Origin of the sequence: Kitasatospora sp. NPDC058243, assembly GCF_042882025.1 — a bacterium.
Classification (GTDB): Bacteria; Actinomycetota; Actinomycetes; order Streptomycetales; family Streptomycetaceae; genus Kitasatospora.
Genome location: NZ_JBHVWW010000005.1, coordinates 65733 through 121687 on the forward strand (window position 1 = coordinate 65733; position 55955 = coordinate 121687).

The window sequence follows — 55955 nt, forward strand, 5'->3', positions numbered from 1 at the left end:
GTCAGCGGCGCCCCGGCCGGCGTCACCGCCACCGTCACCCCCGGCAGCGTCACCGCCGGCACCGGCGCCACCCTCAACATCGCCACCACCTCGGCGGTGGCGCCCGGGAGTTACCAGCTGACGGTCACCGGCAGCGCGGCCTCCGGCAGTCACACCGGCGTCTTCACCCTGAACGTCACGGGCACCCAGCCCGGCAACGACTTCTCGGTCGCGGTGAACCCGAACTCCGGTACCGTGGCCGCCGGTTCGTCCACGTCCGCGGCCATCGCCACGGCGGTGACGGCGGGCTCGGCGCAGAACCTCAACCTGTCGGTCAGCGGCGCCCCGGCCGGCGTCACCGCCACCGTCACCCCCGGCAGCGTCACCGCCGGCACCGGCGCCACCCTCAACATCGCCACCACCTCGGCCGCCACGGCGGGCAGCTACCCGCTCACCGTGACCGCCACCGGGCCGTCCGGCACCCACACCGCCACGTACGCACTGACCGTCACCGGGACGACCCCGCCGCCCACCGGCCTGGTCAACGGCGGCCTGGAGACCGGCAGCCTCGCCCCGTGGACCTGCCAGAGCGGCGGCGCCGTGGTCTCCACCCCGGTCCACTCCGGGTCCTACGCGCTCCAGGCGGCGGCGACCGCCGGCCAGACCGGCGAGTGCTCGCAGACCGTCACGCTGAAGGCCAACACCAGCTACACGCTGAGTGGTTGGGTGCAGGGCAACTACGCGTACCTCGGCGTCAGCGGTGACGCCACCGCCAGCTCCTGGACCAACGCCTCCGGCTGGACCAAGCTGACCGTCCCCTTCACCACCGGCGCCTCCGGCACCGTCACCGTGTACCTGCACGGCTGGTACGGCCAGGGCAACGTCTTCGGCGACGACTTCTCGATCGCCTGAGCTGCGCTTGACGGCTGATGGCTGACGGCTGACGGTCAACAGGAAACGGATAACAGATAACAGCTGACAGATTTCATTATCTGTCAGCTGTTATCTGTTTGTTGTTCGCTGTTCGCTGTTCGCTGTTCGCTGTTCGCTGTTCGCTGTTCGCTGTTCGCTGTTCGTCGCCGGCTGGCGGCCGTCCGCCGTCAGCTCCCCGCCACCACCTCGGCCTCCGCCGCCTTCGTCCGCCCGGGCCGGCACAGCGTCACGTACGCCGCCATCGCCAGCACTCCGCTCGCCAGGACGACCACCGCCAGCAGCACCGCCGACGGCCGGCCGCCGAGACTGCTCAGCGGCGCGACCACCGCCCCGCACAGGAAGTTGCCCGTGCCGAGCAGCGCCGACGCCGTCCCGGCCGCCCGCGGCTCGACCAGGCTGAGCGCCTGCGCGGCCGTGTTCGGCAGGACCACACCCATGCTGCCCATCATCACGAACAACGGCGGGCAGAACCCGACCAGCCCGAAGTCCCAGACCGCCGTCAGCAACACCAGCGCCACCCCGGCGACCACCGCCGTCGCCAGCCCGGCCAGCATCAGCCCCCGCGGAGCGAAGCGGCGCGCCAGTACCCGTCCGTTCAACTGCGTCATGACGACGATGGCCAGCGAGTTCGCCCCGAAGAGCAGGCTGTAGGTCTGCGGCGAGACCTGGTACACGTGCTGAAGCACCGTGGACGACCCGCTGATGTAGCCGAACAGCGCGCCGAAGGCGAAGGCGCTGGTCAGTGCCAGCCCGAGGAACGGCAGGTTGCGCAGCAACCGCCCCATCGTGCGCAGCGCCGCGCCCACCCCGCCGGTGCCCCGGGCCTGCGTCGGCAGCGTCTCGCGCAGCGCCCCGAAGGCGGCCAGGGTCAGGAGCAGCCCGAGCGCGGTCAGCGCGCCGAAGGTGCCGCGCCACGAGGTGAACCGCATCAGTTGCGCGCCGACGATCGGGGCGAGGATCGGCGCCAGCCCGGATATCAGCGCGATGGAGGCCAGGAACCGCAGCATCGCGACGCCCTGGAAGCGGTCCCGGGCGACGGCCCGGCCGATGACCAGCCCGGCGGATCCGGCCGCGCCCTGGATGAAGCGGGCGATGATCAGCACCGTCAGGCTCGGCGCGATCACGCACACCACGCTGGCCAGGGTGTAGAGGACGAGCCCCGCGAGCAGCGGCGGGCGGCGGCCGTAGCGGTCGCTGAGCGGTCCGAAGAGCAACTGCCCGGCCGCGACCCCGAACATGGAGAAGGTGAGGGTGAGCTGGACGGCGGCCGGTTCGGCGACCAGGTCGTCGGCGATCTCGGGCAGCCCTGGCAGGTAGAGGTCGGTGGTGAGCGGGCCGAGCGCCACGAGGCCGCCCAGGACGGCGATGGTGGCCCGGCCGGGGCGGGACTGGCCGGTGGTGGGGGCGGCGGAGGGAGCGGTCGACGTGTCGCCGGCAGGGCCGACGGTCGGGCCGGGCATGGGGCTCCTCACGGAACGGGGGACGGGACGGGGGCGGGACGGGTTTGTCCACGCCCCGTCCTATCGCAGCCCAGGCCGTTTCCGACAGCGGGGGTCCTCCCTCTGGTCCACCGTCGGCCACCCCGGCGGCACTCGCGCACGACGACGGCCCGCCCGCACCTGTCGGTGCCCGGCGGGCCGATCGGAGCCTGGCGGCGTACTCGGAGCCTCACGGCGTGCGCGGTGCACGACACCCGGCTCGGTGCACGGCACCCGGCTCAGTACACGGCACTCGGCTCAGTGCTTGGTGGGCCGCTCCGAGCGCAGGGCCGCCTGCACCGCCGCGCCGTCCTGCCACGCGTAGAGCTGGTTGCCGGTGAGCGTCACGTTGTAGTGCCCGCAGGTGCCACTGGCCTTGGCCGCGACGCCCTCGGGGAACCAGCCGGCCTTGAGCGACAGCGGCACCGAGTGCGCGGACTTGCCGGGCAGGCCGGTGCTGCAGCCGACGGGCAGCCGTCCTTCCGGAAGGGTGGCGCGCAGCAGGCGGTCGTCGCCGGTGGTGGACATCAGGTACTTCACCGAGGAGGCGTTGTCGGGCAGCCAGGTCGGCATCGAACGGCGCTCGGCCTTGGCCTGGCTGCCGGTGTCGTAGGTGGCCTGCTCCTGGTGGCGTCCGTCGTACCAATCGGACACCCTCGGGCCGATTGCCACGGCGGCCACGGCGACGGCCATGCCGGTGCCCGCGACTCCCAGTGCGACCTTGCTCACGATGCCCTTCATGCCCGCCTGTCCTCTCCGTCTCCGGTTCCGGTCCGGTCGGCGAGGTCTGCCGTCCGGGTGTATCCATCGTGGCCCGTGCCGCGCCTCCGGAGCGTCACCACGAGGTCGCGATCTTGTCTCCATCCCACGGGGTACCGTCTCCACCTTCAGAGGTATGTCCAGCGACCCGGTCTCGGGGTTACACGGTGGGGCGCCCAGGCTGGCACACCGTCTTCAAGTGCCGCCCGGGCCTCGATCGAGCGTCACTCAGGCCGGTCTCCGGCGCAGCCCGGCCTGCTGCACCCGGATGCATCAGCGCGCCCCTGAGGCGTCGTCGGGCCCGGTGCCGGCAACGGTGCCGGCCGCTGGTCGGATCACTGGTCGGAACGCTGGTCGGAGCACTGGTCGGAGCACCGGCCGGACCGCCGATCAGAGCACCGGTCAGATCGGTACCGACACCGCCTCCGGCACCGGCCGGGCGACCGGGAAGGGCCGGCCGTCGAGGGTCCAGTGCGGGTCGATGGGGCGCAGCAGCGAGGCGTACACCTGGGCGGCGACGTCCGGGTGGCGGATCTCCCCGGTGGGCGGGCCGGCCGGGATGCCGTGCCCGGCGCAGGCGACCCAGGCCGTGCGCTCCTCGACGGTGCGGCCGCCGTGGCCGCCGGCGTCGACGTGGCCGTGGTCGGTGACGACGATGACGGTCCACTGCTCGTCGGCGTGGTCGGCACGGCCGCGGACGGCGTCGAGCAGTCGGCCGAGGCGTTCGTCGGCGGTGCGCATGGCCGCCCGGTACTCGTCGCCGCAGCCGAGGAAGTGGGCGGTCTCGTCGACGGCGCCGAGGTAGACGAAGGAGGCTTCCGGGTCGGCGGTGCCCAGGACGTGGACGGCCTCGCGGGTGACCTCCTCGTCGACGGCCTCCCAGGCTTCGGGGGTGTCCTCGGCCGGGGCGATGTACGAGAGCCGGCCGGGGGCGCGGAACAGCGGGCCGCCGGACTCGTTGATCATCAGCGGGTCCCAGCCGGCCGCGACGAAGGTGCGGCGGCGGTCGCCGCGGGCGAGCCGGGTGGCGAAGTCGGGGAACACGTCGAGCCGGTTGCCGCCGAGGTGGTTGCCCCAGACACCGTGCTTGGCGGGCTCGACGCCGGTGACGATGGTGGCCCAGCACGGCCCGGACATGGTGGGCGTGGTGTCCGCGACGGTCACCGGCACCAGGAACCCGGCCTCGGCGAGTTCCTGGAGGCGCGGCATCGGCACGTGCTCCAGGTAGTCGTGGCGGACGCCGTCGATCCCGACGACGAGCACCCGGGGGCGGGGCCACTGGGCAGCGGACATGGCGGGGTTCCTTTCGGTCGTACACATCCGGCCGCGCCCGCCGAGGGCGCCGCCGACCGCGCCATGCTCCACCTCCCGCCGTACCGCCCGGCGTCCACCCGCCGAACGCGGGGTGTCCGCCGGGTGTCAGGCGGCCGTACGGACGAATCGGCGGTCGGCCTGGGCGAGTTGGGAGACCGGTCCGGCGGCGCGCAGCACGACGTCCAGGACGCGGTCCGGGTCGGCTGCGTAGCAGTGCGCGAACCACGGCAGGTTCGCCTCGACGACGGCCCAGTGCTCGGCCGGGTCGTACGGGTCCGCGATCGGGCCGACGTCCAGGGCGACGGCGCTGGGCAGGGTGTCGCCGACTGCCGCGAGCAGGCGCCGGGCGAAGGCGCCGGCCTCGGCGGTCAGCGGTGCCGGGTCGAGCCGGCCGAAGCGGGCGTAGCGGCTGCCGGTGAGCACCTCGCCGTCGCGGACGAACAGCCGGTACTCGGCGGCGAAGGTCACCGGCTCGCTGACCAGGACGGGCGTGTCGGGGCCGATCCGGTCGCCGGTGCGCGGCAGGCGGGTGCCGTCCGGGTAGACCGCGGGCGGGAGCGACTTGTCGGCGGGTGGCTTGACGAATGCCGGGCGGCGCAGCGTCCACGCCTCGGCGAGGGTGGTGAGCTCGATCCGGCGCCGGGTGAACTCCTCGGGCAGGCGGGTGAGCCAGTCGTCGTCGGGTTCGAGCAGGGCGAGGCCGAGCGGTCCGGCGATCCGGGCCGCGGAGAGCGGGCCGCCGTACCAGTGGACGGGCCGCCCCGCGAGGCGCTCGACCGTGGCCGGGCCGTCCAGGACGGCGGTGTCGAGGCCGCGCCGGGCGGCGGCCTGGGTGAGCAGCGCGGTGGTGCTGGTCCGCTGGGCGGAGCTGAGCAGCACGTGGTCCGTGCGCACCTCGCGCGCCGTCACTGCCGGGTGGGGCACGGTTGCGGGCGCCCCACCCGGGCCTTCCTCACCCGGGCGCGCACCAACCGGGCCCGGCGCGGCGGGGCGGACCTCACCCGGGCCCGGCGCGGCGGCGCGCCTCACGGCGGGGCCCGGCGCGGCGGGGCGCGTCACGGCTGGGGACGGAACTCGTGGACGACCTCGATGCGGCCGACGATGTTCCGGTTGAGCTCCGGCAACTCCTCAGCCGGGATCCAGAGTTCGAGGATCGTACGGCCGCCCGCCTGCCGCACCGGATAGCGGGCGAGGAAGGCGGTGTCGACCTCGAAGCGGGTGACGTAGCCGACGCCGGAGGCGGGGACGTTCCAGTCGCGGGCGATGCGGATCGCGTAGTCCTCGTTGAGGACGGGGTAGAAGATCGGCTGCTCGGGCAGCCGGGGCGGCCAGGCGCGCCGGCCGGACGCCTCGACCAGGGCCAGCTCCTCGGGGCCGGTGGGGCGCCAGAGGGTGGTGGTCGGGGCGGTGCCGGGCGTGGTGGGCTTGCTGTTCACGGTGGGCACGGTAGCCGGGCCGCGACGGTCCCGGCCACCGGAATTCCCGAGGTGGACGGCCCGTCAGTGGTAGGCGGACTCGCCCGTGATGGCCTCGCCCAGGATCAGGGTGTGGATCTCGCTGGTGCCCTCGTAGGTGAGCACCGCCTCCAGGTTGTTGGCGTGCCGCAGCACCGGGTACTCGGTGGTGATGCCGTTGGCCCCGAGGACGGTCCGGGCGCTGCGGGCGATCTCCAGCGCCGTGCGGACGTTGTTGAGCTTGCCGAAGCTGATGTGCGGCGGGCGGGCCGCGCCCTCCTCCTTGAGCCGGCCGATCCGCAGGGCGACCAGGTAGGCCTTCTCCACCTCCAGCATCATCTCGACGAGCTTGTGCTGGGTGAGCTGGAATCCGGCGATCGGGCGGTCGAACTGGATCCGGCTCTTCGCGTAGTCGAGGGCGGCGGTGTAGCAGTCGCGGGCGGCGCCGACGGTGCCCCAGAGGATGCCGTAGCGGGCCTCGTTGAGGGAGGAGAGCGGTCCGCGCAGGCCGGTGACGCCCGGCAGGACGGCGTCGGCGGGCAGCACCACCTCGTCGAAGGCGAGTTCGCTCGTGACGGAGGCGCGCAGGGAGAGCTTGCCGTGCACGTCGGTGGCGGTCAGGCCGCGCGCTCCGCGCTCGACCAGGAAGCCGCGCACGCCCTCCTCGGTCTGCGCCCAGACGACGGCGACGTCGGCGATGCTGCCGTTGGTGATCCACATCTTGCTGCCGGAGAGCACCCAGTCGCCGCCCTTGCGCACCGCGCGGGTCCGCATGTTCGCCGGGTCGGAGCCGAAGTCCGGCTCGGTGAGGGCGAAGCAGCCGATCAGCTCACCCGCGGCCATGCCGGGCAGCCAGCGCCGCTTCTGCTCCTCGGAACCGAAGGCGTGGATCGAACGCATCGCGAGCGAGCCCTGCACCGAGACGAAGCTGCGCAGCCCGGAGTCGGCCGCCTCCAGCTCCATGCAGGCGACCCCGTACGCCACCGCGCCGGCGCCCGCGCAGCCGTAGCCGTCGAGGTGCATGCCGAGCACGCCGAGGGCGCCGAGTTCGGGGGCGAGCTCGCGGGCCGGGAAGACGCCGCGCTCGAACCAGTCGCCGATGTGCGGGCGGATCCGCTCCTCGGTGAACCTCCGGACGGTGTCGCGGATCAGCCGCTCCTCGTCGGAGAGCAGGTCGCCGACGGCGAGCAGGTCGGACGGGTCGATCCGGGTCGGCTTCGTCATCGAAGCTCCTTGTAGTGTCGGCGGGATATCGACGGGATCCCGGTCTCGGCGCAGTACCGGCGAGTATGGCGCAACCACCCGGGCGGCGGGCGGGCGCGAGCGAGTGAGGAAGACGACATGGCGGGCGAGGCGTACGCGGTCGGTCAGGTGACGGCGGAGGAGCTGGACGGCGCGGCGGAGGAACTGGCCGGGCTGCTGGTGGACACCGTCCACGGTGGCGGGTCGCTCGGCTTCCTCGCGCCGCTGGGGCGGGCCGAGGCCGTCGCGTGGTGGCGGGCGCTCGCCCCGGAGGTCGCGGCGGAGCGGCTGCTGCTGTGGACGGTCCGGGCGCAGGCCGACGGGCGGCTCGCCGGGACGATCCAGCTGCGCCCGGCGGCGCCCGCGAACGGGCGGCACCGGGGTGAGGTCGCCAAGCTGATGGTGCATCCGGCGGACCGGGGGCAGCGGCTGGCCGGGCGACTGCTGGCGGTGCTGGAGGAGCGGGCGGCCGAGCTGGGGCTGCGGCTGCTGGTGCTGGACACCGAAACGGGCAGCCCGGCCGAACGGCTGTACGAGGCGGCCGGGTGGACCCGGGTCGGTTCGGTGCCGGACTACGCGACCGACCCCTCGGGGGTCGCGCACCCGACGACGATCTTCTTCAAGGCGCTGGGCGGCTGACGGGCGCGCCGCTCACCCCACCCCGCTCACCCCACCCCGCACAGCCGCAGCAGCGCCGTCGTCGCCGCGCCCGCGACCACCACCGCCGGAAACGGCGCCCGCCGCAGCGCGAGCACACCGGCGACCAGGACGCCGGCCGGACGGGCCCAACCGGCGAAGCCCTGGCCCTGGGTGAGGGCGCCGGTGGCGACCAGGGCGACCAGCAGGACGGCCGCGGCGACGGCGAGCAGGTGCCGCACACGCTCCGAGAGGGCGAGCCGGTGGCCGAGGAGCGGCCCGGCGAGGCGGAAGGCGTACGTCCCGACGGCCAGCAGCAGCACGGCGTACAACGGCATCATCGGGCTTCCTCCCGCTCGATCACCGGGACGCCCGGTTCCTCGACCGACGCCCCATTCCGCGACGCCTGCGGCTCCCGCAACTGCAGCGAGTTCTGCGGCTCCCGCACCTCACGCCCCTCCCGCACCTCGCGACCCTCGCGACCGTCACGCCCCTCGCGCGTTCCGGGCCGCCCGGCGAACAACAGCCCGACGAGGGCGAGCAGGACGGGCAGCCCCGCCGGGACGAACGGCGTGGCCGCGACCGCCACGACGGCGCCGGCCACGGCGGCGGTACGGACCCGGCGGTCCGCGAGCGAGGGCAGCACGAGCGCGAGCAGCACGGCGGGGAAGGCCGCGTCGAGGCCCAGCGCGTCCGTGTCCCCGATCAGCCCTCCGGCCAGGGCTCCGAGCACCACCGAGACGTTCCACACCACGAACAGCGCCAGCCCGCAGAGCCAGAACGCGGCCCGTCGCCGCCGCCCGTCGTCCTGCCGCAGGACGAACGCGGCGGTCTCGTCGGTGATCAGCTGCGCGCCGAACAGCCGCCGCCACCACGGGCCGTCGAGCACGTCGGCCACGGCGAAGCCGAAGGGCAGCAGCCGGGCGTTGAGCACCAGTCCGGTGGCGACGGCGGCGAGCGCACCGCCACCGGACAGCACCACACCGACCGCCGCGAACTGGGAGCCGCCCGCGAAGACCAGGACGGAGAGCGCGACCGGCACCCACAGGGGCAGGCCGCCGGAGGCGCTGATCGCGCCGAAGGAGGCGCCGACGAGTGCGTCGGCGAGGCAGACGAGAGCGATGTCCCGAAGGGTGGCATGCTCCAGTGTTCGGAGTAGCGAACGCATGTCCACCAGCGTGAACCCATCGCCCGCCGTTCGTCAAGGCGAACGATTGGACCGACAGGGCGAACGACGGGCAGGTGCGGACAGCCGCCCTCACGAGTGGCAGCATGAACGGCACCAGCCGCACGGGGGCCGGAGAAGGAACCAGGAGAGAGCGTGAGTGGCAAGCATGAGTGACCGGACCACCCCGAGCGCGGGTTCCGGCGCGGATCTGATCGGCCTGATCTCCGTCTCCATCCGGCGCGAGCGCGAACGCGGCGGGCTGTCGATGGCGGAGCTGGCCCGGCGCGCGGGCATCGCCAAGTCGACGCTCTCCCAGCTGGAGTCGGGCGCGGGCAACCCGAGCGTGGAGACGCTCTGGGCCCTCGCCGTCGCGCTGAACGTGCCGTTCAGCCGCCTGGTCGACCCTCCGCGCCCGGCGGTCAAGGTGATCCGGGCCGGCGAGGGCCCGGTGACCCACTCCGAGCGCGCCGACTACGCGGCGACCGTGCTGTCCTCCTGCCCGCCGAACGCCCGGCGCGACATCTACCGGATCGAGGCGCAGCCGGGCGAGACCCGGGCCTCCGACCCGCACATGCCCGGCACCGTCGAGCACGTGCTGGTCGGCTCGGGCCGGGCGCTGGCCGGGCCGACGGAGGCCCCGGTCGAGCTGGGCCCGGGCGACTACGTGAGCTACCCGGGCGATGCCCCGCACGTCTTCCGCGCCCTGGCGCCGGACACCCTCGCGGTGATCGTCATGGAGCACATCTGACGATCCGTCAGATGTGCTCCACTACTTCAACAGCCCGTCCAGGAAGGGGTTTCCGAACACCCGGTGCGGGTCGTGCCGGTCCAGGACGGCGACCGCCTCGTCCCAGCCCGGCCCGCCACCATCACGCAGGCTCGCGGGGATGACCCGACCGAGCAGGTCCGGGTCGGACCAGGCCGCGTCGGCGGTGTACGCCCAGCCCTTGGACCACTCGACCCGCAAGCCCGCCCGGGTGCCGTCGAAGGTGCGCAGCAGCCACTGCTCCAGGTCGCGGGCGAAGCGTTCCAGCCCCGGGGTGCCGGGGAAGGCCAGGACGTCGAGCCAGATCGCGGTGTCCCACTCCGGGCGGTCCGCCCGAGGGCGCAGCGCGGACAGCAGCGGCGGCCGCGCGCCGGGGACGCCGGAGGAGGTCGGGTCGTCCACGCCGGTGACCCGGATCTCCACCGCGCCGTTCACCGGGAACTCCCCCCGGGCCTGGTAGTCGGCCAGCAACTTCCGGTAGTAGGCGGCGAATTCGCTGACCACCCACTGGAGGTCGGCACGCTTGGCGAGGACCGCGTAACCATTGGCGGTGACCCGCAGGGTGGTGGGCCGGACGTACTGCAGCAGGCTGCGCGACGGGCCCCAGAGGTCGGAGCGCAGGCCACCGGCGAGCAGGTGGGTGATCAGGTCGCCGCTGAGCAGGTCGCGCAGCAGTCCGCCGGAGAGGAGGACGTCCGTGAGGTCGCCGGTGAGCGCCACCTTGGCGATCAGGTACTGGAGTTGGCCGAACAGCGGGGCCGATCCCCAGGCGCCGGCGAGGATCTGGCCGGCGAGCCGGGCGACCGGTTCCGGAATGCTGTCCGAGAAGGGGTAGTTGTAGGGCTGGTCGACGGGCAGGGAGCCCAGCGGCTTGGCCGGGGCGACGCTCCAGGTCTTCAGCCAGGGGTACTCGGTGTAGGCGAACCAGATCGTCTCGACCCGGCCGTCGCGCTCGACGAAGTCGGCGAGGGTGCGCGGGCCGCCACCGCCGAGCAGGCCACCCAGGATCCCACCGCCGCCTCCGGTACCGGGGCGGGCGAACAGTTCACTGGCCGGGATGTCGAGACGGCTGACGCAGCGCAGCGGCCGGTCCGCGCCGGCCCGCAGCACGACCTCGGTGAGGAAGGCGCGGCCCAGGTGCACCAGGAAGGCGGCGCTGTCGGCCTCCGCGCGCTCGAAGGTGCGCAGCGTGTAGCGGCCGGTGGCCGGGTCGAGGACGACGGCGGTGAGCCGGACGACCTGGTTGCTGACCGAGCCGTAGCCGTGCCCCTCCGGCCGGAGTTCGTGGGCGGCGGGTACGGCGGTGCCGTGGCCGCCGATGGCGAGCACCCCGCCGACGGTGAGTTCGCCGGGTGCCGGGCACGCGGTCAGGCCGAGGCCCCGGCCGGCCAGGTGGGCGAGCAGGTCCTCCATGGTGGCGCCGGTCTGGACCCGGACGGTGGTCGGCGAGTCGGCGGTCATCGCGGTGAGGTGGCGGCTGGTGTCCACGAGCAGGACGCGGGCGCTGTCCGGGGTCCCGTTGGCGACGGTGAGCGGCGCCCAGGTGTGCCGGTAGCCGGTGGCGCGCAGGCGCCAGCCGTTGGCGTGCGCCCAGTCGGCGAGCGCCGGCACCTCCTCGGGCGTGCGGGGCGCGCAGGTCCACAGCTGGTCGGTGCGGATCTCGCCGGACCAGTTCTGGAAGACCCGCTGGTACAACTCGGTGCCGGCGGGCAGGCCGGGCGGCACCGGGGTGGCCGCCTCGGCGCTGTCCGGGCCGATGGTGCCGCGCAGCAGCCAGGCCGCGCCGCCCAGGGCGGCCGAGGCGCCGAGCATCTGCCGCCTGGTGAGGCCGCCGCCCCTGGCGTTTCCACGGCCCTTCTCGCGCCCGTTCCCCGCGTCCGCGTCCGGGGCCGTCCTCGACTCCGTCCCCGGGTCCGTCCCCCCGCGGTCTTCCGTGCCCCCGGTCATGCCCCGCCCTGTCGTCGTCATGAGTCCGCCCCCACTAGCCGGTCACCCGCGCCGAGCGACGGTGATGCCGCGCAGCGATGATGCCGAGCAGCAGCAGTGATGCCGAGCAGCGGCGATCCGGGTGGGGCCGGTGTGAATCCGGCCTGGGCAGGAGCGTACGAAGTGGCGTACGGCAGTTTGAAGCACTCCACGCAGCTATTCATCCATTCGGGTGATCATGTTCCGGGCCGCGGCCGCTCCGGGCGTAGCGCGGAGCGGTGCGTGCGTCCGCCCCGGGCGGCTCCGTCCCGGCTGCCACGCGAAACCCTTGTCCACCGCCCGGACCTGCGCATACGTTGATCTTTTCCACCTCGTGCCCGGAGACACCGCCATGCCCGCACCCCTGATCGCCGCCACCACCGCCACCGCCGCCCCCACTGCCACCGTCACCGTGGCCGTCGCCCAGCCCGCCTGCGCCGACGCCGGCCGCCCGGACACCGTGGCCGTGAACGTCGAACGGCACGCGCAGGCCGTACGGGAGGCCGCCGCGCGCCTGGTGGTGTTCCCCGAGCTGTCCCTGACCGGTTACGACCTGGCCGCACCCGCGCTCGGCCCGGCCGATCCGCGCCTCGCCCCGCTGGTCGCCGCCTGCGCCGCGACCGGCACGACCGCCCTGGTCGGCGCGCCGGTCACCGAGCCCGACGGGGGCGAGTCCATCGCCACCCTGGCCGTCACCGGCGAAGGCGCCGTCGTCGTGTGTCGGAAGACGCGGCTGCACGGCGCCGAGCACGACCGGTTCACCCCCGGCCACGGGCCCGCCGTCCTGGAACTGGACGGCCTGCGGTTCGGCCTCGCGATCTGCGCCGACGCCGCCGATCCCGCGCACGCCGAGGAGACCGCCGCGCTCGGCATCGACGCCTACGTCGCCTCCACCCTGTACGGCGCGGGGCCCGCACAGGCCGCCCGCCGGGACGGGCACCTCCGCGACCGCGCCGCCACCCACGGGGTGTGGGCCGTGCTGGCCACTTCCGCCGGGGCGAGCGGCGAGCAGCCGCAGACCTCGGGCGGCTCCGGCTTCTGGGCGCCGGGCGGCGCCCTGGTCGCCCAGGCCGGCACCGCGCCGGGCGAACTGGTCCGCGCCGAGCTGCCCCGGCGGTAACGACCGGACGCGGCCGAGCTGTCCCGGCGGTAACGACCGGACGCGACGGTAACGACCGGATGCGGCCGGGCGGACCCGGCGGTAACGACGGGCGCGGCCCGGCCGTAACCGTGGATGCGGCCGGGCCGGAACGGCGAGCGTGGCCGGGCTGCAACACCGGATGCGGCCGGGCGGAAATACCCGGGGCCCGCGCGCGGCTGTGGTGATCGGAGACCGCTCGGGGCCGGACCACCGGCCCGTTCAGGAGGTGCAGCGCGTGATGGGTGACGAGCAGGAGAACCAGCGGGAGTACCGCGTCGAGCACGACTCGATGGGCGAGGTCCGGGTGCCGGCCGCCGCGAAGTGGCAGGCGCAGACGCAGCGGGCGGTGGAGAACTTCCCGGTGTCCGGACAGCGGCTGGAGCGCGCGCACATCGCCGCGCTGGCCGGGATCAAGGCCGCCGCGGCCCGGGTGAACGCCCGTCTCGGCGTCCTGGACGAGGACACGGCGGCGGCGATCGCGGCGGCGGCCGAGGAGGTCGCCGAAGGGCGGTGGGACGACGAGTTCCCGGTGGACGTGTTCCAGACCGGTTCGGGCACCTCGTCCAACATGAACGCCAACGAGGTGATCGCCACCCTGGCCGCCGAGCGGCTGGGCCGCCCGGTCCACCCGAACGACCACGTGAATGCCAGCCAGTCGTCCAACGACGTCTTCCCGTCCTCGATCCACATCGCCGCCACCGCCGCCGTCACGCACGACCTGATCCCGGCGCTGGAGCACCTGGCGGAGGCGCTGGAACGCAAGGCCGCCGAGTTCGCGCAGGTGGTCAAGTCGGGCCGGACGCACCTGATGGACGCCACGCCGGTCACCCTCGGCCAGGAGTTCGGCGGCTACGCCGCTCAGGTGCGGCACGGGCGGGAGCGGCTGCTGGCGACGCTCCCCCGGGTCGCCGAACTGCCCCTCGGCGGCACGGCGGTGGGCACCGGGATCAACACCCCGCCGGGCTTCCCGGCGGCGGTGATCGAGGAGGTCGCCCGCACCACCGGCCTGCCGCTGACCGAGGCCCGGGACCACTTCGAGGCGCAGGGCGCCCGCGACGCCCTGGTCGAGCTGAGCGGGCAACTGCGCACGGTGGCCGTCGGCTTCACGAAGATCGCGAACGACCTGCGGTGGATGGGCTCGGGCCCGCGCACCGGCCTCGGCGAGATCAACCTGCCGGACCTGCAACCCGGTTCGTCGATCATGCCGGGCAAGGTGAACCCGGTGCTCCCCGAGGTGGTGCTGATGGTCGCCGCCCAGGTGGTCGGCAACGACGCGACGGTCACCCTGGCCGGCGCGAGCGGCAACTTCGAGCTGAACGTGATGCTCCCGGTGCTCGCCCGCAACGTGCTGGAGTCGGTGAGGCTGCTCGCCAACAGCGCCCGGCTGCTCGCGGACCGGACGGTGGACGGCATCACCGCCAACGTCGAACGGGCCCGGGAGTACGCGGAGTCCTCCCCCTCGGTGGTCACCCCGCTGAACCGCTACCTCGGGTACGAGGAGGCGGCGAAGGTCGCCAAGCAGGCGCTGGCCGAACGGAAGACGATCCGACAGGTCGTGCTGGAGCACGGCTACGTGGAACAGGGCAAGCTCACCCGGGAACAGCTCGACGAGGCCCTGGACGTCCTGCGGATGACCCGCCCGTGACGGCCACCCACCCGCCCATGACGGCCAACGACCCACCCGTGACGGCCGCGGCTCCCTGACGACGTGCGCCGGGGCGCGGAGGACGGTTCGGCCCTCCACGCCCCGGGACGCGGACTGTCAGTGACGTCAGCCCTTGGCGCGGCCGGCCCGGCCGAGCCGCATCGCAGCTCCGTTCGCCGTGATCGTGGCCATCGAGATCGCCGCGAGACCGAGCAGGAACATCACGGCACCGACGATGACGCAGGTGACGATGTTCCTGCCCTGCGCGGCCGATCCGGAGACGAGCCAGGGAGAGACGATCGTCCACGCGCCGAGCACGGTGGCCGCCCAGGCCCTCGCGTGGGTGCGCTCGTAGGCCGACCCGTATCCCGCCATCAGCACGCAGTAGGCCAGGCCGACGATCAGGCAGGTCACGGTCAGCGTGTTGAAGGCGGTGAAGCCGACGATCCATGGCGATGCCGCCAGGAACAGGCCGGCCAGCACGGCCAGGGCCTCCGTGGCCTGGGCGCGCGGGGTCGAGGTGATCCGCTCGTAGTGCTCCCGGAGTTCGACGATGTCCGGGTGATGCTCCATGCCCATCGGAATCTGGGTAGACACCGATACCACCTCCTATGGTTCGGAACATGGAGGGCTCTTGCCCCGTACCCATTCTGGCGCTTATCCGATGATTTGCGCCTTTTGGTCGCAAATGATCGATAACCATCCGATCACGCCGGTGACCTGCGTCTCACCACTCCGGACCCCCATTGCCTATGCAATTCGTTGCATAGCAGGATGCGGGACATGGCACTGGAGCACGCGATCCTCGTCTCACTGCTGGAGCAGCCGGGCTCGGGCTACGAACTGGCCCGGCGCTTCGACCGCTCCATCGGGCGCTTCTGGACCGCCACCCACCAGCAGATCTACAAGGTGCTGCGGCGGATGGAGGCCGACGGCTGGGTCGCCGCCGAGGAGGTCGCCCAGGACGGCCGGCCGGACAAGAAGGTCTACTCGGCGGCCGACGCCGGACGGGCCGTGCTCGCCGACTGGCTGCGCGAACCGGTCGAGCCGGAGTCCGTCCGACACGAGCTCGCGGTCAAGATCCGCGCCGCCGCCTTCGACGACCCGGCCGCGCTGATCTCCGAGGTCGAACGGCACCGCGAGGGCCACGCCGCCCTGCTCGCCCGCTACCTGCACGGCGAGCAGCGCGACTTCCCCGACCTCACCGCGCTCGACACCCGGCAGGAGCTCCAGCACGTGGTGCTGCGCGGCGGCATCGAGTACGAGCGGATGACCCTCGCCTGGCTCGACGACGTGCTCGCCACCCTGCACCGCCTCGCCGCGGGTGACGGGTGACGGGTCACAGATGACGGGTGACAGATAACAGAATCTGAACGCTGAAATCTGAAATCTGTCAGTTGTCATCTGTTCGCTGTTCGCTGTTCGCTGTCACCCGCCAGCCACCACCCACCAGCCCCACCCGCCGCCTCCTCACCCTCGACCCCCGGGAGCCCGTGATGCTCTTCAACCCGCGTACGTACGACCCCGCGCAGTTCGACGAGCCGACCCGCCGGCTGCTGCGCGCGACCGTGGACTGGTTCGAGTCCCGCGGCAAGAAGGCGCTGATCGACACCTACGTCGACCGCACCTGGTACGCCGACTTCCTCGAATTCGCCGCCGAGGAGGGCCTGTTCGCGGAGTTCCTGACCCCGTCCGCGGCCGACCCGGGCAAGCGCTGGGACACCTCCCGGATCGCCGAGCTGAACGAGATCCTGGGCTTCTACGGCCTCGGCTACTGGTACACCTGGCAGGTCACCATCCTCGGCCTCGGGCCGGTCTGGCAGAGCAAGAACGAGGCCGTCCGGGCCCGCGCCGCCAAGCTCCTGACGGAGGGTCATGTCATGGCGTTCGGGCTCTCCGAGCGCACCCACGGCGCCGACATCTACTCCACCGACATGATCCTCACCCCGGACGGCGAGGGCGGTTTCACCGCGACCGGCTCCAAGTACTACATCGGCAACGGCAACGTGGCCGGCCTGGTCTCGGTGTTCGGCCGCCGCTCCGATGTCGAGGGCCCCGAGGGCTACGTCTTCTTCGCCGCCGACAGCCGCCACGACGCGTACCACCTGGTCAAGAACGTCGTGAATGCCCAGATGTACGTCAGCGAGTTCCGGCTGGAGGGCTATCCGGTGCGCGCCGAGGACGTGCTGCACACCGGGCAGGCCGCCTTCGACGCCGCGCTGAACACCGTCAACGTCGGCAAGTTCAACCTCTGCACGGCCTCGGTCGGCATCTGCGAGCACGCGATGTACGAGGCCGTCACGCACGCCCACAACCGGGTGCTGTACGGCCGGAAGGTCACCGACTTCCCCCACGTGCGGCGGGAGTTGACCGACGCGTACGCCCGCCTGGTGGCGATGAAGATGTTCAGCGCGCGGGCCGTGGACTACTTCCGCACCGCCTCCCCCGAGGACCGCCGCTACCTGCTGTTCAACCCGATGACCAAGATGAAGGTCACCACCGAGGGCGAGAAGGTCATCGACCTGATGTGGGACGTCATCGCGGCCAAGGGCTTCGAGGCGGACACCTACTTCGACAAGGCGGCGAAGGACATCCGCGGCCTGCCGAAGCTGGAGGGCACCGTCCACGTCAACCTGGCGCTGATCCTCAAGTTCATGGGCAACTACCTGTTCGCCCCGAGCGACTACGCCCCGGTGCCGACCCGGCTGGACGCCACCGATGACGCCTTCCTTTTCCGCCAGGGTGCGGCCCGCGGCCTCGGCGCGATCCGTTTCCACGACTGGCGCACCGCGTACGACCGCCACACCCAGCTGCCGAACGTCGCCCGCTTCCGCGAACAGGCCGACGGCTTCTGCGAGTTGCTCCTCAGCTACGCGCCGAGCAAGGAGCAGCAGGCGGACCTGGACTTCCTGCTGGAGATCGGCCAGCTGTTCGCGCTGATCGTCTACGGCCAGCTGGTGCTGGAGCAGGCGGAGCTGACCGGCCTGGACGAGGACGTCCTGGACCAGATCTTCGACGCGCTGGTCCGCGACTTCTCCGCGCACGCGACCGAGCTGCACGGCAAGGCCTCGACGACCCCGGAGCAGGCCGCCTGGGCGTTGGCGAACGTGCGCCGGCCGGTCGCCAACGCGGAGCGGGCCGCCGCCGTGTGGGCCCGGGTCGAGGAGCTGTCGGGCGCGTACGAGATGCGGCCGTAGCCGCCGCGCAGAACGAGGAACGAGCCCGGGGGTGGGGGGGGGGGGGACGGGGGAGCCCCCCCGCCCCCCCCCCCCCCCCCCCCGCCCGCGCCCCCCATTGCCCGCCCCCCCGACCCCCGGCCCGCGCCCTCGGTGCCCCGCCCGACGCCGCCCGGACGTACCGTGGAACACGGAGGGCGCGTCATGCACGGCACCGGGACCCACTTCACCGACCGGACCGACGCGGGCCGGCGGCTGGCCGCCCGCGTGGGCCACCTGTGCGGCGCCGACACCGTGGTGGTGGCCCTGCCCAGGGGCGGGGTTCCGGTGGCCGCCGAGGTGGCGGCCGCGCTCGGCGCTCCGCTGGACATCTGCGTGATCCGCAAGCTCGGCGTGCCCTACCAGCCCGAGCTGGGCATGGGGGCGATCGGCGAGGACGGCGTCCGGGTGCTGAACGAGCAGGTCATCCGGCTGGCCGGGGTCGGCGACGACCAGCTGGCCGCCGTGGAGCGGCGCGAGCGCACCGAGTTGGAGCGCCGGGCCCGCCGCTACCGGGGCGGCCGCCCGCCCGCCGACCTGCGCGGCCGCACGGTGATCGTGGTGGACGACGGCGTCGCCACCGGCTCCACCGCCCGGGCCGCCTGCCGGATCGTCCGGGCCCGGGGCGCGGCCCGGGTGGTGCTCGCCGTCCCGGTGGCCCCGGCGGACTGGACGGAGCGCCTGTCCGAGGTCGCCGACGAGCTGGTCTGCGTCGGTACGCCGTCGCCGTTCTTCTCGATCGGCGAGTTCTACGGGGACTTCGCGCAGACCGGCGACGAGGAGGTCCTGCGGCTGCTCGCCGAGGCCGCGGGCGGGCGCGCGCCAGGGCCGGTGGGCGTGGACCGCGAGCTGGTCCTGCGCGCCGCCGGTGTGCGCCTCGCCGGCCGGCTGGCCGTCCCCGCCGCACCGAGCGGCATCGTGCTCTTCGCGCACGGCAGCGGCAGCGGCCGGCGCAGCCCGCGCAACCGTCACGTCGCCCGGTACCTGAACCGCTCCGGGCTTGCCACGCTGCTGTTCGACCTGCTCACCGAGGCCGAGGAGCCGGACCGCCGCAAGGTGTTCGACGTCGGTCTGCTCGGTGACCGGCTGACCGCCGTCGCCGAGGAGCTGGGCCGGCTGGAGGAGACCCGCGGCCTGCCGCTCGGCCTCTTCGGCGCCAGCACCGGCGCCGCGGCCGCGCTGCACACCGCCGCCGCCCTGCACACCGCCACCTCGCTCGGGCCCGCCGTCGGCGCGGTGGTCTCCCGCGGCGGGCGCCCCGACCTCGCCGGTCCCGACGTCCTGGGCCGGGTGAGCGCCCCGACGCTGCTCGTGGTCGGCGGCCTGGACACCACCGTGATCGACCTGAACCGGCGGGCCCGGGCCCGGCTGCACTGCGTGAGCGAACTGGCGGTGGTGCCGGGTGCGGGCCATCTGTTCGAGGAGCCGGGCACGTTGGACCAGGTCGCCGAGCTCGCCGGGGCCTGGTTCCTGCGCCACCTCGCACCGCCCGGGACCGTCCAGGAGCCGGTGTCGCGAACCCCGTGAACCGGCCCCGATCGGCAGCACATTTTGCGCAGCCGAATGCGGGATTTCCTGATCAGCTTGTACACATTGAACAGTGAAATCCCGACCTGTTGCCCAGCCACCCGGACAGGAGCAAGCTCTCCGCCAGCCGCACCGCCCACCCGTTCGCGGCGCGGCCGCCTCAAGCGGACGCCTCAGAGCCGAGGCCAAAAGTGGAGGAACGACCGATGACCCCGCAGTCCCACGCCCTTGAGCTGACCCCCGAGGAGCGCGAGGCCGGCCTCGACGCCGACCAGCTGCGCCGCCTCGTCGGCCTCGTCGAGCACGACCCGGCCACCGACCCGTTCCCCGTCACCGCGCAGGACGCGGTCGTCTTCGTGGTCGGCAACGCCACCCAGACGGCCCAGTTCTACCAGGCCGTGTTCGGCATGGAGCTGGTCGCCTACTCCGGCCCGGAGACCGGCCGTCGCGACCGCAAGGCCTTCGTGCTCCGCTCCGGCTCCTGCCGCTTCGTGATCAAGGGCGGGGTGCTGCCGGACAGCCCGCTGCTGGACCACCACCGCCGCCACGGCGACGGCGTCGTCGACCTGGCCCTGGAGGTCCCGGACGTCGACAAGTGCATCGCGCACGCCCGCGCCACCGGCGCGACCGTCCTGGAGGAGCCGAACGACGTCTCCGACGAGAACGGCACCGTGCGCCGCGCGGCCATCGCCACCTACGGCGAGACCCGCCACACCCTGATCGACCGCTCCCGCTACCACGGCCCCTACCTGCCGGGGTACATCACCGCGCAGAGCAAGGTCCAGCACCCGGAGGGCTCGCCCAAGCGCCTGTTCCAGGCCCTCGACCACGCCGTCGGCAACGTCGAGCTGGGCCGGATGGACGAGTGGGTTTCGTTCTACAACCGGGTCATGGGCTTCGTGAACATGGCCGAGTTCGTCGGCGACGACATCGCCACCGACTACTCCGCCCTGATGTCCAAGGTCGTCGCCAGCGGCAACCACCGGGTGAAGTTCCCGCTCAACGAGCCGGCCATCGCCAAGAAGCGGTCGCAGATCGACGAGTACCTGGAGTTCTACACCGGCCCCGGCTGCCAGCACATGGCGCTCGCCACCAATGACATCCTCACCACCGTCGACGTGCTGCGCTCGCGCGGCGTGGAGTTCCTCAACACCCCCGACTCGTACTACGACGACCCGGAGCTGCGCGCCCGGATCGGCAAGGTGCGGGTGGACATCAACGAGCTGAAGTCGCGCGGCATCCTGGTCGACCGCGACGAGGACGGCTACCTGCTGCAGATCTTCACCAAGCCGATCGGCGACCGCCCCACCGTCTTCTACGAGTTCATCGAGCGGCACGGTTCGCTGGGCTTCGGCAAGGGCAACTTCAAGGCGCTGTTCGAGGCGATCGAGCGCGAGCAGGACGCCCGCGGCAACCTGTGAGTGCTGGGGAGCCCTGAGCACGGGGAGTCCTGAACACGGGGGAACCCCGGGTGCTGAGCAGCTCTGAGTACTGAGAAGCTCTGAGCACCGGGGAACTCTGAGCACGGTCGGGCGTACCGTGAGGACGGTCGGCTGAGCACGGTCGAGGAGGAGCAGGGAGATGGCGTACTACCGGCAGCTGGGCAGCATCCCGCCCAAGCGGCACACCCAGCACCGCACACCCGAAGGCGGGCTGTACTACGAGGAGTTGATGGGCGAGGAGGGGTTCTCGTCGGACTCCTCGCTGCTCTACCACCGGGGCATCCCCTCGGCCGTGGTGAACGCGGTGCCGTGGGAGCTGCCGGACCAGTCCACGGTGCCCAACCACCCCCTGCTCCCCCGCCACCTCAAGCTGCACGAGCTGTTCGCGGACCAGGAATGGAAGTCCGCGGACGTCGTCGGCAGCCGCCGCCTGGTCCTCGGCAACGGCGACGTGCGGATCTCGTACGTCGCCGCCGGGGCCCCGAGCGAGCTGTACCGCAACGGGCTCGGTGACGAGTGCGTGTACGTGGAGTCCGGCTCCGGCACGGTCGAGACGGTCTTCGGCTCGATCGAGGTCGGCCAGGGCGACTACGTGATCATCCCGCGCGCCACCACCCACCGCTGGGTGCCGGCCGGGGACGAACCGCTGCGCGCGTACTGCATCGAGGCGAACAGCCACATCACCCCGGCCAAGCGCTACCTCTCCAAGTACGGGCAGCTGCTGGAGCACGCGCCGTACTGCGAGCGGGACTTCCGCGGCCCGGTCGGCCCGCTGGTCGTCGACGCCGACGGGGATGCCGCCGGGGACGCCTCCGGAGACGTCGACGTGCTGGTCAAGCACCGCGGCCCGAACGGTGTCTCGGGCACCCGCTACACCGTGCCGCACCACCCCTTCGACGTGGTCGGCTGGGACGGCTGCCTGTACCCGTACGCCTTCAACATCCGGGACTTCGAACCGATCACCGGCCGGGTCCACCAGCCGCCGCCGGCCCACCAGGTGTTCGAGGGCAACGGCTTCGTGATCTGCAACTTCGTTCCCCGCAAGGTGGATTACCACCCGCTGTCGATCCCGGTGCCGTACTACCACGCCAACGTGGACAGCGACGAGGTCATGTTCTACTGCGGCGGCAACTACGCGGCCCGCAAGGGCTCGGGCATCGGCCAGGGCTCGATCTCGCTGCACCCCGGCGGGCACACCCACGGGCCGCAGCCGGGCGCGTACGAGCGCAGCATCGGCGTGGAGTTCTTCGACGAACTCGCCGTCATGGTGGACACGTTCCGCCCGCTGGAGCTCGGCGAGGGCGGCCGGGCCGGCGAGGACGGCAACTACGCCTGGACCTGGGCCGGTCGGGGGCCCGGGCGATGAGCGCCGCCTCGTCCGCCGTGACCAACCGGACGGGCCCCGGGGCGATCCCCGAGCTGTTCCACGGGCTCTTCGACGACGCCGCGGTGTTCCCCCCGGGGAACCTGCCGGTCGCCGAGGCGGTGCCCGCGCACCGCGGGCACCGCGCGGCCTGGTACGCCGAGGCGGTCGGCCCGCTCCTGTGCGGGGCGGGCCGGCTGGGCGAGTTGGCCGCGGCGGCTTCGGGCGGCGCGCCGCTCAGGGTCGGGCTCGTACTGCCGGGGGGCAGTGCCGAGCTCGGCCCGGCGCTCGCCGCCGCCGCACCCTTCGAGGTGGCCGGCGTCGAACTCGCCGTCCGGGACGCCGCCGAGGCGGTCGCCGCCCTGGACCGGCTGCTGCCGCCGAACGTCCCGGCCGCCGTCGAGCTGCCGCGCGAACTCCTGCGCGGCGACGGCCTGGACGAGGTGCTGGACGTGCTCGTCGACAGCCCCTACCGGGCGAAGTTCCGCACCGGCGGGGTGGTGGCCGAGGCGTTCCCGGACGAGGAGGAGCTGGCCGCCTTCCTCACCGGCTGCGCGCTGCGCGGGCTGCCGTACAAGTGCACCGCCGGACTGCACAACGCCGTCCGGCACACCGACCCGGCCACCGGCTTCGAGCACCACGGTTTCCTCAACGTGCTGCTGGCCGCGCAGGAGACCGACCGGGCCGCAGCAGCGGCGGTGCTGGCGGAGCGCGACGGCGCGGTGCTGGCCAAGGCCGCCCATGTCCTGACTGATCGTCAGATCACGGTGATCCGGAACTCGTTCACCGCGTTCGGCACGTGCAGCATCGCCGAGCCCCTGGACGACCTGGCCGCGCTCGGCCTGCTGCCGTCCACGTCACAGCCACAGGAGGACCGTTGAGCACCACCCCCCGCAGCTGGCTCGCCAGCGCCCAGGACTCGCCGTTCGGCGTGCACAACCTGCCGTACGGCGTGTTCACCGCCGCCGACCAGCCCGGCCGGCGCCGGATCGGCGTGCGCGTCGGGGACTTCGTGCTGGACGCCGCGGCGGCCGCCCGGGCCGCCGGGGCGCCGTCCGCGCTGCTGGACGCGGACTCGCTCAACCCGCTGCTGGCGGCAGGGCGTTCGACCTGGACGCAGGTCCGGGCCGACCTCACCCGATGGCTGACGGACGAGTCCTGCCGCGAGGCGCTGTCGCCTGCGCTGCTGCCGGCGGGCGAGGTCCAGCTGCACCTGCCGTTCGAGGTCGCCGACTACGTCGACTTCTACGCCTCCGAGCACCACGCCACCAACCTGGGCCGGATCTTCCGCCCGGGCTCGGAGCCGCTCACCCCCAACTGGAAGCACCTGCCCATCGGTTACCACGGGCGGGCCGGCACGGTGGTCGTCTCCGGCACCCCGGTGGTGCGGCCCCACGGGCAGCGCAAGGCGCCCGCCGACCCGGCGCCGTCGTTCGGGCCGACCCGGCGGCTGGACATCGAGGCGGAGGTCGGCTTCGTCGTCGGCACCCCGTCCGAGCTGGGCCGACCGGTCGTCCTGGACGACTTCCGCGAGCACGTGTTCGGCGTCTGCCTGGTCAACGACTGGTCCGCGCGCGACATCCAGGCCTGGGAGTACGTGCCGCTCGGCCCGTTCCTCGGCAAGTCCTTCACCACCTCCGTCTCCCCGTGGATCGTCCCGCTGGACGCCCTGCAGCACGCCCGGGTCGCGCCGCCCGAGCGCGACGTCGAGCCGCTGGCCTACCTGGACGACCGCGACGGCGAGCCGTGGGGACTGGACCTGGCGCTGGAAGTCCGACTGAACGGGCACCTGGTGTCCCGGCCGCCGTTCGCCTCGATGTACTGGACGGCGCAGCAGCAGCTCACCCACATGACGGTCAACGGTGCCTCGCTGCGCACCGGCGACCTGTTCGCCTCGGGCACCGTCAGCGGGCCGGAGCCGGAAACCCGCGGCGCGCTGATCGAGCTGACGTGGAACGGCGAGGAGCCGCTGAAGCTCCCGGACGGCACCACCCGGACGTTCCTGGAGGACGGCGACGAGGTCACCATCACCGCCACCGCGCCGGGGCCGGAGGGCGCCGTCATCGGGTTCGGCGAGGTGACGGGGCGGGTCCGGCCGTAGCGGGCCCGCAGCCGCCGGCCGACAACTGACGGCGAACAGATAACAGACGACAGATAACAGCTGACAGATTTCATCATCTGTCAGCTGTTATCTGTTACCCCCGCCCCTCCACGGACTCCCCCCGCGCGCCGAACGCGCCGCGACTACAGGCCCGCCCCTCCGGTGGCGTCGATGACCCGGCCGGTGACCCAGCGGGCGTCGTCGGAGGCGAGGAAGGCGACGATGTCCGCGATGTCCTCCGGCTGCCCGACCCGGCCGAGGGCCGCGAGCGAGGCCGCATGGGCCTCCGCCTCCGCGTTGCCGCGCAGCCAGCCGGCGTTGACGTCGGTGTCGACGACACCCGGCGCGACCGAGTTGGCGGTGATCCCGCGCGGGCCGAGCTGCTTGGCGAGGTTGAGGGTGAAGGTGTCGAGCGCCCCCTTGGTCGCGCCGTAGGCGATGATCTCCGGCATGGCGAGGCGGGCCGCGCCACTGGAGACGTTGATGATCCGGCCGCCGTCGCGCAGCCGGTGCAGGCCGTGCTGGACGACGAAGAACGGCGCGCGGACGTTGACGGCGAAGACCTCGTCGAAGCCCTCCTCGGTGAGCGCGGCGAGGTCGGCACTGCGCCCGATCCCGGCGTTGTTCACGATGATGTCGACGCCGCCGTCGGACGCGTGCGCGCCGATCCCGGCATCGAACGCCTCCCACAGCGCGGCCGCATCCCCGTGCCGGCCGAGTTCGGCGTGCAGCGCGAAGGCCCGGCCGCCGTCGGCGCGGATGCCCGCGACGACCTCGCCCGCCGCCTCCTGATCGCGGGCGTAGCCGACGGCGACGGTGGCGCCGTCGCGGCCGAGCCTGCGGGCGATCGCCCGGCCGATCCCCCTGCTACCCCCGGTGACCAGCGCGGTCTTGCCCTTGAGTGCCTGCGTGCCCATGACTGAGCCCCTTCCTGCTTCGCCCACCACATTTGTTGAGTGCTCGCTCAAGAAAGAAGCTAACACACTTGTTGAGCGGGTGTTCTAAAATTCCGGCATGACCGAGAACCCGACGCGGCCCCGGCGCGGACGACCGCCGACCTTCGACCGGGACGAGGCGCTGACGGCGGCGACCCGGCTGTTCTGGGAGCGCGGCTACGAGGCCACCTCCGTCACCGACCTGACCACCGCCATGGGCATCCGGCCCGGCAGCCTCTACGCCGCGTTCGGCGACAAGCGCTCGCTCTTCGAGGAGGTCGTCCGCCACTACGGGCACTCCCCCGTCGGCGCGTTCGCGGGGGCCGCCCTGCGCGAGGAGACCAGCGCGTACGCGGCCTTCGCCCGGATCCTGCGGGAGGCGGCGGCCATCTACCCCGACCCCTCGCACCCGGCCGGCTGCCTGGTGATCAGCGCCGCCACCAACGTCTCCCCGCAGGACGCCGAGGTCCAGGCCCACCTGCGCGACCTGCGCAACCGCAACCTCCACGTCTTCGAGACCAGGCTGCGCACGGCTCAGGCGGACGGCGAACTCCCGCCCGACGCCGACCCGCACGCGCTGGCCGGCTACTTCGGCGCGGTCATCCAGGGCATGTCGCAGCAGGCCCGGGACGGCGCCACCGCCGCCGACCTGGCCCGGACCGCCGAACTCGCCCTGCGCGCCTGGCCGTAGGGACCCGAACCGGGCCCAGCCGGCCGGTCGGCCGTGAGGACGGTCCGCCGGTCCGCCGTGAGGACGGCCCGCCGCCCGGTCGGGTGATCACGGCTCCGCGCCGCCCCGGTACGGTGGACGGCAGGAGTCGTCAAGACCGAGGAACGACCGAACGACGGGAACGGACCCGATGAACGCAGAGGTGGCGGAGGTCCAGGTCTCCCTGGACGGCGGGGCCGGGCGGATCGTGCTGAACCGGCCGCGGGCGCTCAACTCGCTGACCCACGGCATGATCACCACCGTCCACACGACGCTGACCGAGTGGGCCACGGACGACCGGGTACGCACCGTCGTCCTGACCGGCGCCGGCGAGCGCGGCCTCTGCGCCGGGGCCGACCTCCGCGCACTGCACGACGACGCCAGGGCCGGCGGAGCCGGCACCCGGGCCTTCTTCCGCGACGAGTACCGGCTGAACGCGCTGATCGCCCACTACCCGAAGCCGTACGTCGCGGTGATGGACGGCATCACCATGGGCGGCGGCATCGGCCTGTCCGCCCACGGCGCGCTCCGGATCGTCACCGAACGTTCCACCGTCGCGATGCCCGAGACCCGGATCGGGCTGGTCCCGGACGTCGGCGGCAGTCGACTGCTCGCGCTCGCCCCGGGCGAGTTGGGCACCCACCTCGGACTCACCTCGGCCTCGATGGGCCCCGGTGACGCGCTGCTGTGCGGGTTCGCCGACCACTTCGTCCCCTCGACACGGATCTCGGCGCTGCTCGACGCCCTGGCCGAGAGCCCCGACCCCGCCGCCGCCGTCGCCTCGCACGCCGAGCCCGCGCCGGGGTCCGCGCTCGCGGAGCAGCGCGGCTGGATCGACGCCTGCTACGCGGCCGACACCGTCGAGGAGATCGTCGAACGACTGCTGAACTCCGGCGTGGCGGAGGCGAAGGAGGCCGCGGAGCTGGTCCTCGGCAACTCCCCCACGGCCGTCACGGTGACCCTCGCCGCACTGCGCCGGGCCCGCACGCTCCCCTCCCTGGAGGCCGTGCTCGACCAGGAGTACCGCGTCTCCTGCGCCGCGCTGAGCGGGCCTGACCTGGTCGAGGGCATCCGCGCCCAGGTGATCGACAAGGACCGCACCCCGCGCTGGTCCCCGGCCTCGCTCGCCGAGGTCGGGGAGGCGGACGTCGCCCGCTTCCTCGCCCCGCGCGTGGGCGACGAGTTGGGCCTGGCGTGACCGGGCTGCGCTGCGGCCCCGCATCACCACGCGCCATGAACCACGAGTGATGAACCACGCGTCATGAACCACGATCAAGGAGCCCGCATGACCCGCCCGATCCCGCTGCCGCCCGCCGGGGACGCCGACCCGCTGTCCCGGGTGCCGCTCGGCGAGCAGGTGCGCGGACTGCTGCTGGAGGGCCTGCTGAACGGGCGCTGGCAGCCCGGCGACCGGATCGTGGAACGGCGCCTGGCCGCCGAGTTGAACGTCAGCCAGGCGCCGGTGCGCGAGGCGCTGCGCTCACTGCAGTCGCTCGGGCTGCTCGACGCCGAGCCCAACCGGGGCGTGCGGGTGCGCGAGATCAGCCCGGCCGAACTGCGCGAGGTCTACCAGGTGCGGGCCGCCCTGGAGCGGCTGGCCGCCGAGGCGGCGGTCGTCCGCCTGGCCGGGGACACCGCTGCCCTGGAGCGGCACGCGGAACGGATGGCGGCGGCGGCCGGGGCGGGTGACGCGCTCGGGCAGGCCCGGCACGGCGTGGCCTTCCACCGCGAGATCGTGGCCGCCGCCGCCAACGGGGCACTGCTGCGAACCTGGGAGGGGCTGGGCGTGGAGGTGTGGACGGTGCTGTCGCTGCACCGGGTCCGCCCGGAGCTGCACGAGAACGCGGCCGACCACGCTCCGCTGATCGACGCCTTCCGGCGGCGGGATCCGGAGGTCGGGCGGCTGTTGGCGGAACACGTCCTGGAGTACGCCGACCGCTCCGCCTGAGCGGATCCGGGCGGGGTCCCGGTGCGGCATTATGGTTCGCGCAAAGATGATCGATCATCGCTCACATTACCCTCCAGTAGCGGTTGACGCGCCGCCGGACCACTCCCTACCGTCCATAGAGACCTTCCATGGAGAGAAATGCTATTCCGCATCCCGGAATCGGCACTCTGAAGCACCGGCAAAGGGGAACCATCCGTGTCCCAGCTCGACCAGCTTCCCGACCACGACCCCGAAGAGGTCGCGGAGTGGCGCGCCTCCCTGGACGCCGCCCGCGACTTCGGCGGAGCGCACCGCGCCGCCCACCTGCTGCGCCGCCTCGTCGAACACGCCGAACTGCGCCGGCTCGACGTCCCCCCGCTCCTGGACACCCCGTACGTCAACACCATCCCGACCGGCGCCGAGCCCGAGTTCCCCGGCGACGAGGCGATGGAGCGGCGGATCACCGCCTGGAACCGCTGGAACGCCGCCGCCATGGTGACCAGGGGCAACCACCGCGGCGGCCTCGGCGGGCACATGGCCACGTACGCGTCCGCCGCCTGGCTGTACGAGGTCGGCTTCCAGCACTTCTTCCGCGGCAAGGAGGCCGACGGCTCCGGCGACCAGCTGTACGTCCAGGGCCACGCCGCGCCCGGCGTCTACGCCCGCGCCTTCCTCGAAGGGCGCATCGGCGAGGCCCAGTTGGACCGCTTCCGGCAGGAGGCCGGCGGCGACGGCCTGCCCTCGTACCCGCACCCGCGCCGACTGCCGTGGTTCTGGGAGTTCCCGACCGTGTCCATGGGCCTCGGACCGCTGTCGGCCATCCACCAGGCCCGGTTCAACCGGTACTTGACCGCGCGCGGCATCAAGGACACCTCCGGCTCGCACGTCTGGGCGTTCCTCGGCGACGGGGAGATGGACGAGCCGGAGTCGACCGCCGCGCTCGCCCTCGCCGCCCGCGAGGGGCTGGACAACCTCACCTTCGTGGTCAACTGCAACCTCCAGCGCCTGGACGGACCGGTGCGCGGCAACGGCAAGATCGTCCAGGAGCTGGAGCGCCAGTTCCGCGCCGCCGGCTGGAACGTCGTCAAGTCGCTGTGGGGCGAAGCCTGGGACGACCTCCTGGCCCGCGACACCACGGGCGCGCTGGTGCGCCGGCTCGGCGCGGTGCCGGACGGACAGTTCCAGACCTACGCCGCCTCGGACGCCCGCTACGTCCGCGAGCACCTGTTCCAGGCCGCGCCCGAACTCCGGGCGATCGCCGAAACCGTGGACGACCAGCGACTGTTGGAGATCGTCGCGACCTCCCGGGCCGGACACGAACCGCGCAAGGTGTACGCCGCCTACCGGGCGGCGCTGGAGCACCGGGGCGCCCCCACGGTGGTACTGGTGCAGACGGTCAAGGGCTGGACGCTCGGCCCCGGCTTCGAGGCCCGCAACGCCAACCACCAGATGAAGAAGCTCTCCGGGGCGGAGTTCCGGGCGATGCGCGACCTGCTCGAACTCCCCATTCCCGACAGTGCCCTGACCGACGAGCTGGTCCCGTACGCGCACCCGGGCCCGGACTCCCCGGAGGCCCGCTACCTCCGGGAGCGGCGCGCCGCGCTGGGCGGCCCCGCGCCCGCCCGCCGGGTGCGCTTCACCCCGCTGCCCGAGCTGCCCGCGAAACCCTTCGAGACGCTGCTCAAGGGCTCCGGCACGCAGGAGATCGCGACCACCATGGCGTTCGTCCGGCTGGTCAAGGACCTGATGCGGGACAAGGCCACCGGCCACCGCTGGGTGCCGATCGTCCCGGACGAGGCGCGCACCTTCGGCATGGAGTCGCTCTTCCCGAGCGCCGGCATCTACTCGCCGCTGGGGCAGACCTACGACCCGGTCGACCGCGACCAGCTGCTCCACTACAAGGAGTCGGCGACCGGCCAGATCCTCAACGAGGGCATCACGGAGGCCGGTTCGATGGCCTCGCTGACCGCCGCCGCGACCGCGTACGCCACCCACGGCGAGCCGGTGATCCCGTTCTACATCTTCTACTCGATGTTCGGCTGGCAGCGCACCGCCGACCAGATGTGGGCCCTGGCCGACCAGTTGGGCCGAGGCTTCCTGATCGGCGCCACCGCCGGACGCACCACGATGACCGGCGAGGGCCTGCAACACGCCGACGGCCACTCGCAGTTGATCGCCTCCACCAACCCGGCGGCGCTGTCCTACGACCCCGCCTTCGGGTACGAGGTCGCGGTGATCGTCCGCGAGGGCCTGCGCCGGATGTACGGCAGCAGCCCCCAACACCCGCACGGCGAGGACGTGTTCTACTACCTGACCGTCTACAACGAGGCGCTGCCACAGCCGCCGCTGCCGACCGGCCCGGATGTCACCGACGTTACTGCCGTCGCTGACGTCGCTGACGTCACCGACGGCATCCTGCGCGGGCTGTACCGCTACCGCCAGGCGGAGCCCTCGCCGGGCGGCGACGCGCCGCGGCTCCAGCTGCTCGCCTCGGGCACCGCCGTGCGCTGGGCGCTCGCCGCCCAGCAACTGCTCGGCGAGGACTGGGGCGTGGCGGCGGACGTCTGGTCGGCACCCTCCTGGACGGAGCTGCGCCGGGAGGCGCTGGACTGCGACGCGGCCAACCTGGCGCAGGCGGCGGCCGGTACGGGCGCGGCGGCGCGCGTCCCCTACGTGACGCGGGCACTGGCAGGGGCGCCCGGGCCGGTGCTGGCGGTCAGCGACTGGATGCGCGCGGTACCGGACCAGATCCGCCCGTGGGTGGAGCAGGACTGGACGTCGCTGGGCACGGACGGCTTCGGCCTCTCCGACAGCCGGGACGCGGCGCGGCGGCACTTCGGCGTGGACGCCCAGTCGGTCGCGGTGGCGGCGCTGGCCGCGCTGGCGCGCCGGGGCGAGGTCAAGGCGGAGACCGTCCGGCAGGCGGCCGAGCGCTACGGGGTCCGCTTCTGACCCCTGACGCCCCGCGTCCGGAGCCCTGGGCCCCGGCTCCGCAGCGAAGGAGCCGGGCCCGTGACGACCGTCTCGCATACCAAGACTGGCGCGAGGCGGGGCGCGTCGTAGATCGTTGGATGGTCAGGGCGCGCCCGCGCGGCGCCGAGCAGCGGAATGGGAGTCAACGGCGATGACCGAGACCGAGACCTACGAGACGATCCTGGTCGAGCGCAAGGGCCGGGTGGGGCTGATCACGCTCAATCGGCCGAAGGCACTCAACGCGCTGAACACCCAGCTGATGAACGAGGTGGTCGCGGCCGCCACCGCCTTCGACCGTGACCCGGAGATCGGCTGTCTGGTGATCACCGGCTCGGAGAAGGCGTTCGCGGCCGGCGCCGACATCAAGGAGATGCAGGGCAACCGGTTCCCGGACGTCTACCTGGACGACTGGCTGGGCCCCTGGGACCGGCTCGGCGCGCTGCGCAAGCCGGTCGTGGCGGCGGTGGCCGGGTTCGCGCTGGGCGGCGGCTGCGAGCTGGCGATGCTGTGCGACATCCTGCTGGCGGCGGACACCGCGAAGTTCGGGCAGCCGGAGATCAAGCTCGGTGTCATCCCGGGCATCGGCGGTTCGCAGCGGCTGACCCGGGCGGTCGGCAAGGCGAAGGCGATGGAACTGTGCCTGACCGGCCGGATGATGGGCGCCGAGGAGGCCGAGCGGGCCGGCCTGGTCTCCCGGATCGTCCCGGCGGACCAGCTGCTGGCCGAGGCCCTGACGGTGGCCGAGACCGTCGCGGCGATGTCCACCCCGGCTGCGGTCATGCTCAAGGAGAGCGTCAACCGCGCCTTCGAGACGACCCTCGCCGAGGGCGTCCGCTTCGAGCGTCGGCTGTTCCACGCGGCGTTCGCCACGGCGGACCAGAAGGAGGGCATGGCGGCGTTCGCGGAGAAGCGCCCGCCGTCCTTCACCAACCGGTGACCTGGCCGCTTACGGCTTACGGCTGACGGCTGACAGGTAACAGCTGACAAGTAACAGATAACAGCTAACAGATTTCGTCATCTGAAATCTGTTAGCTGTTATCTGTCAGGTGTTATGCGTCAGCCGCCGTCACACCTCGTCCACCAGCGCCGTGTTGAGCCGGGCGAGCCCGCTACGGGTGGCGGCGACCACGATCTGGTCGCCCGGGGTGAGGCGCCGGGTGCGGTCGGGAAAGTTCCACTGCAACTGCGCACTGCGGGCGAACCGGACGGCGATCACCCGGACGCCGCCCGGGTCCTCCAGGTCGTGCCGGTTCATGCCGATCAGCCCGCTGCCGTCCTCGACCGTCAACTCGGCGATCAGCAGCACGTGCCGGAACACCGACAGCATCCCGCGCACCTCGCGCCCCATCAGGGCGGCGGCGAAGGCGGGTGCGGCCAGGTACGAGACCGAACGCGAGGCCGCGTTGTCCAGCGTCGCGTAGAAGTGCCCGGCGAAGTTGTCGTCGAACAGCCGCACCACCACACGGACTTCGGGATTCCCGTGGCGCGCCTCCAGGGCCGCCTCCAGGTTGGTGGCGTCGTCGCCGCTGACCGCGACCAGCGCCCGGCTGTGCTTCAACCGGGCGCGACGCAACTGCTCCTCGAACGGGCCGTCGCCCAGGACCACCGGGATGCCGAGCGCCCGGGCGGCGGCGATGCCCCGGGCCTGCGGGTCACGCTCCATGCAGACCACCGGCACGCCCAGTTCGTGCAGTTGGGCCGCGACCCGGGTGCCGACGTTGCCGAGGCCGACGACGATCACGTGGTCCCGGGTGCCGGCCCCGGGGTTGCGGGGCTGCCCGCGCCGCCCGGAGCCGAGCACCTCGACCGCGATGGCGGTGGCGACCGGGGCGAAGGTGATCCCGCAGATGGTGATCACCACCTGCGCCACCCGCTGCCACAGTCCGCCCGTCCCGGTCCCGGCGGCGATGTCGGCGAGTTGGTCGGGCTGGGCGGCGCCCGCGAGGTCGAGCAGCGAGATGTAGAGGGTCCAGCCGAAGTTCCGGTTCAGGTACCAGAGCACGCCGAAGGCCATCAGCACCGCGGCGAGGGCGGTGAGCAGCACCAGCCGCATCCGGGCGCTGGTGAAGAAGCGCATCATGTCGAGCAGCCGCCAACGCGCCCGCCGCGCCCAGCTGATCGGTTCCCTGGGTTCGATGCGCAGCGCTTGGAGGGCGGCCACGCCGTCCGGCTCCTCCTCGGGCGCCGGCTCCGGTTCCGCTTCGCGGCGGACGCCACCGGGGCGGACCGGCCCGTCGTCGCCGAACTCGCTGGCGAGCCGGACGAAGTCGGCCGAGTCGCCGCGCTGTTCGGGCAGCAGGCGGATCTTGCTGAGGTCCTGGCGGTCGATGTGGTCGGCGACCACGCAGATCCGGTCGGAGGTGATGGCCTCGTCGAAGGCGATGTGCAGGAAGCGTCCGCCGATCTCGACCGAGTTGGGCCGCCCGAGCGCCGCCGCGGCGAAGGCGGGTGCGGCGGTGGCGGAACCGGAGAGCGCGGCACCGTTCCTGAGCAGCCGTTCGATGTTCTCACCGAGGCGCTGGTTGAACATCCGGAGCACGATCCGGAGGTCCGGGTTGTGGCCTTGGGCGCTGAGCGCGGCGTGGATGTTGTCCTGGTCGCTGCCCTCGACGAGGGCGAGGCCGCGGGCGGTGTCGATCGACACCTCGCGCAGCGCCTCGTCGGTGATGCTGGCGTACTCGACGACGGCGGCGACGCCGGGGAGTTGCTCGATCTGCGGCGCGTGGTCGCGGGTGCGATCGGCGACCAGGACGACGACCGGGACCTCGTAGTGCTCGACGAGTTCCAGGACCAGCCGGTGGGCCAGTGCGTTGCCCCCGCAGACGATGTAGTGCTGACTGACCGGCTCTACCGAACGGGTCCCCCACCCTTCAGAAGTCATACCGCCGGATGATATCGACGGCAGGTGGCCGGACGGTGTCGTTCCGGCGACCGGAAGGCCACCGGAGCCACTCCATCGAACATTCGTCTCCTCCGCACGCCCTCTCCCATCCCCCTTCCGTCCCCCTCCGCTTCCTCTCCCCCCTCCCTTGTCTCCGTCCCCCGAACGGCCGTACCCGACGCGCCGGTCGACGGTGGCCCGGCCAGGCTGGGGTTCGGCCCCTGCCCGTCCCCGGCCCCGAGGAGTACACCACCGTGGTTTCCCCGATCATCACCCCCGACGGTTCCCCGGTCCAGGGTCCGCTCGGCCAACTCGCCAAGGCCGCCTGGCAGGTCCTGCTGCTCGCCGGAATCGTCTCGCTGGCCCTCGGAATCGTCGTCTTCGTCTGGCCGAAGGAGACCCTGCTGGTGGTGGGCGTGCTGTTCGGCCTTTACCTGCTGGTCATCGGCATCGTGCAGCTGATCGCCGCGTTCGGCACCCACGCGACCACCGCACTGCGGGTGCTGGCCTTCATCAGCGGGGCGATCTGCGTCCTGCTGGGGCTGCTCTGCTTCCGAAGCGCGGCGCAGTCGCTGCTCCTGCTGGCGATCTGGATCGGCATCGGCTGGCTGTTCCGGGGCATCACCCAGCTCGCCGCCGCGGTCTCCGACCCGGCGATGCCGGCCCGTGGCTGGCAGGCCTTCGCAGGCGTGGCCAACACGGTGGCCGGTGTGCTGCTGCTGGTCTGGCCGGTCGGTTCGATCGCCGCGTTGGCCGTCCTGGCCGGCTGTTGGCTGGTGATCCTCGGACTGATCGAGATCGTGACGGCCCTCCAGATGCGCGGCCGGGCCAAGCAGATCCCGGCGGGGGTCTGACTCCACGGGCCTGACTCCACGGCCTGACTTCAAGGGTCTGGCTCCACGGGTCTCACTCCGCATCTCCAACCTCACGGGACAGAACAGCTAGCGCGTCGGCGCGTAGCCGATCCGGAACGTGGCGGCCTCCAGCCGTTCCGGTGTGAGCCGGACGTCCGTCAGCCGCTCGGCCAGCGCGAACGCGGCCTCGGTGTGCAGGTCGTGACTCTCCCCGTCGAGCTGGAAGCCGCAGGCCGTCAGAAGCGCGGGGACACCGGGGGCGTCGGCGTCCGAACCGTGCCGCTGGGTGGGGAACAGCGGCTCGAACTGGAGCCGGCAGCTGCCCTGCTCCCACCAGTTGAAGTGGTCCACCGCGACGGCGTTCCGGAAGTGCGAGACCAGCCGGGTGCCGTCGGCGAGGCGGCGGATGACGTCGGGCAGGCTGCCGAGGTAGCCGAAGACCTCGACGACGACGGCCCACCCGTCGAGTTCGGTGACGGCGACGAGCAGCCGGTCGTCCTCCGGCTCGATCCGGGCCTCCGCCTCCTCGTCCTCCCCGTCGTCGAAGGTCTCCCAGGCGGCGACCACGGCGTCCAGACCGGTGACCTCCCGACCGGGCAGGGCGCCGAAGCGGCGCAGCAGTTCGTCGGCGGTGATCCCCTCGACCAGCGTCAGGCAGTGGGCCGCCCCGGGGATGGGGTAGCGCTGCTCGAACCAGGTGTAGTCGGTGGCGTGTGCAGTCATGCGTCGATGCTGCCAGCTGCCTGTGACATCGCTGGCCGGGGCGGCGGTTGCGCGGCGTCCTCAGAGCCAGACCGGCGCGTCCGTCCCCCAGCGCCCCGGCGGGCGGGACCAGTCGGTGGGCGCGCCGGTGTAGGCGATGGGCGGCAGGGCGTGGCGCAGCCGTCCGTAGGCGGAGTCGGTCTCGGCGAGCCACCGGGCCGGGTCGTACGCCCCGGTGTCCGGAGCACCGTCCGCCGGAGCGCTGTCCGCCGGGGCAGCAGGGGCGGGCGCCTCGGGCGGGATGCCGTGCAGCAGCCACGAGGCCGTACCGGCGAGGGAGAACCGCAGGTGGCGGCCGCCGGGCCGGCCGGTGCGCTGCTCGGTGAGGGCGCGCAGGACGGCGGCGGCGACGAGGTAGCCGGTGCCGTGGTCGAGGGCCTGGGCGGGCAGTACGCCCGGGCGGCCATCGGGGCCGGCCTCGTGGGCGGCGATGCCGACGCCGGCCTGGACGAGGCTGTCGAAGCCGCGCCGGCCGGCCCAGGGGCCGGTCCAGCCCCAGGCGCAGAGCTGCGCGACGATCAGGCCGGGGTGGCGGGCCGACAGTGCGTCGGGGGCGAGGCCGTGCGCGTCGAGGGCTCCGGGGCGGTAGCCGGTGACGAGGACGTCGGCGGTGGCGAGCAGGCCGTCGAAGACGGCGCGGTCGGCGGGATCGGCGAGGTCGAGGCGGGTGGAGCGCTTGCCGAAGCCGGTGTCGGCGTGGGCGTCGTCGGCCTCGGGGAGGTGGGGCGGGTCGACGCGCAGGACGTCGGCGCCCAGCAGGGCGAGGGTGCGGGTGGCGACCGGGCCGGCGATGACCCGGGTGAGGTCGAGGACGCGGATCCCGGCGGCGGGCCGCTCGGGGCCGGCATCGCCGAGCGGGCGGACGGACGCGGTGCCGGTCACCCGGCTCTCCACCAGGGGGTGCGCGGTGGCACTCACCGGCGCGACGGCTACGGCGAGCGCCCCCGCTTCGAACGCCCGCTCCTGGACCTGCTCCGCCGGCAGTTCGCCCAGCAGCTTGGCGAGCATTTCGGGCCCGGCGTCGGCGGGCAGGTCGAGGGCGGCGAGCAGTCGGGTGCGGTGGTGCGGGTAGTTGGCGTGGGTGCGGACCCAGCCGTCGGCGGCGCGCCAGAAGCCGGAGTGCGGGGCGAAGCTGACGGGCGTGCGGCCGTCGACGGTCAGGTGGCGTTCGCTGACGAAGGCCGTGGCGACGGCGCCCTGGTCCACCCGGACGGCGGGGACCGGGCCGCCGGCGCGGTGGGCGGCGAGTTCGGCGGCGGCCAGCGAGCAGGCGGCCACGGTGGCCCGGGCGAGCCTGCGCACCGGCAGGCCGGAGGCCAGGACGTCACCGGGGCCGTGGAAGGAGACCCGCCCCAGCAGCTCGGCCGATCCGCCGAGGGCGGCCCAGAGGTCGGCGGTGGGCCGGTCCGCAGGTTCCCCGCCGGCGGCGGGCTGTTCGGTGGACGCGGGCTGATCGCCAGACGCAGGCTGATCGGTGGACGCGGGCTGATCGCCGGGCCAGGTGCCGGGGAAGGTCGGACGCTCTGTCATGCCCGGCATTGTGCTCCCGTTCTCAGGCGCTCGCCGTGACGCCCGCCACCAGCATCAGCAGCACCGCCGAGACCAGGGTCATCCGGCGCGCCGCACGCGGGGTGCCGCCGAGCCGGCCGCCCAGGCGTCCGCTGGCGTGCGCGACCAGCCCGTACACGACGGCGCAGGCCAGCACGTTGAGCGAGCCGAGGGCGAGCACCTGCCCGCCGACCGGCAGCGCGGCGCCCGGCTCGACGAACTGCGGCACCAGGGAGAGGTAGAGCAGCAGCCCCTTGGGGTTGAGCAGGGCGGTCAGCATGCTCTGGCGCAGCACGGTCGCGGTGGGCTGCGGCTTGGGCGCGGTGAGGGCCGTGGCGCCGCCGCCCTTGCGCAACGCGAGCAGCATGGTGACGGCCAGCACCAGCAGGTACGCGGCGCCGGTGAGGCGCAGGACGGGCAGGGCGGCGGGGACGGCACGCAGCGCGGCGGCCAGGCCGGCGCTGGAGAGCAGGGTGTGGACGGCGTAGCCGGCGCAGACGCCGCCGACCGCGATGAAGGCGGCGCGCCGACCCTGGCCGAGGCCTCGGGCGGCGATGTAGAGCCAGTCGGGCCCCGGTGTGCAGACCAGCAGCAGGTCGACTCCGAGGAAGAGGAGGAGGGCGTGGGTGTCCATGGGTGGCGGTGACCTGTCGTGCTCGTTCGGGCGGGTCCCGGCCGTTGGTCCGGTGATCCTCGCGGCACCTGTCCGGTGCGTTCGGTCACTGAAGGTAGCCGGATAGCCCTGGCACGCGATGGCCACTTCCTGCTGGTCCGGCCCGCCTTTTGGCAGAATGTTGCGCCATGGACCGAATCGACCGCAGAATCCTCCGCGAGCTCCAGCAGGACGGCCGCCTGACCAACGCCGACCTGGCCGCCCGGGTGGACCTCACCCCCTCCCCCTGCCTGCGCCGGGTCCGACAACTGGAGCAGGACGGCGTGATCCGCGGCTACCGAGCGCTCCTGGACGGCACGGCGGTCGGACGCGGTTTCCAACCCTTCGTCACGATCACCATGCGTCACGAGGATCAGGTGACGGTCGCCGAGTTCGAACGCCGGGTGGCGGAGCTGCCGGAAGTGGTGGAGGCGCACCGCCTCTTCGGGGAACCCGACTACCTGCTGCGCATCGCGGTGGCCGACATCGCCGCGTACGAGCGCTTCATCACCGACGTGCTCTCGGGACTTCCGGGGATCGCGCAGGTCAACTCGCATCTGACGATGAAGCAGGTGAAGGCCGACCGGGGGCTGCCGATCGGCGGGTAGGCTGCGAACGGGGGCCGCCGCGGCCGCCCGTACGGGGGACAGCGCGACAAGGGGAGCTCCATGCACGCGGTCCGCCGCCTCGATCTCGGGTACTTCGTCCGGCCTGCGTCCGAGGTGGGCGGCCCGGAGCCGCGGGTGGAGCCGGTCCTCGCGTACCTGGTCCGCCGCCCGGAGGGGCTGCTGCTGTTCGACACCGGGATCGGCGCAGGCGAGCCCGAGACCGAAGCACACTACCGCCCGGTCCGCCGCCCGCTGACGGAGGCGCTCGCGGCCGTCGGCGTCGCCTGCGCCGACATCGACCTGGTGGTCAACTGCCACCTCCACTTCGACCACTGCGGCGGCAATCCGCTGCTCGCCGGCACGCCCGTCCTCGTCCAGGCGGCCGAACTGGCCGCCGCCCGGCGCGGCGCGTACACCATCGACGCGCTGGTCGACTTCCCCGGCGCCGACTACCGCGAACTGGACGGCGAGACGGAGGTCTGGCCGGGCGTACGGGTGCTGCCCACGCCCGGGCACACCGGCGGCCACCAGTCACTGGTGGTCGAGCGGCCCGGCGGCGGCGCGGTGATGCTGGCCGGGCAGGCGTACGACTTCGCGTCCGAGTACGGCCAGGCGGTGCTCGCCCGGCGGGCGTCGCGCGAGGGCGTGGCCGCGCCGCTGCCCGGTTACCGGGCATGGCTGGACCGGGTGGCGGAGTACGGGCCGCGCCGGATTCTGTTCGCGCACGACCACGCGGTCTGGGAACCGGTCGGATAGGGCCAACGGCCGGGCCAGGCACAGTTCAGGGGGTCCGGAGGGCTCGGAGGGCTCGGAGGGCTCGGAGGTTCAGAGGGCTCGGAGGTTCAGAGGGCTCGGAGGGCTCGGAGAGTTCAGAACGTGAAGCGCAGCGACCGGACCCGGTGGTCGAAGTTGGACGGCACGATGTCCGGCTCGCCGACCGACCGCACCTCGGGCAGCCGGGCGAACAGCTCGCGGAACAGCACCTTCATCTCCTGCCGGGCCAGGTGCGCCCCGATGCAGTAGTGCGGCCCTCCGCCGCCGAAGCCGAGGTGGGGGTTGGGCGTGCGGGTGATGTCGAACGCGTCCGGGTCGGGGAAGACCGTCTCGTCCCGGTTGGCCGAGCCGAAGAACAGGGCGACCTTCTCCCCCGCACGCAGCAGCGGGCCCCCGGGGCCGCCGAGCTCGTGGTCGACGGCGAGGGTCCGGCGGAAGTGGATGATCGGCGTGGCGTGGCGGATGATCTCGTCGACCGCACCGCCGAGCCCCCTGTCGAGGTCCGCGAGCAGCAGGGCGCGCTGCTCCGGGTGCGCGGTCAGCAGGTGCAGGCCGTGGGCGAGCGCGTTGCGGGTCGTCTCCACACCGGCGACCAGCAGCAGGGAGAAGAACGCGCCGAGTTCGCGTCCGGTGAGCCGGCGGCCGTCCACGTCGGCGGTGACCAGGGCGGAGATCAGGTCCTCGGTGGGCCGGCGGCGGCGCTCACGACCGATCGAGGCGACCATGCCCTGCATGCGGGCCAGCGCCAGCAGCCCGCGCCCGGGCATCCGGATCCGGCGGCGCAGCGGGCGGGCCACGCCGATGTTCTCGGAGGCGTGGTTGACCTGGTCCAGGATCATTCGGCGCGGATGTTCCGGGATCCCCATCATGGTGCAGATCACCTGGAAGGGGAGCTCGGCGGCCACGGAGGTGACGAAGTCCTCCGGCCGCCGCCGCTCGACGTCGTCGACCAGGCGGGTGGCGACGCGGCGGATGTCCTCCTCGACCTGGCCGAGCAGCCGGGGGGTGAAGGCTCGCGAGACGATCCTGCGCAGTTGGGCGTGCCGGGGGTCGTCGAGGTTGACCATCGAGTCGCCGAACACCAGCCGGACCCAGCGGGGCGGTTCCGGGGTGGTGACGCCGGGGCCGCTGAGGAACACCGCGGGGGTCCGGCTGGCCTCGACCACGTCGGCGTGGCGGACCAGCGCGTGGAAGCCCCGGCCGGTGGCGGGATCGCCGAAGAACACCGGCGCGGGGCGTCGGCGCAGTTCGGCGAAGGCGGCCGCGCGGGCGGGGGCGGGCAGCTGCCAGAAGCGGGGGTCGGCGAGGTCGGCGGCGGGGGCCGCCAAGCCGGTCGAGGTCTCCATGGCCGGGCCTCCTGCTTCGCGTTCGGCGTCCACCCGGCAGCCACTATCGGTACCGGGGTGTGCACATTTAGTGAGCAAGCGGGGGGTGATGTCAAACCGCGTCGATGGTCGTACGAATGGGTTGGTGCGGCGGCCGGGCCGGACTCTCGACACACGGAGGCACGGGGCCGGGCATGGTCTCACGGGGTGGAACCGGCCAATACCGGAGGGTGCGGTCCGGGCCGGGCGGGGCGGGTGCGACGATGAGTGCCATCGTGATGACCGACCGGATCCGCCTGCTGCGCGCCGTGGTCTTCGCCGCGCTGTGCGTGGCGCTGGCCGCCGCGGCGCACGTCGCCATGGCCGGAGCCGGGGTCTCACCACCGGTGCTGATCGGCGCGTTCGGGGCCGTCCTCGGTCTGACCTGGCTGCTCGCCGGCAAACGGCGCGGGCTCGGCGCGATCAGCGCCTGGATGGTCGCGGCCCAGAGCGCGCTGCACCTGCTGTTCGAACAGGCCGCGGCGCTCGGCCGGGGAGGCGGCGGTCTCGGCCGGCTCGCCACCACGGACTGGGCCGCGCTGCTGCTCTGCAACCCCGAGCGGATCCCCGGCGGGCTCTCCCCCGTCGAGCTGGCCCGGATGGCGGGCCTCGACCCGGACGTCCCGCCCGCCGCCAACGGCCTGCACACCATGGCGGGCATGCACCACGGGACGGCGGCGGGTGTGGTTTCCGCCCCGGTATCGGTATCCACGTCCGCGTCGGTCTCCGGGTCCGCGTCCGCTTCGGCTTCGGCTTCGGCTGCGGCCGATGGGACGGCGCTGGACGCGGCCGGGATGGCGGGGATGCCCGGCATGCCGGGTACGTCGGGCCTCTCCGGAGCACCCGCCGCACCCGGGATGCCCTCCGGGACGGCACACGGCATGGCACACGACATGGCGCACGGGATGTCCTTCGGGATGATCGCCGCCCACGCACTCGCCGCGCTGGCCTGCGCGCTGCTGCTGTGGCGCGGTGACGCCGCGCTGGTCCGGCTCTTCGACCTGCTCGGCGCGCTCGGCACCGTGGTCGCGGGAGTGCTGGTGCTCCCGCTGCTGGCGCTTTTCGCGCGCCCCTTCGGCTACCGCCCGCCGGCTGCACCCCGACCCGCCGGCGGCCGGACCCGGCCATCCCGGTCGGTGCTGCTCACCCATGCCGTGGTCCGGCGCGGCCCGCCGGCGCTCGCCCTCGCCTGCTGACGCGCCCGCCGTCCCCACTCCTGCGCCTACCGCCCCCGGCAGCCCACCGCCGCCGGGGACCGTAGGGCCCACGGGGTTCGCTCGGCGGGCAGGTCGCCCTGCCGCTCGGCCGTGCCTTCGCCGCCGTGCCGCCAGGGCCCGGGCCCGCGCCTGCCCGCCGTCTCCTCCGTGGAGGCGCTGCGGGCCGCGCGGAAGTCCCATGGACGCCGGCGGCGCCGCCTCGGGTGGCGCCGCTCCCAGCCCTCCCCTCAGGACCTTCGCATGCCTGACTACGACGGCGCACCGGCTTGGACCGGCGCCACCGTCCTACCGCTCCACGGCCTCCGGCCCGTCCGGAGCCTGACCGCCCCCGAGCCCCCGCACGCCGAGTCCGTCCAGCAAACGGGCCGACCACTCGTCCGACGGACCGGCGGCGGCGCTCGCCCGGACGCGGCCGCGCAGTTGCTCGGCCCGCTCCAGCCACGCACGGCAACCGGCGCAGCGCGCGACGTGCCCGTCCAACCGGCCACCCGGCAGTCCGGTCGGTTCGCCGTCGAGCCGGGCCGACAGGGCGGTACGGAACTGCGCGCATCTCATACGACCATGGTCCCGCACTGCCCTCACGGCGAGACCGGCCGGGTGGGAGGCCATCGTGGATGACGAGCAGCTCACCGCGCTCGCGCTGACCGCCCGCGCGGGCCGGGCCCCGGACGTCGAGGCCTTCGTCCGCGCCACCCAGCGGGACGTCTGGCGGTTCGTCGCCCACCTCACCGACGTCCAGTCCGCCGACGACCTCGCACAGGAGACCTTCCTGCGCGCGCTGCGCGGCCTGCCCGCGTTCGCCGGCCGCTCCTCGGCCCGCACCTGGCTGCTGTCGATCGCCCGGCGCACGGTGATCGACCGGTACCGGACGGCCGCCGCCCGACCGCGCTGCGCGGCGCTGCCGGACTGGCAGGAGGCGGCGGAGCGACAGGGAGCCGAACCGGCGGCCGGGTTCGAGGACGGCGTCGCGCTCGGGGACCTGCTCGACCGGGTGCCCGCCCAGCGGCGGGAGGCCTTCGTCCTCACCCAGATGGTCGGCCTGAGCTACGCCGAGGCGGCCGAGGTCGCCGGCTGCCCGATCGGCACCGTGCGCTCCCGCGTCGCCCGCGCCCGGGAGGAACTGATAGCCCGGCTCCGCGCGGCCGAGGGCGGGGAACTCGCAGCGGCCTGCTGAGCGGACGGACGGCAGGTGGCCGGCGCCGGGTAACAGATGACAACTAACAGATAACAGATTTCGAAATCTGTTATCTGTTAGTTGTTAGTTGTCGGTCGTCATCTGTCCGCCGCCCGCCACCCCCGCCTGTCCGTCCGTCTGTCCGTCTGTCCGTCCGAAAATTCCTTCACATGTTCGGAACTGGAGCCCCCGCGCCTCCGACTGCTGTACCGGACCCCGCCGCCGAGGCGGTGTCCGGGACAGCAGTCGGGCAACGGAGGGACTTCATGGCAGCGCAACAGCCGCTGACCGCCGCCACGTTGATGAACAGTCAGGCAGAACCGGCAGACCGGTGGATCCTGGTCGTGGCCGCCGGGCTGCTCTCGTTCGTCGCGATGCTCGACATGAACGTGGTCAACCTGGCCCTCACCGACATCTCGGCCAGCCTGCACGTGTCCGCCGGGGTCGCCCAGTGGGCCACCCTCGGCTACCAACTCCCGCTGGTGGCACTCCTCTTGCCCGCCGGGCGCTGGCTGGACCAGGTGGGCACCCGCTCGGCGCTGCTGCTCACCGTCAGCTGCTTCGCCGCGTGCAGCGTGCTGGCCTCCCTCGCCCCCTGGGCAGGCTGGCTGATCGCCGCCCGACTGCTCCAGGGCGCCTTCGGCGCGGTGCTGTTCGTCCTGATGCCGGTGTTGGCCGCCACCTCCGTCCGCCCCGAATCGCGCGGACGGGCGATGAGCATCCCGGCGACGCTCGGCCCGCTCGGCGCCGTCACCGGGCCGGTCATCGGCGGCCTGCTACTGGACCACTTCGGCTGGCGGGCGGTCTTCCTGATCAAGCTGCCCGTCTGCCTGGCCGCCGTGCTGATCGTGCGCCGGTACGCCCCGCGGCGGGGCCGCCTGCGCCCGCCCGACCGGGCGTCGCTCGGCGACGCCGCCCTGATAGGCGCGGCCGTCGCCGCCGTGCTGCTCGCGCTGACCCTGGCCCCGGAGGCGCCGCTGTGGCTGCTGCTGGCGCTGCCCGCCGCCCCTCTGGTGCTGGTCTGGCTGCGCCGCCCCGGGGGCAGGCCGGTCGCCGAGGTGCTGCGGGCCGCCGGAACCGTCGGGGTCAACGCGTCGGTGCTGGCCCTCGCCGCCGGCTTCGCGGCCTGCCACTACCTGCTCGCCCAGCACCTGCGCGGTCCGGGTGGCGAGAGCGCCACCGCCACCGCGCTCACCATGCTGGCCTTCCCGCTCGGCATGGTGCTGGCCGGCCGGGTCGGCGGACGGCTGGCCGACCGCTGGGGCGCCCGCCCGACCGCGCTCGCCGGCGCCGCCGTCACCACCCTCGGCCTGGCGCTGCTCGTCCCGCTGGACACCGGCTGGTCCGCCGCCGACATCGCCTGGCGGCTCGCCCTGGCCGGTGTCGGGATGGGCCTCAACGGCGGCCCCACCCAGGCCCTGGTGATGACCGCCTCGCCCCCTGGGAAGCTCGCCACCGCGGGCTCCGCCGTCCAACTGGCCCGCAGCCTGGGCTTCGCCCTCGGCCCGGCCCTGGCCGGCGCCGCCGCGCTGGCCGGCGACCGCGCCACCACCGGCACCCGGACGGGCATCGCCCTGGCCGCCCTGGTCGCGGCGACGGCCGTGGCCCTGCTCGCCCTGCACCGCCGCCCACGGACCTGAGCCCGCCGGACCGCGCCTCCCCAACTCCCAACGCCCGCATGCCCAGAGCCCGTACCCCAGAGCCCGTACCCCAGAGCCCATACCCGAGAGCCCGCACCCCGCCATGCCCGCACCACCGGAGGAACACCGCAGATGACCGACACCGTCCACGATCCGGCGCCGGCCCACCCGGCGGACGAACCGCGCTGCCCGTACGGGTACGACCAACTCCCGGACCCCATACCGCTGTACGGCCCCGCGTACAAGAGCGACCCGTACCCGCTCTACCGGCGGATGCGCGAGGCCGGGCCGGTGCACCGGGTGGAGTTCCCGAGCGGCATCCACGCCTGGCTGGTCACCGGCTACCAGGCCGCCCACGAGACCCTCAACGACCCCCGGTTCGGCAAGAACCACGCGCTGGGCAACGAGAACTGGCACAAGCTGGCGTCGATCATGCCCGAGCCGCAGCACTCCCAGTTGCAGGTCCACCTGCTGCACCAGGACCCGCCCAAGCACACCACGATGCGCCGGCTCGTCCTGGACGCCTTCGCGCCGCGCCGGGTGGAGTCGTTGCGCCCGCGCTTCCAGGAGCTGGCCGACGCGCTGGTCGACGAACTGCCCGAGACCGGCGGCGCCGATCTGGTGGCCGGCTTCGCGGCGCACTTCCCGTTCCGGGTGCTCGCCGAAGTGATCGGCCTGCCAGCCGAGTTGGCGGTGCGGTTCGACCGCGACTGGGGCAAGGTCGTGCAGCCCGTCGGCCCGCACGATCCGGGCCGCCCGGCGTACGAGGCGCGGCTGCGCGGCCTCCAGACGTACATCGCCGACGTGGTCGCCCACAAGCGCGCCGGGAACCTCGCCGATGGCCACGACCGGCACGACCCGGACACGGCCGGCGCCGACCTGCTGGGCCGGCTCGTCGCCGCCCACGACGCGGGCGAGTTGAGCCGCGAGGAGCTGGACTCCATGGTGTTCCAGCTGTTGGTCGCGGGCCAGGAGCCGGTCACCAACCAGATCACCACCATGCTGATCACGCTGCTGCGCCACCCCGACCAGCTCGCCCGGCTGCGCGACTCCCTCTCCGAGGGGCCTGCCCACGACCCCGGCCTGTTGGCCCGCGCGGTGGAGGAACTGCTGCGCCACGACGCCGCGTTCGAGCTCACCACCTGGCGCTTCCTCGCCGAGGACGGAGACCTGTTCGGGACCACCGTCCCGGCCGGCGACTCGGTGATCGTCTCGCTGTGCGCCGCCAACCGGGACGAGACGCGGTTCCCGGACGCGGACCGCCTCGACCTCGACCGCACGCCCAACGCCCATCTCGCCTTCGGCCACGGCATCCACTACTGCCCCGGCGCCGCCCTGGCCCGGGCCGAACTCCAGACCGCCGTCGCCGCCCTGCTCACCCGGCTGCCCGGGCTGCGCCCGTCCGAGGCCGCCGACGAGGGCCTGGACTCCCTCGCCTGGATCCCCGCCGTCCTGGCGCGCGGGGTCAACCGGCTGCCCGTCGACTACGACCGGCGCGCCTGAGCCGGGGCCCCCGGCCGCCCTGCGAACACCCCGCGGCCGCGCCCGCCCGCCGACGTCCGCCCGACGTCCGCCCGACGTCGGCCCGGCGTCCGCTCCACGCCCGCACCACCTTCCACGGAGGACCACCATGCCGCCCGCCGGCACCGTTTCCACCCGCCACCACCACACCGCACCTGCGCCCACGCCCGCACCGGAGCCCGCGCCGGAGCCCGCGAACACCGGGGGCGGCACCGACCAGCAGGACGCCGCACGGCTCGCCGCACGGATCCTCGGCCTGCTGCTGCCGCACCGCCGCGCCTCCGACCCGGGACTGGACGCCAAGCCCGAGCATTTCCCGTTCCAGCTGGCCCAGTTGAAGGACTTCATCACCGCCGGCGACCCGATCCTCTTCACCCTGCCCGGCTTCCCCTGCAAGTCGCCGAACCCCGCGAAGGTGCTCAGCCACCTGCCCGACGAGGGCGAACGGCTGTCGCTCACCTTCCTCGACGGGCTCTGCGCGGAGATCGGCGGGTACTACGAGCCCGGCGCGCGGATCCTGATCTGCTCGGACGGGCACATCTTCGGCGACCTCGTCCACGTCCCCGACGACCACATCGACGAGTACTCCGACGAGTTGACGGCGATGATCGCCCGCGAGGAACTCGCCCACCTCGCCACCTTCGACCTGCGGGACGTCCTCGGCGACCTGCCGTACGACGACAAGCGCGCCCGGGTGCACGCCCAGTACGCGCCGAGCGTCGAGGAGTTGCGCGAGCAGGTGCTGACGGACGAGGAGACCCTGCGGCTCTACCGCGGCATCACCCGCTTCCTGACCGACGACACCGTCGGCTTCACCGGCACCCGCTCCGCCCTGCAGCGCGACTGCCGCCGCCGCGCGTACGGGGTGATCCAGCGCAGCCGCGCCTGGGGCGAGTTGATCGCCGAGCAGCACCCCCGGTCGGTCCGGCTGTCCATCCACCCGCAACCGGCGGGCGCACCGAAGTTCGGCATCCGGCTGCTGGAGGCCGCCGACGCCTGGATGACGCCCTGGCACTCCTCGGTACTCCACCGCGCCGACGGGGACTGGGAGTTGCTGCGCAGCGAGGACGCCGCGCAGCGCGGCCGGCTGGTCGAACTCGACGGCCGGCCGAGCCACTACGAGGCGCTCTGACGCGCAGGCTCCACCCCGGCGGCGTCCAACCCGGCGACCCCCGCCCCTCCAGCATCCGCCCCGGCCCCGGCACCCTCCACCGGAGCCGGGGCGGTCGGGACGGCCGGGGTCGGGGCGGCCGGCGTGCGGTGGTCGAAGGCGATCAACGGGTCACCGGTGAGCGGGTGTTCGACCACTGCCGCCCGGACGCCGAACACCTCGGCCAGCAGCTCCGCGGTCAGCACCTCGCGCGGCGCCCCGGAGGCCACCAGGGCGCCGCGGTGCAGGACGTGCAGCCGGTCGCAGACGGAGGCGGCCGCGTTGAGGTCGTGCAGCGCGACCAGGGTGGTGCGGCGCTGGTCCCGCAGCAGGGCGAGGAGTTCGACCTGGTGCCGGACGTCCAGGTGGTTGGTCGGCTCGTCCAGCACCAGGACGTCCGGCTGCTGGGCGAGCGCGCGGGCCAGCAGCACCCGTTGCCGTTCGCCCCCGGACAGTTGGGCGAAGCGGCGGTCGGCGGCGTCCGCCATGCCGACCCGTACCAGCGCGTCGGCGGTGATCCGGTGGTCCTCGGCGTCGTCGCCGGCGAACGACCGCTTGTAGGGGGTGCGGCCCATCGCGACCACTTCGCGGACGCTCAACTCGAAGTCCCCGCCCCGCTCCTGCGGCAGCGCGGCGATGTGCCGGGCGGACTGCGCGGGGCGCAGCCCGGCCAGGTCGCGCCCGGCCAGCAGCACCCGCCCGGCGCTCGGCCGCAGGTGCCGGTAGACGGTGCGCAGCAGGCTGGACTTGCCGCTGCCGTTGGGCCCGACCAGGCCGGCGATCTCCCCCTCCTCGGCGACCAGGTGGACGCCGGCCACCACCGCCCGCCCGGACAGGGTGACGCTCAGGTCCTCGACGGCGATCCTCACGTGCGCTCCAGTCGTCGGTCCAGCAGGTAGAGCAGGGTGGGGGCGCCGAGGACGGCGGTGACCACGCCGATCGGCAGTTCCTGGCCGTCCAGCGCGGTGCGGGCCACGGTGTCGACCACGACCAGCAGCAGTGCGCCGGTGAGCGCGGACAGCGGCAGCAGGCGCCGGTGGTCGCCGCCGACGAGCAGGCGGCAGACGTGCGGCACCATCAGTCCGACGAAGCCGATCGCGCCGGAGACCGCGACCAGCACGCCGGTCAGCACGCTGGTGACGACGAAGACCTCCCGGCGCAGCCGGGTGACGTCCACGCCGAGCCCGGCGGCCGTCTCGTCGCCCATGAGCATCGCGTTGAGCCCGCGGGCACGGGCCTGGAGCAGGGCCAGACCGAGCGCCACTGCGACGGCGGGGACGGCGAGTTGGGCCCAGACGGCGCCGCCGAGACTGCCCATCAGCCAGAACAGCACGCCACGGGTCTGCTGCTCGTCGCGGGTCTGCAGGACGAGGTAGCTGGTGATGCCGCCGAGGAACTGGGCGATGGCGATGCCCGCGAGGACCAGGCGCAGCGGGGAGAAGCCGCCGCCGCGCCGGGCCGCCAGCCAGACCAGGGAGAACGCGGCGAGCGCGCCGGCGAAGGCCGCAAGGGAGACGGTGAGGCCGAGCGCGCTGCCGAAGGCGAGGTCGAGGCCGAGCGAGGTGCCGAGGACGATCGCCGCGACCGCCCCGAGGGAGGCGCCGGAGGAGATGCCGAGCAGGTAGGGGTCGGCGAGCGGGTTGCGGACCAGGGCCTGCACGGCCGTGCCGACCAGGCCGAGCCCGGCCCCGACCGTCGCCGCCAGCAGGGCGCGCGGGACGCGCAGTTGCCAGACGATGAGGTCGCGGGTGCCGGGTTCGGGGGCCCGCCCGGTGAGGTGGTGGGCGACCACCGACCAGACCTCGCCGGGCGGGATGTCCACCGCGCCGAACGACACGGCGGCGGTCAGCGCGAGCACCAGGGCGGCGGTCAGCGCGACGGCCAGCGGCCCGGCCCGCAGGGTGCGGGCCGGGCGGGGCTCCTCGCGCCGTTCGGCGGAGACGGCCGACGTCACCGTCTACTGCCCGTTCTTGACGAGGTCGGGGTGGACGGTGGCGGCGATCTGCCGGACGGCGTCGGCGTTGCGCACGCCCGCGATGGTGGTGACCTCGGAGCCGAGCCGCACGAAGTGGCCCTCCTGGACGGCCTTCAGGCCCTGGGTCGCGGGGAAGCCGCGCAGGAACGCCTCGGCGTCGTCGAAGGCCTTGCGGGTGGCCTCCTCGCTGCCCCGGTTGCGGACGGCGAGCTGGATCCAGTCCGGGTTCTTGGCGACGACGTCCTCCCAGGAGCCGGGCTTGAAGTCGGCGTCGCAGTCGGCGAACACGTTGCGGGCGCCGGCCTGGGTGATCACCGCGTTGGCGACCTGCCGGCCGCAGACCGCCACCGGCTGCTTGGTGCCGGCGTCGAAGTCGAAGACGAAGTAGCCGGGCCGCTGCGCCTGCGCGACGCCGGCGAGGGCGGTGCGCACCTCGCCGACCTGCTTCTCCATCCCGGTGACGAGTTCCTCCGCGCGGGCGGCCGTGCCGGTGACCGCGCCGAGGCGGCGGATGTCGTTCTCGACCCCGGACAGGTCGGTGCGCGGCGCCTTGGCGGCCTCGGGGGTGCCGGCGCAGGCGGTCGAGAGGAGGTAGACGTGCTGGATGCCGGCCGCCGCGAACTCCTCCTCGCTGGGCCCGGTGGCGCCGCCGCCCATCATCGGCATCGCGCCGAAGGTGTCGACGTAGAGGTCGGCGCCGGAGCCGAGCAGCTTCTCCTTGGGGATCGTCTTGTCGCCGAGCACCGGCACCTTGGCGCCCTGTTCGGCCAGGGCCGGCGGGAGGGTGCCCTTGCCGGGAGGGAAGCCGGTGCCGATCACCCGGTCGCCCGCGCCGAGTTGGAGCAGTATCTCCAGGGCGGCGGCATTGCTGGTGACGATCTTGGCGGGGGCCTTGGCGATGGTGGTCTCCCGGTCCGCGCAGTCGGCCACCTTGACGGGGTAGCCGCCGGCCGGGGCGGTCTGGGCGGCGCCGGCCGCGCCGCGCTCTCCGCCTCCCCCGCCGCCGTTTCCGGCACCGCTTCCGGCGCCGCTTCCGCAGGCCGTGGCGAACAGGGCGACGGCGGCCGCGATTCCGCAGACAACGCGAGGGCGCATGACAATTCTCCTGGTCGGTGATCGGGCCAGGGCGTGTCTGACAATTCGCGGCGGATCAGCGCGCGGCGTTGGGCGCCCGGCTGGGCGCGCCGGCGAAGCGTCCTCGTACTGGGCCGTACTTGGACGTTTCGCCGGTGCGTCCAGGCGGGATGCCCGGCGTCGCGCGCCCGGTGGGAATTGTCAGACACGCCCTAGGGGCCCGTCCTGCGAACCCGGACCAGGTAGTCGGCCGGACCGTCCGGGGGGTTCCCGGGGATTTCCGCACCGCCCGGCACCCGTTCACCCGCCGTCCGCCCGCCCGCCATCCGCCGCCCGTTCGCCGCCCGACCATCGCCCGTCCGATGCCCGTGCTGCCCGTTCGCCGCCCGACCATCGCCCGTCCGCCGTCCGTCGGCCGCCCGTCCGCGGACCCCCGGCGTAGGGTGGCCGGATGGCCGATCCCACCGTCCTGCGGGACGATCTCGACCTGCCCGTCCGGTTCGGCCCGCGCCCGCCGCGCCGGGTGGTGTCGCTGGTGCCGTCGCTGACCGAGGCGGTCGCCGCCACCGCACCCGGGCTGCTGGTCGGCGCCACCGACTGGTGCAGCCATCCGGCCGACCTGGCGGTCACCAGGATCGGCGGCACCAAGAACCCGGACGTGCCCGGCATCCTCGCCCTCGCCTCGGACCTCGTCCTCGCCAACGACGAGGAGAACCGGCGCCCCGACCTGGACGCGCTGCGGGCGGCCGGCCTGCCGGTCTGGGTCACCGACATCCGCACCCTGGACGACGCGTTCCGCTCGCTCGACCGGCTGCTCACCGCCGCCTGCGCGCTCCCGCGCCCGGACTGGCTGGACCAGGCCGAGGCAGCGTGGGCCCCGGTCCGGCGCCCGCCGGACGGCCCGCGGGCGATCGTTCCGGTCTGGCGCCGCCCGTGGATGGTCCTGGGCCGCGACACCTTCGCCGGGGACCTGCTGCGCCGCCTCGGCCTCCGGCTCGTCCACGCCGGACACGCCGAGCGCTACCCGGCCGTTCCGCTGCCCGAACTGCTCGCCTGCCGACCCGAGTTGGTGGTCCTCCCGGACGAGCCGTACCGCTTCACGGCACAGGACGGCCCCGAGGCGTTCCCCGGCGTCCCGGCGGCGCTGGTCAGCGGACGCCACCTGACCTGGTACGGACCGTCCCTGGTGACGGCGCCGACGGTCCTCGCGCACGCGTTGGACCACCCGTTCACAGGGGGCATGAACATCACATCGTAGGATGACCGCCACTCACCGGGCCCGCCGGTGACGAGTGGGGGGAACCACAGTGGCAGTGAGCGCATCCCGGAGAGCACTGGTCATGGTGTCGGCCGCAGCGGTCTCGACGGCCGTCCTGGCCGGCTGCGGCAGCAAGCACGCCGACAACCACCAGAACAGCGCGCCGGACACCACGGCGGTCGCCGCCACCGGGACACCGACCGAGACGCCGAGTGCGAGCCCGTCCGCGACCGCCACCCCGACGCCGACCGCCTCCCCGACGGCCAGCGCCTCCCACAGCCCGAACCCGTCCGCGAGCAAGTCCAGCAAGCCCGCCCCGACAACCCCGGCCCCGACCGCCGCCGGCACCAAGCCCGGCGCCCCGAGCAGCCCGCCCGCCGCGCCCGCCACGCCGCCCCCGGTCGCCAAGCCCGCCGTCGTGGCCCCCGTGCCGGTCGCCAAGCCCGGCCCGGTCGCTCCCCCGCCGCCGCCCGCGCCGCCGACCCCGCACGTCCCGCCGCTGCAGAGCAGCTGCCAGCCCAGCAAGCCCCAACCCGACGAGCCCAAGGAAGCCGTCGGCGCGGCCCTCGCCACCGCCGCCGGCCAGGCCCGCACGCTCAACCTCAGCAGCGGCGGCACCGACAAGCTCCCGCCGCTGCCCGTCAACCTGGTCAAGGCGATCGCCTGGCAGGAGAGCGGCTGGCAGTCGGGCATCCTCGCCTGCGACGGCGGGATCGGCACCATGCAGATCATGCCGAACACGATCAGCTGGATGAACAGCAAGTTCGGCACCAACTCCGACGCGAAGACCCTCCCCGGGAACGTCCAGCTCGGCACCCAGCTGCTCGACTGGCTGGTCGCCTACTACGGCGACTCCTCCTTCGACGGCAAGTACGACCTCTCCCCCGACCCGGCCACCGGCAAGACGCCGCTGCTCGACCTCGTCATCTCCGCGTACAACGCCGGGGCGGGCAACGTGCACTACAACACCGTCACCGACCCGGCCACCGGCCAGGTCGTCGGCAACCTGGTCATCCCCAACCCGGGGTACGTGGCCAACGTCAAGGCGCTGATGACCGGCCAGCCGTGGACCAAGACGGGCTGACAAGCCCCCGAACCCGCGCGGGACAGCGGAAGGGCCCGGAACGCGATCCCGCGTCCCGGGCCCTTCGCCGATGTTCCCCGCTCGTACGTCAGCCCCGCGCGGCGGTGACGGCGGCGCCCAGCGCCTCCTTGATCCGCGGCCCGAGGCGGGCGAAGCCCAGCTCCTTCATCGCCGCCCGCAGCAGTTCCTCCTCCGTACGCTCCACACCGTCACCGTCCACCCACCGGACGACGGCGAGCAGCTCGTCGGCCGAGTAGGCGGTCACGGGCCGGCCGGGCGTGAAGTCCGGCTTCTCGGGCCGACCGGCGGCGACGGGCGCGGGCTCGACGGCGGGCGCGGGCTCGACGACCTCGACCTCGACGACCTCGACAACTTCGACAACTTCGGCCACGGCCACGGCCACCGGCTCCGCAACAGCGGCGGGCGCCTCCTCGACGACCTCGACCTCAGCCACCGGCTCCGGCTCCGCAACAGCGGCGGGCTCAACAACCGGCTCGGCCTCGACCACCGGCTGCACGTCCTCAATGGCCTCGGTCGCTTCGACCGACTCCACGACGACAGCGGCGGGCGCCTCCTCGACGACCTCAACCTCGACCACCGGCTCCACGACAACTGTGGGCTCAGCGATCGGCTCGACCTCAGCCGCCGGCTCGTCCGCCTCTGCCACGGGAGCCTCGACCGCGGCGACCTCGGCGACCGTCTCGGGCTCCGCAGCCGGCTCCACCTCAGCCACCGGCTCCACGACGACGGCAGGCGCCTCCTCGACGGCCTCAACCTCAGCCACCGGCTCCACGTCCTCAATGGCCTCGGTCACTTCAACCGACTCCAGGACGACAGCGGCGGGCTCAGCGATCGGCTCGACCTCAGCCACCGGCTCGTCCGCCTCTGCCACGAGAGCCTCGACCGCGGCGACCTCGGCGACCGTCTCAGGCTCCGCAGCCGGCTCGGTCGTCTCCGGCTCGACGACGGGCGCGGCCTCCAGGACCAGCGCCTCCTCCGCAAGCTCGACCTCGGCCTTGGCTTCGACCTCGACCTCGACAGCGGAAACCTCGACGACGGCCTCGGCCTCCGTGGTTTCCGCAGCCTCCGCCAGGGCGGCGGTCGCGGCGGCCACCAGGTCGTCGGCGGCCGGGGACGGCGCCGGGAGGGAGACCACGACAGCGGCCGGGGCTTCCTCCGTCGCCTCTTCCTCGGCCGTCTTGACCACGGCCACAGCCTCGGCGTCGCCCGAGTCCGCGTCCGCGTCGGTCACCGTCTCCTCGACCGAAGCCGGAGCCGGAGCCGGAGCCGAGGCCTCGACGGCGCTGCCCTCCCCCGCGAGCCCGTCGCGCTGGCCGCCGGCCAGGGCCTGGCGGGCGGCGAACGCGGCTTCGGCGGCGCGGCGGTCGGCCCGGGCGGCGGCGAGTTCGGTGAGCAGGTCGCCGAGGCCGGCCTCCTCAAGGGTGGTGCGCAGCCCGCGGATGGTGGGCAGGCGGTAGAGCGTGCCCTCGTCGGCGGCGAGCCGCTCGACGAGGTCGACGAGCTCGGCGAAGGCCAGCCCGTCGAGGTCGTGGTCGGGGAGCATCCGGGCGAGGCCGCGCAGTCCGGTGTTGATCGCCTCGAAGGCCTGGGCGGTGCGCTCGACCAGGGCGCCGTCGGCGGGGACGACCGGCAGGGTGCCGGCGGGGGCGAGGGCGGCCCAGGCGCGGCGCTCGACCTCGGCGGAGGCGAGTGCCTCGTGCAGGTCTTCGCGGCGGATGCGGCGGTCGGTGGCGAGGGCCGTGGCCTGCTTGCGCAGGGAGCGGGCGCGCAGCCAGGAGAGCTTGACGCCGTTCTCGCGGCGCCAGGTGCCGTCGGCGGTGGCGGCGGCGAGGGCGCCGAGGTCGGCGTCGTAGGCGGCGGTGGTGAGGGTGGCGGAGGTGCGGTGGACGCGCTGGAGCATCTCGACGAGGAGTGCGGCCTTGGCGACGGTGTCGGGTTCGTCGAGCTTGGCGTCGGCGGCGAGGACGGTGACGGCGTCCCAGGTCTGGCGGAGGTCGCGGCCGCGCAGTTCGGCGAGGGCGGTGGAGGCGGCCCGGGCGTCCTCGGGGGTGGCGACGGTGTCGACGGCCGCGTACCAGGCGTGGGTGTCGGCGGTGAGGGTGAAGGCCCCGAGTTCGGCGTAGCGGCCGAGGTCCTCGCGGAGGTCGGTCTCCGCCGTGGTGGCCTTGGCGTCCTGGGGGTCCTTGACGTCTGCGGCGTCGGCGACGTCCGCCGGGTCGGCTGCGTCGGCGTTGCGCGAGTGAAGCACTGTCATGTGAGGTCCGGTTCTGGGCGACGACGGCGGGGCTGGCGGCGAGGGGGCGGCGGACCGGTTGCGCGGGGTGCCCCGGGGGCGGGGCTGGGGGGCGCGCGGGCGGGCCGCCGGTTGTGGACGCCCAGAATACGGGTGCCCGTTCGAGCCTTGCACGCACCCACCGCCCGACGGGCGGGTGTCGTGTGCCATACCCCCCGCCTGGCCGCTACCCGGGAGGGCCGCACGGGTGGTGGGGCGTTGGGCCGGACGGGTACTGGGGCCCACGGCCGTCGGGCCGGGCGGGCGGGCTCTCCGGGCGGGCCCCGGGCCGCCGCGGCCGGTCCAGCGGGACGGTGCGGAGCCGTCGGCCGAGGGGTGGGCGGTATCCGGCGCGGCCGAGGGTGGTGAGGTCGACCGGCGCGAGGTACTCGTGGAGCGCGGTGCGGTGCCACCATGCGCCGGTTTCCCGCAGTTCGCGCCAACTGGTGAACCGGTAGAGGTAGAGGGTCGCCCGGACGTGGGTCGGCGGGGTGCCGGGAAAGGGGTTGTGGCGCAGCAGGCGAAGGGTCGCGGGATCGCCGGCGAGCAGGCGGGCGATGAAGGGCAGGAACCAGGGGCGGGCGTAGGCGGGTGAGATGCCGGCGAACCACATCAGCCAGTCGAGCCGCAGGTGGTAGGGGGCGTACTGGCGCGGGAGACGGCGCACGTCGCCGGGTTTGCCCTTGAAGCCGTACTCGTGCCAGACGGTGTGCGGGGTGAGGGTCGGTTCGTCGGTGCCTTCGACGACGACTTCCTGGCGGATGCGGCTGATACTGCCGAAGGCGCCGTAGGTGTTGACGAGGTGCAGCCGGTTGAAGGAGCGGTTCATGGCCTGGCGGCGGGAGACGAGGTTGCGGACCGGCCAGTAGCTCAGGACGGCGACGGCCGCGGTCAGGGCGATCACCAGCGCATCGAACCAGACGGGCGTGGCGGGGTGGACGCGGGCGTGGACGGGCAGTCCGACGCGGGCCGGGTCGACGGCGGCGAGGGCGAGCGTGATGGTGAGCCAGTTGAGCCAGGCGAAGTTGCCCGAGGCGATCAGCCACAGCTGGGTGGCGACGACGGTGCAGGCGGCGTAGCTCGCGACCGGCTGCGGGAGGAGGAGGCCGACGGGGACGACGAGTTGGACGAAGTGGTTGGCGGCGACCTCGACGCGGTGCAGCGGGTCGGGCAGGTGGTGGAAGAACCAGCTGAGCGGTCCGGGCATGGGCTGGGTCTCGTGGTGGTAGCGCAGGCAGGTGAGGTCGCGCCAGCAGCGGTCGCCGCGCAGTTTGATCAGTCCGGCGCCGAACTCGACCCGGAAGGCCAGCCAGCGCATCAGCCAGAGCACCAGGGTGGGCGGGGCGGTGTCGGCGTTGCCGAGGAAGGCGGCGAGGAAGCCCGCTTCGAGCAGCAGCGACTCCCAGCCGAAGGAGTACCAGGTCTGTCCGACGTTGACGATCGAGAGGTAGAGC

49 protein-coding genes (1 of these 49 only partly in view) are annotated in these 55955 nt (G+C 73.6%); 27 read left to right on the forward strand and 22 right to left on the reverse strand.

Going from position 1 to position 55955, the window contains the following annotated elements; all coding sequences use genetic code 11:
- Window positions 1-891 (forward strand): carbohydrate binding domain-containing protein (locus ACFVX9_RS05635; RefSeq protein ID WP_387980539.1); only part of this gene is annotated, 891 nt, incomplete at its 5' end.
- Window positions 892-1079: 188 nt separating this feature from the next.
- On the opposite strand, the gene ACFVX9_RS05640 is transcribed toward ACFVX9_RS05635, so the two are convergent.
- The 6 genes from ACFVX9_RS05640 to ACFVX9_RS05665 all read right to left on the reverse strand — a co-directional run bounded on the left by ACFVX9_RS05640 (window position 1080) and on the right by ACFVX9_RS05665 (window position 7141).
- Window positions 1080-2372, reverse strand: a complete 1293-nt coding sequence (locus tag ACFVX9_RS05640; protein WP_363366938.1) for a multidrug effflux MFS transporter — start codon at window positions 2370-2372, stop codon at window positions 1080-1082.
- A gap of 276 nt (window positions 2373-2648) precedes the next feature.
- Window positions 2649-3131, reverse strand: a complete 483-nt coding sequence (locus ACFVX9_RS05645) for a hypothetical protein (RefSeq protein ID WP_063349900.1) — start codon at window positions 3129-3131, stop codon at window positions 2649-2651.
- 420 nt (window positions 3132-3551) lie between these two features.
- A complete protein-coding gene (locus tag ACFVX9_RS05650; protein WP_363366936.1) occupies window positions 3552-4442 on the reverse strand; it encodes an alkaline phosphatase family protein in 891 nt (296 codons plus the stop codon).
- Window positions 4443-4568: 126 nt separating this feature from the next.
- A complete protein-coding gene (locus ACFVX9_RS05655) occupies window positions 4569-5357 on the reverse strand; it encodes an ATP-grasp domain-containing protein (protein WP_363366934.1) in 789 nt (262 codons plus the stop codon).
- 161 nt (window positions 5358-5518) lie between these two features.
- Window positions 5519-5899, reverse strand: a complete 381-nt coding sequence (locus tag ACFVX9_RS05660; protein ID WP_063351514.1) for a hypothetical protein — start codon at window positions 5897-5899, stop codon at window positions 5519-5521.
- A 63-nt stretch (window positions 5900-5962) separates the two neighbouring features.
- Window positions 5963-7141, reverse strand: a complete 1179-nt coding sequence (locus ACFVX9_RS05665) for an acyl-CoA dehydrogenase family protein (protein ID WP_387980543.1) — start codon at window positions 7139-7141, stop codon at window positions 5963-5965.
- A gap of 117 nt (window positions 7142-7258) precedes the next feature.
- On the opposite strand from ACFVX9_RS05665, the gene ACFVX9_RS05670 reads away from it, so the two are divergent.
- The gene (locus ACFVX9_RS05670; RefSeq protein ID WP_387980545.1) at window positions 7259-7798 is read left to right on the forward strand and encodes a GNAT family N-acetyltransferase; all 540 of its coding nucleotides are present in this window, start codon (window positions 7259-7261) and stop codon (window positions 7796-7798) included.
- 26 nt (window positions 7799-7824) lie between these two features.
- Here ACFVX9_RS05670 and ACFVX9_RS05675 read toward each other — a convergent pair whose 3' ends face one another.
- Complete coding sequence (locus ACFVX9_RS05675) at window positions 7825-8133, reverse strand: AzlD domain-containing protein (RefSeq protein ID WP_063349896.1); 309 nt, start codon at window positions 8131-8133, stop codon at window positions 7825-7827.
- A complete protein-coding gene (locus ACFVX9_RS05680) occupies window positions 8133-8963 on the reverse strand; it encodes an AzlC family ABC transporter permease (RefSeq protein ID WP_380369088.1) in 831 nt (276 codons plus the stop codon). The genes ACFVX9_RS05675 and ACFVX9_RS05680 overlap by 1 nt, the downstream gene beginning before the upstream one ends.
- 166 nt (window positions 8964-9129) lie before the next feature.
- On the opposite strand from ACFVX9_RS05680, the gene ACFVX9_RS05685 reads away from it, so the two are divergent.
- Complete coding sequence (locus tag ACFVX9_RS05685; protein WP_363367331.1) at window positions 9130-9711, forward strand: helix-turn-helix domain-containing protein; 582 nt, start codon at window positions 9130-9132, stop codon at window positions 9709-9711.
- A 21-nt stretch (window positions 9712-9732) separates the two neighbouring features.
- On the opposite strand, the gene ACFVX9_RS05690 is transcribed toward ACFVX9_RS05685, so the two are convergent.
- Complete coding sequence (locus ACFVX9_RS05690) at window positions 9733-11541, reverse strand: cholesterol oxidase substrate-binding domain-containing protein (protein WP_387980698.1); 1809 nt, start codon at window positions 11539-11541, stop codon at window positions 9733-9735.
- A gap of 505 nt (window positions 11542-12046) precedes the next feature.
- On the opposite strand from ACFVX9_RS05690, the gene ACFVX9_RS05695 reads away from it, so the two are divergent.
- Both ACFVX9_RS05695 and ACFVX9_RS05700 read left to right on the forward strand, forming a co-directional pair.
- Window positions 12047-12814: a carbon-nitrogen hydrolase family protein gene (locus ACFVX9_RS05695; protein WP_387980547.1), complete on the forward strand. Its 768-nt coding sequence runs from the start codon at window positions 12047-12049 to the stop codon at window positions 12812-12814.
- Between the two features lie 259 nt (window positions 12815-13073).
- Window positions 13074-14480 carry an aspartate ammonia-lyase gene (locus tag ACFVX9_RS05700; RefSeq protein ID WP_063349891.1) on the forward strand — a complete coding sequence of 469 codons (1407 nt, stop codon included), beginning with the start codon at window positions 13074-13076 and terminating at the stop codon, window positions 14478-14480.
- 126 nt (window positions 14481-14606) lie between these two features.
- Here the strand turns inward: ACFVX9_RS05700 and ACFVX9_RS05705 are convergent, their stop codons facing one another.
- Window positions 14607-15077: an SPW repeat protein gene (locus tag ACFVX9_RS05705; protein WP_063349890.1), complete on the reverse strand. Its 471-nt coding sequence runs from the start codon at window positions 15075-15077 to the stop codon at window positions 14607-14609.
- A 186-nt stretch (window positions 15078-15263) separates the two neighbouring features.
- Here ACFVX9_RS05705 and ACFVX9_RS05710 point away from each other — a divergent pair, with 186 nt between their 5' ends.
- The 7 genes from ACFVX9_RS05710 (at window position 15264) to fahA (ending at window position 24128) form a co-directional block, all read left to right on the forward strand.
- Window positions 15264-15815: a PadR family transcriptional regulator gene (locus tag ACFVX9_RS05710; RefSeq protein WP_387980549.1), complete on the forward strand. Its 552-nt coding sequence runs from the start codon at window positions 15264-15266 to the stop codon at window positions 15813-15815.
- A 161-nt stretch (window positions 15816-15976) separates the two neighbouring features.
- A complete protein-coding gene (locus ACFVX9_RS05715) occupies window positions 15977-17677 on the forward strand; it encodes an acyl-CoA dehydrogenase family protein (RefSeq protein WP_380369072.1) in 1701 nt (566 codons plus the stop codon).
- 183 nt (window positions 17678-17860) lie between these two features.
- Window positions 17861-19222 carry a phosphoribosyltransferase family protein gene (locus tag ACFVX9_RS05720; RefSeq protein WP_387980551.1) on the forward strand — a complete coding sequence of 454 codons (1362 nt, stop codon included), beginning with the start codon at window positions 17861-17863 and terminating at the stop codon, window positions 19220-19222.
- A gap of 206 nt (window positions 19223-19428) precedes the next feature.
- Complete coding sequence (gene hppD / locus ACFVX9_RS05725; protein WP_063349886.1) at window positions 19429-20643, forward strand: 4-hydroxyphenylpyruvate dioxygenase; 1215 nt, start codon at window positions 19429-19431, stop codon at window positions 20641-20643.
- Between the two features lie 160 nt (window positions 20644-20803).
- Window positions 20804-22030 (forward strand): homogentisate 1,2-dioxygenase, encoded by a 1227-nt coding sequence (locus ACFVX9_RS05730; protein WP_387980553.1) that lies wholly within the window; start codon window positions 20804-20806, stop codon window positions 22028-22030.
- A complete protein-coding gene (locus ACFVX9_RS05735) occupies window positions 22027-22908 on the forward strand; it encodes a hypothetical protein (protein ID WP_387980555.1) in 882 nt (293 codons plus the stop codon). The genes ACFVX9_RS05730 and ACFVX9_RS05735 overlap by 4 nt, the downstream gene beginning before the upstream one ends.
- The gene (gene fahA / locus ACFVX9_RS05740; RefSeq protein ID WP_387980557.1) at window positions 22905-24128 is read left to right on the forward strand and encodes a fumarylacetoacetase; all 1224 of its coding nucleotides are present in this window, start codon (window positions 22905-22907) and stop codon (window positions 24126-24128) included. Before ACFVX9_RS05735 ends, fahA begins: the two co-directional genes overlap by 4 nt.
- A 143-nt stretch (window positions 24129-24271) precedes the next feature.
- Here the strand turns inward: fahA and ACFVX9_RS05745 are convergent, their stop codons facing one another.
- Window positions 24272-25045: an SDR family oxidoreductase gene (locus ACFVX9_RS05745; RefSeq protein ID WP_387980559.1), complete on the reverse strand. Its 774-nt coding sequence runs from the start codon at window positions 25043-25045 to the stop codon at window positions 24272-24274.
- A 97-nt stretch (window positions 25046-25142) separates the two neighbouring features.
- Between ACFVX9_RS05745 and ACFVX9_RS05750 the strand changes: the two genes are divergently transcribed.
- The 5 genes from ACFVX9_RS05750 (at window position 25143) to ACFVX9_RS05770 (ending at window position 31609) form a co-directional block, all read left to right on the forward strand.
- Window positions 25143-25754: a TetR/AcrR family transcriptional regulator gene (locus tag ACFVX9_RS05750; RefSeq protein ID WP_380478431.1), complete on the forward strand. Its 612-nt coding sequence runs from the start codon at window positions 25143-25145 to the stop codon at window positions 25752-25754.
- Between the two features lie 169 nt (window positions 25755-25923).
- Window positions 25924-26970, forward strand: coding sequence for an enoyl-CoA hydratase/isomerase family protein (locus tag ACFVX9_RS05755; protein ID WP_387980561.1), 1047 nt, complete (start codon window positions 25924-25926; stop codon window positions 26968-26970).
- 87 nt (window positions 26971-27057) lie between these two features.
- Window positions 27058-27720: a GntR family transcriptional regulator gene (locus tag ACFVX9_RS05760; protein ID WP_380369053.1), complete on the forward strand. Its 663-nt coding sequence runs from the start codon at window positions 27058-27060 to the stop codon at window positions 27718-27720.
- Between the two features lie 195 nt (window positions 27721-27915).
- Window positions 27916-30651, forward strand: a complete 2736-nt coding sequence (gene aceE / locus ACFVX9_RS05765; RefSeq protein WP_387980563.1) for a pyruvate dehydrogenase (acetyl-transferring), homodimeric type — start codon at window positions 27916-27918, stop codon at window positions 30649-30651.
- A gap of 172 nt (window positions 30652-30823) precedes the next feature.
- On the forward strand, window positions 30824-31609 hold the full coding sequence (locus ACFVX9_RS05770; protein ID WP_063349877.1) for an enoyl-CoA hydratase: 786 nt from the start codon (window positions 30824-30826) through the stop codon (window positions 31607-31609).
- 129 nt (window positions 31610-31738) lie between these two features.
- On the opposite strand, the gene ACFVX9_RS05775 is transcribed toward ACFVX9_RS05770, so the two are convergent.
- Complete coding sequence (locus ACFVX9_RS05775) at window positions 31739-33553, reverse strand: NAD-binding protein (protein WP_380369046.1); 1815 nt, start codon at window positions 33551-33553, stop codon at window positions 31739-31741.
- A gap of 254 nt (window positions 33554-33807) precedes the next feature.
- Here ACFVX9_RS05775 and ACFVX9_RS05780 point away from each other — a divergent pair, with 254 nt between their 5' ends.
- Entirely contained in the window at window positions 33808-34407 is a 600-nt protein-coding gene (locus ACFVX9_RS05780; protein ID WP_063349875.1) for an HdeD family acid-resistance protein, read from the forward strand.
- Window positions 34408-34494: 87 nt separating this feature from the next.
- On the opposite strand, the gene ACFVX9_RS05785 is transcribed toward ACFVX9_RS05780, so the two are convergent.
- Genes ACFVX9_RS05785 through ACFVX9_RS05795 form a run of 3 tightly spaced genes read right to left on the reverse strand, consistent with a single transcriptional unit; the run spans window position 34495 to window position 37351 of the window.
- Window positions 34495-35130: a DUF6461 domain-containing protein gene (locus ACFVX9_RS05785; protein WP_387980566.1), complete on the reverse strand. Its 636-nt coding sequence runs from the start codon at window positions 35128-35130 to the stop codon at window positions 34495-34497.
- 60 nt (window positions 35131-35190) lie between these two features.
- Window positions 35191-36699: a CoA transferase gene (locus tag ACFVX9_RS05790; protein ID WP_387980568.1), complete on the reverse strand. Its 1509-nt coding sequence runs from the start codon at window positions 36697-36699 to the stop codon at window positions 35191-35193.
- A gap of 22 nt (window positions 36700-36721) precedes the next feature.
- Complete coding sequence (locus tag ACFVX9_RS05795) at window positions 36722-37351, reverse strand: LysE family translocator (protein ID WP_380369040.1); 630 nt, start codon at window positions 37349-37351, stop codon at window positions 36722-36724.
- Window positions 37352-37518: 167 nt separating this feature from the next.
- On the opposite strand from ACFVX9_RS05795, the gene ACFVX9_RS05800 reads away from it, so the two are divergent.
- Window positions 37519-37977, forward strand: coding sequence for an Lrp/AsnC family transcriptional regulator (locus ACFVX9_RS05800; RefSeq protein ID WP_063349872.1), 459 nt, complete (start codon window positions 37519-37521; stop codon window positions 37975-37977).
- Between the two features lie 60 nt (window positions 37978-38037).
- A complete protein-coding gene (locus ACFVX9_RS05805) occupies window positions 38038-38733 on the forward strand; it encodes an N-acyl homoserine lactonase family protein (RefSeq protein ID WP_380478422.1) in 696 nt (231 codons plus the stop codon).
- Window positions 38734-38846: 113 nt separating this feature from the next.
- Here ACFVX9_RS05805 and ACFVX9_RS05810 read toward each other — a convergent pair whose 3' ends face one another.
- A complete protein-coding gene (locus tag ACFVX9_RS05810; protein ID WP_380369033.1) occupies window positions 38847-40097 on the reverse strand; it encodes a cytochrome P450 in 1251 nt (416 codons plus the stop codon).
- A 242-nt stretch (window positions 40098-40339) separates the two neighbouring features.
- Between ACFVX9_RS05810 and ACFVX9_RS05815 the strand changes: the two genes are divergently transcribed.
- Entirely contained in the window at window positions 40340-41311 is a 972-nt protein-coding gene (locus ACFVX9_RS05815) for a hypothetical protein (protein WP_387980571.1), read from the forward strand.
- A 306-nt stretch (window positions 41312-41617) separates the two neighbouring features.
- Here ACFVX9_RS05815 and ACFVX9_RS05820 read toward each other — a convergent pair whose 3' ends face one another.
- Window positions 41618-41887: a zf-HC2 domain-containing protein gene (locus ACFVX9_RS05820; RefSeq protein ID WP_387980573.1), complete on the reverse strand. Its 270-nt coding sequence runs from the start codon at window positions 41885-41887 to the stop codon at window positions 41618-41620.
- Between the two features lie 52 nt (window positions 41888-41939).
- Here ACFVX9_RS05820 and ACFVX9_RS05825 point away from each other — a divergent pair, with 52 nt between their 5' ends.
- The 4 genes from ACFVX9_RS05825 to ACFVX9_RS05840 all read left to right on the forward strand — a co-directional run bounded on the left by ACFVX9_RS05825 (window position 41940) and on the right by ACFVX9_RS05840 (window position 46799).
- The gene (locus tag ACFVX9_RS05825) at window positions 41940-42506 is read left to right on the forward strand and encodes a sigma-70 family RNA polymerase sigma factor (RefSeq protein WP_387980700.1); all 567 of its coding nucleotides are present in this window, start codon (window positions 41940-41942) and stop codon (window positions 42504-42506) included.
- Between the two features lie 266 nt (window positions 42507-42772).
- The gene (locus tag ACFVX9_RS05830; protein ID WP_380478416.1) at window positions 42773-44146 is read left to right on the forward strand and encodes an MFS transporter; all 1374 of its coding nucleotides are present in this window, start codon (window positions 42773-42775) and stop codon (window positions 44144-44146) included.
- Between the two features lie 132 nt (window positions 44147-44278).
- On the forward strand, window positions 44279-45649 hold the full coding sequence (locus tag ACFVX9_RS05835) for a cytochrome P450 (protein WP_387980575.1): 1371 nt from the start codon (window positions 44279-44281) through the stop codon (window positions 45647-45649).
- 127 nt (window positions 45650-45776) lie between these two features.
- Window positions 45777-46799 (forward strand): L-tyrosine/L-tryptophan isonitrile synthase family protein, encoded by a 1023-nt coding sequence (locus tag ACFVX9_RS05840; protein WP_079135984.1) that lies wholly within the window; start codon window positions 45777-45779, stop codon window positions 46797-46799.
- Here ACFVX9_RS05840 and ACFVX9_RS05845 read toward each other — a convergent pair.
- The 3 genes from ACFVX9_RS05845 to ACFVX9_RS05855 are packed head-to-tail and all read right to left on the reverse strand — an operon-like array spanning window position 46784 to window position 49887.
- Window positions 46784-47686 (reverse strand): ABC transporter ATP-binding protein, encoded by a 903-nt coding sequence (locus tag ACFVX9_RS05845; protein WP_380369016.1) that lies wholly within the window; start codon window positions 47684-47686, stop codon window positions 46784-46786. The genes ACFVX9_RS05840 and ACFVX9_RS05845 overlap by 16 nt on opposite strands.
- Window positions 47683-48771 (reverse strand): FecCD family ABC transporter permease, encoded by a 1089-nt coding sequence (locus ACFVX9_RS05850; RefSeq protein ID WP_387980578.1) that lies wholly within the window; start codon window positions 48769-48771, stop codon window positions 47683-47685. Before ACFVX9_RS05850 ends, ACFVX9_RS05845 begins: the two co-directional genes overlap by 4 nt.
- A 3-nt stretch (window positions 48772-48774) precedes the next feature.
- Window positions 48775-49887, reverse strand: coding sequence for an ABC transporter substrate-binding protein (locus ACFVX9_RS05855; RefSeq protein ID WP_380478410.1), 1113 nt, complete (start codon window positions 49885-49887; stop codon window positions 48775-48777).
- 430 nt (window positions 49888-50317) lie between these two features.
- Here ACFVX9_RS05855 and ACFVX9_RS05860 point away from each other — a divergent pair, with 430 nt between their 5' ends.
- Window positions 50318-51124, forward strand: coding sequence for a helical backbone metal receptor (locus tag ACFVX9_RS05860; protein ID WP_387980580.1), 807 nt, complete (start codon window positions 50318-50320; stop codon window positions 51122-51124).
- 82 nt (window positions 51125-51206) lie between these two features.
- Complete coding sequence (locus tag ACFVX9_RS05865; protein ID WP_387980582.1) at window positions 51207-52208, forward strand: transglycosylase SLT domain-containing protein; 1002 nt, start codon at window positions 51207-51209, stop codon at window positions 52206-52208.
- Window positions 52209-52296: 88 nt separating this feature from the next.
- On the opposite strand, the gene ACFVX9_RS05870 is transcribed toward ACFVX9_RS05865, so the two are convergent.
- Entirely contained in the window at window positions 52297-54483 is a 2187-nt protein-coding gene (locus ACFVX9_RS05870) for a hypothetical protein (RefSeq protein ID WP_387980584.1), read from the reverse strand.
- 205 nt (window positions 54484-54688) lie between these two features.
- Window positions 54689-55955 carry the 3' portion of a lipase maturation factor family protein gene (locus ACFVX9_RS05875; RefSeq protein ID WP_387980702.1) on the reverse strand. 323 nt of this gene lie beyond the right edge of the window, so only the last 1267 of its 1590 coding nucleotides appear in the window; its start codon lies beyond the right edge, outside the window; its stop codon occupies window positions 54689-54691.

Excerpts from the sequence above, each read along its gene's own strand:
- hppD (WP_063349886.1), top strand. The coding sequence starts at position 19,429 with ATGACCCCGCAGTCCCACGCCCTTGAGCTGACCCCCGAGGAGCGCGAG.
- ACFVX9_RS05755 (WP_387980561.1), top strand. The coding sequence starts at position 25,924 with ATGAACGCAGAGGTGGCGGAGGTCCAGGTCTCCCTGGACGGCGGGGCC.
- ACFVX9_RS05650 (WP_363366936.1), bottom strand. The coding sequence starts at position 4,442 with ATGTCCGCTGCCCAGTGGCCCCGCCCCCGGGTGCTCGTCGTCGGGATC.
- ACFVX9_RS05830 (WP_380478416.1), top strand. The coding sequence starts at position 42,773 with ATGGCAGCGCAACAGCCGCTGACCGCCGCCACGTTGATGAACAGTCAG.
- ACFVX9_RS05865 (WP_387980582.1), top strand. The coding sequence starts at position 51,207 with ATGGTGTCGGCCGCAGCGGTCTCGACGGCCGTCCTGGCCGGCTGCGGC.
- ACFVX9_RS05785 (WP_387980566.1), bottom strand. The coding sequence starts at position 35,130 with ATGACTGCACACGCCACCGACTACACCTGGTTCGAGCAGCGCTACCCC.
- ACFVX9_RS05775 (WP_380369046.1), bottom strand. The coding sequence starts at position 33,553 with ATGACTTCTGAAGGGTGGGGGACCCGTTCGGTAGAGCCGGTCAGTCAG.
- ACFVX9_RS05835 (WP_387980575.1), top strand. The coding sequence starts at position 44,279 with ATGACCGACACCGTCCACGATCCGGCGCCGGCCCACCCGGCGGACGAA.
- ACFVX9_RS05675 (WP_063349896.1), bottom strand. The coding sequence starts at position 8,133 with ATGCCGTTGTACGCCGTGCTGCTGCTGGCCGTCGGGACGTACGCCTTC.
- ACFVX9_RS05750 (WP_380478431.1), top strand. The coding sequence starts at position 25,143 with ATGACCGAGAACCCGACGCGGCCCCGGCGCGGACGACCGCCGACCTTC.
- ACFVX9_RS05720 (WP_387980551.1), top strand. The coding sequence starts at position 17,861 with ATGCACGGCACCGGGACCCACTTCACCGACCGGACCGACGCGGGCCGG.
- ACFVX9_RS05735 (WP_387980555.1), top strand. The coding sequence starts at position 22,027 with ATGAGCGCCGCCTCGTCCGCCGTGACCAACCGGACGGGCCCCGGGGCG.
- ACFVX9_RS05695 (WP_387980547.1), top strand. The coding sequence starts at position 12,047 with ATGCCCGCACCCCTGATCGCCGCCACCACCGCCACCGCCGCCCCCACT.
- ACFVX9_RS05690 (WP_387980698.1), bottom strand. The coding sequence starts at position 11,541 with ATGCTCGGCGCCTCGGCCGCCCTGGGCGGCGCGGCCTGGCTGCTGCGC.
- ACFVX9_RS05645 (WP_063349900.1), bottom strand. The coding sequence starts at position 3,131 with ATGAAGGGCATCGTGAGCAAGGTCGCACTGGGAGTCGCGGGCACCGGC.
- ACFVX9_RS05840 (WP_079135984.1), top strand. The coding sequence starts at position 45,777 with ATGCCGCCCGCCGGCACCGTTTCCACCCGCCACCACCACACCGCACCT.
- ACFVX9_RS05730 (WP_387980553.1), top strand. The coding sequence starts at position 20,804 with ATGGCGTACTACCGGCAGCTGGGCAGCATCCCGCCCAAGCGGCACACC.
- ACFVX9_RS05665 (WP_387980543.1), bottom strand. The coding sequence starts at position 7,141 with ATGACGAAGCCGACCCGGATCGACCCGTCCGACCTGCTCGCCGTCGGC.
- ACFVX9_RS05820 (WP_387980573.1), bottom strand. The coding sequence starts at position 41,887 with ATGAGATGCGCGCAGTTCCGTACCGCCCTGTCGGCCCGGCTCGACGGC.
- ACFVX9_RS05700 (WP_063349891.1), top strand. The coding sequence starts at position 13,074 with ATGGGTGACGAGCAGGAGAACCAGCGGGAGTACCGCGTCGAGCACGAC.
- ACFVX9_RS05715 (WP_380369072.1), top strand. The coding sequence starts at position 15,977 with ATGCTCTTCAACCCGCGTACGTACGACCCCGCGCAGTTCGACGAGCCG.
- ACFVX9_RS05770 (WP_063349877.1), top strand. The coding sequence starts at position 30,824 with ATGACCGAGACCGAGACCTACGAGACGATCCTGGTCGAGCGCAAGGGC.
- ACFVX9_RS05680 (WP_380369088.1), bottom strand. The coding sequence starts at position 8,963 with ATGCGTTCGCTACTCCGAACACTGGAGCATGCCACCCTTCGGGACATC.
- ACFVX9_RS05855 (WP_380478410.1), bottom strand. The coding sequence starts at position 49,887 with ATGCGCCCTCGCGTTGTCTGCGGAATCGCGGCCGCCGTCGCCCTGTTC.
- ACFVX9_RS05870 (WP_387980584.1), bottom strand. The coding sequence starts at position 54,483 with ATGACAGTGCTTCACTCGCGCAACGCCGACGCAGCCGACCCGGCGGAC.
- ACFVX9_RS05670 (WP_387980545.1), top strand. The coding sequence starts at position 7,259 with ATGGCGGGCGAGGCGTACGCGGTCGGTCAGGTGACGGCGGAGGAGCTG.
- ACFVX9_RS05815 (WP_387980571.1), top strand. The coding sequence starts at position 40,340 with ATGAGTGCCATCGTGATGACCGACCGGATCCGCCTGCTGCGCGCCGTG.
- ACFVX9_RS05685 (WP_363367331.1), top strand. The coding sequence starts at position 9,130 with ATGAGTGACCGGACCACCCCGAGCGCGGGTTCCGGCGCGGATCTGATC.
- ACFVX9_RS05800 (WP_063349872.1), top strand. The coding sequence starts at position 37,519 with ATGGACCGAATCGACCGCAGAATCCTCCGCGAGCTCCAGCAGGACGGC.
- ACFVX9_RS05790 (WP_387980568.1), bottom strand. The coding sequence starts at position 36,699 with ATGACAGAGCGTCCGACCTTCCCCGGCACCTGGCCCGGCGATCAGCCC.
- ACFVX9_RS05805 (WP_380478422.1), top strand. The coding sequence starts at position 38,038 with ATGCACGCGGTCCGCCGCCTCGATCTCGGGTACTTCGTCCGGCCTGCG.
- ACFVX9_RS05710 (WP_387980549.1), top strand. The coding sequence starts at position 15,264 with ATGGCACTGGAGCACGCGATCCTCGTCTCACTGCTGGAGCAGCCGGGC.
- ACFVX9_RS05860 (WP_387980580.1), top strand. The coding sequence starts at position 50,318 with ATGGCCGATCCCACCGTCCTGCGGGACGATCTCGACCTGCCCGTCCGG.
- ACFVX9_RS05640 (WP_363366938.1), bottom strand. The coding sequence starts at position 2,372 with ATGCCCGGCCCGACCGTCGGCCCTGCCGGCGACACGTCGACCGCTCCC.
- ACFVX9_RS05745 (WP_387980559.1), bottom strand. The coding sequence starts at position 25,045 with ATGGGCACGCAGGCACTCAAGGGCAAGACCGCGCTGGTCACCGGGGGT.
- ACFVX9_RS05795 (WP_380369040.1), bottom strand. The coding sequence starts at position 37,351 with ATGGACACCCACGCCCTCCTCCTCTTCCTCGGAGTCGACCTGCTGCTG.
- ACFVX9_RS05760 (WP_380369053.1), top strand. The coding sequence starts at position 27,058 with ATGACCCGCCCGATCCCGCTGCCGCCCGCCGGGGACGCCGACCCGCTG.
- ACFVX9_RS05810 (WP_380369033.1), bottom strand. The coding sequence starts at position 40,097 with ATGGAGACCTCGACCGGCTTGGCGGCCCCCGCCGCCGACCTCGCCGAC.